Raw genomic sequence first — 43,786 nt, 5'->3', positions numbered from 1 at the left:
CTGCTCGAGGCCGTGCCGGAAGGCAGCATCTTCCTCGCCGACAAGGCCTATGACAGCGACGCCATCCGCGACAAGGTCGAGGCGCGCGGCAGCTTCGCCAACATCCCGCCAAAGGCCAACCGCAAGAAGGGCTTCGCCTTCAGCTCCTTCCTCTACCGCTATCGCAACCTGATCGAGCGCTTCTTCGGAAAACTCAAGCACGCCAGAGGCTTGGCCACGCGATACGACAAACGCGCCGACAACTTCCTCGCCGCTGCCAAACTCTTCTCAACTCGCCTATGGATCGCAGCTAATGAGTCCACGGCTTAGCGCGTGAGTTCGACGAGCTCGTAACGGTTCATCATGTAGCCATCGATCGCGCCATAGACGAGGATGCTGTCATCATCCGCCGTCACCCACATGTCGAAATCGGGGTGGCGCTCGCCCCCCATGCCCTCGGGGCTTTCATCGACATAGCGAAAGCGCCGGCAGGCAAAGGTGCCGGCGGCGACCGTGATCTCCTCCTCGCCCACATATTCCATCGTCATCGTCACCTCGGCGATCTGCGGGGCGGTGGCGCCGCGGTGATCGGCCGAGGGCAGGAAGAAGCGCAAGGCGCGCCGGTGCGGGCCGCGGGCGATATCGAGCAGCCGGGTGGTAAAGCCATCGCCCACCACCGGATGGGTGCCGAAGGCATCGAAGGTGCCCGCCGCGCGCCGCTCGGAATTGCGGCCAATCGCCGGGCCATAGCTTTCGCAGGTGATCTCGCCCGCCGCGCGGTCAAAGCGCATCCAGCCCGAGCCGAGGAATTGATCGCCGAGCGTGAGATGCACCAAAAGGTTGTGCGGCTTGCGATCGGGGCCGATGTGATAGATGAGGTTGCGCAGCACCGTGGGCTGCGGCTCCTCGATCTCGCAATGGGCGCTCATGATCACCGAGCCATCGGCATGGTGGGTGAAGGTGAAATGCTCGCGCCCGCGCTCGCTGCCCTCGCGCCCGGGCTTCATCGAAAGATAGCGGATCGTGCCGGAAACGGTGCGGTGCTGCATCATCAGATGATCCCTGCCTGGTCGAGCCGCGCGATCACCTCGGCCTGGGCGCGGGTGAAATGGTCACGATCGGGGATGCGCGGCTGGCCATCCACGATGAGGCCATTGGGCCCGGCAAAGGGCTCGGCCGCGGCGGCATAGGCCGCGGCAAAGAGCTGGGGCCGCTGGCGCGCCAGATAATTGGTCATGCCGGGCGTGCGGCGCGCGCGGCGCAGCGCGGCAAGATCGATCGCGGCAAAGGCGGTGAAGGTTTCGCCATCGCCCGATTGCGCCACCACGCGGCCCTTCCAGTCGACCACCTGCGAATTGCCATCGGCGCTTGCCAGCGGCATCGCCGTGCCGGAAATGCCCGCGGTGTTGGCCGAGACCACATAGGCAAGGTTTTCAAAGGCGCGGGCCTGCTTGGCGATGTCCTTGTTGGTGGCAATGGGCGAGCCGATCTCGGAGGAGGAATGGCAGAAGATCTCCGCGCCGCGCAGCGCCAGGGCGCGGGCGATTTCGGGATAGAGGATTTCCTCGCTGGCGATCGCCGCAAGATTGCCAATCTCGGTGCGCGCCACCGGAAAGACGCCCTCGATCCCGTATTTGTCGAGATAGGCGTCCCACACATCATGCGGCGAGGGCGCGAACATCGAAAGCAACCGGCGATAACGCAGCACCACCGCGCCCGAGGGGGCGATGATGAAGCAGGTCTGGAAATAGAAATCGGGGAAGGCCGGATCGGTCTCATAGGCATTGCCGGCAAGGTGGATGCCGAGCTTTTCGGCAAGCGCGCCGAGCGCGGCATATTCCGGCCCGTCAGCGGCAAAGCCCACCCTTGCGGCAAATTCGGGGATCGAGATGCGCCCGGGATAGGAGGTGAAGAGATATTCAGGCAGCACCACCAGCTTCACCGGCACGCCCGAATATTGCGCCACGAAGATCGCGCTGCTGCGGATCGTCGCTTCGAGCTCGGCGATATGGGCAAGGATCGCCGCGCGCGCCGCCGCGGCATCGCTCAGGCGCTCGAGCGAGCGGGCAGTGAGCTGCAATGCCATGGCGGAAAAAGGGGCAGGATCGGTCACGTTCTCATCCTTTGCGAAGAGGGCAGCAGGCTCGAGCTGCGGGCCAAGGGCCGCGATCAGCCCGGCGGCAAGCACCTGGCGCCGGCAGGGCTGCCATCGCACCGGCCCCTTACAGCCCCAGCACCCCGGGGTTCATCAGCCCCCGAGGATCGACCTTGGTCTTGAGCGCGCGCAGCATCTCCCAGGCGGCCGGATCATGGCTGGATGCCAACGGATAGGTGCGGGCGATCTGGAGGTGGATCGCGCCAAGGCGCTGGAACAGCGCGATCACCTCGCCCCTGAGCGTCTCGACCAGCGCATCGGCGGCCGGATCGGGAGCGAGCCTGGGCAGGCGGGCAAGGTGATCGGGCTCGACCGCGTGGGCGTGCAGCGGGTTGTGCGCCCCCGGCCAGTAGAACACCGGCTCGATCAGGCAGGCATGGCGCCCGGTGGCGGCCATCAGCGCCCCGGTTTCCACCTTGCGCTGCGCCATCTCCTCGCCATGGCGCGCCCACAGCGCCTGCAGCCCCTCCCAGGCTTCGACGAGGCGCGAATGGGGCAGGAAGCCGTGCACCGGCACCCAGCGCTCGCCCCCCGGCCCCAGCATCGAATTGGGCGGGGGGAAGGGGTTGGCGCGCAGGATCTTGGGCACGGTGTTCTCGACCACGCTCCCCCCATGCGCGCGCACGATCGCGGTGATCTCGGCCATGTCGGCCTCCACCGCGGCGCCATGCCGGCCCTCGGCGATGCAATGGAGGCTGAAGGCCGCGTCCTTGAGGAAGGAGCGCCCGGCGAGCGCCACCCGCGCGCCGCTGGTGAGCGCCTTGAGCACGCCGCCGGCCTTGGCCTCGGCCTTGATCATCCGGGTGAACTGGCGCGCATCGCTGGCGAGCGAATCGCGCTTCATCCGCTGGCTTTGGAGGAAAGGATCGAAGGCAAAGCTTTCCGAGGCAAGTTCGGCCCGGGCAATCGCGCTCATCGCCGCGAACAGGCCTTCGTGGCTGGCAAAGGCAAAGGAGCCATGGGCCTCGGCCCGGGCGGCCTCGACCAGCTTGAGCCGCACCCGCGCCTTGACCCCGAAGGCGCCGCAATCGGCAGCAAACAGGCCGGTGAGATCGGGGCCATAGGGGCGGAAGAAATCCGATCCGGTCGAAACCACCCGGCCATCGGCCAGCACCACGTCAAAGCTGATCGCGCCATCGACCACGGTGCCGCCGCGCGCGCCCCAGAACACCCCGTTCTGGCTCATCCCCCCGCCGATGGTGGCGCGGATGCCCGAAAGCGTGCCCCAGGCGAGCGCGCGCAGCCCGCGCGGGGCGAGCGCGGCGTTGAGCGCCTCCCAGGTGCAGCCGACCTCGACGAGGGCGGTAAGATCGGTCTCGTTGATCTCGACGATCCGGTTGAGCGCCCCGGTATCGACGAGGATGTGCGGCCCGGCAGCATAGAGATAGCCGCCGGTGTAGCTCATCCCCCCGCCGCGCGGGACGATGGCGATCCCGGCGCGCGTGGCAGCGCCGATCCCGGCGGCAAGCTCATCGACGCTCTGCGGGCGCAGCACTGCCAGCGGCGTTGCACCCTTGCCATAGACATCGTGGCTGTACAGGGCGAGGCTTGCCGCATCGGTGAGCAGCGCCTGCTCGGGCACGGCGGCGCGCAAGGGGGCAAGCGGATTGTCGGCGGCAAGGCTGGCCATCAGGCAGGCTCCATCGCGGCATCGCCCGCGGCCTCTCCCTCGGCCTCGGGCAGGGTTTCGGGATAGCGGCCGAGCAGCAGCAGCACCGCCCCGCCGAGCACGAACATTCCGATCGCCACCTTGAGGATCGGGTCATAGCTGCCGGTGCGGTCATAGACCTGGGCATAGATGATCGGCGAAGCGGCCGAGAACAGGCCGAAGGGCATGTAGAGCATGCCATAGATCTTGCCGTAATGGGCCATGCCGAAATAGCGCCCGGCAAGATAGGCGATGAGATCGCTTTCGGCCCCGGCGGCAAAGCCGAGCAGGAACCCGGCAGCGGCAGCGAGCGGGAAGGTGAGGCTGTCGCCCAGCAGGATCGCCGCCGAGATCGCCGGCAGGCACAAGAGCGGAAAGGCGACAACGCCCTGCCAGAAGCGATCGAGCAGCGCGCCGGTGAAGATCCGCCCGATGAGGATGCCGATGCCCAGCACCCCCATCACGCTCGCCGCGGTCTCGGCCGCAACGCCGCTGAGGCCAAGGATGGTCGGCATGTTGATGAAGGCCCCGCCAAAGGCGGTGGCGATGAGCGCGATCGACACCCAGATGAGCCAGAAGCGATAATCGCCAAGCGCAGTCCCTAGCTTGACCCCGGTGAGCCGCCCCGAGGCGCTGGCGATCGCGCGCGGCCGTTCGTCCTCGCGCGGTTCGCGGAACAGGAAGAAAGCAAGCACCAGCGCCGCGGCCGGGAACAGCGCCACGATCGGGAACATGCCGCGCCAGCCGAAGGCGGAGATCGCCCACACCGCCACCTTGGGCACCACCATCGCGGCAAGGCTGGTGCCCATCAGCAGGATGCCGAGCGCAAGGCCCCGGTGGCGGAAGAACCACAAGTTGATCGCCCGGCTCCAGGTCACCGGGGTCGAGCCGATGCCGACCAGCCCGACCACCACCCACAAGGCGTAATAGACCGGCAGGACATCCGCCCCCGCCCCGCGCGGGGTAAGGCCGATCGCGGCGAAGGACAGGCCAAAGGCAAACAGCGACCACAGCGCCACCCGCCGCACCCCGAAGCGATCGGCCATCCAGCCGAACAGCGGGGCAAGCAGCGCGGCGATGACGCCGAAGATGGTGATCGGGATCACCGCCTCGGTCTGCGACCAGCCGAATTCGGCCTTGAGCGGCGCGGTGGTAAAGCCGATGACATTGTAGGGGATGGGCGAGGCGCCGCACATCACGCCGAACAATCCGGCAACAAGCACCGGCCAACCCTTGGCAAATTCGCCGCGCTCGGCAAGCGCGGGCGGGGCCGCTGAGGCTTCAGACTGGTTCACGCGCGTGCTCCCCTCGCTTTGGGCCGCTCCTCTGGCCGCTCCTCTGGCCGCTCGTGTGGCCTCTGGTGTGGCCTCTCCGGCGCCGCCAGCTTGGCGCGGTGGGCGGCAAATGTCGCTGGCAACTTCGCGCGCATCACGGGGCGGCGTAGAATTCGGTCAGGTTGCCATCGGGATCGCGCAGCGCGGCGATATCCACCACCCCCAGGGCGGTGATGGCAACCTCTTGCGCCTGATATGCGGGCGCGGCGCCCCTGGCGCGCAGGTGGGCCATATAGGCGGCGAAGGCCCGCACCGGATAGCGCACCGAGATGATCCCGAAATTGGGGGGCGAGGCCTGGGCGCTGAGATCGCGCCCGGCAAGCCCGACGAACTGCATCACCTCGATCCGCCCGGTCTCGCCCGGCAGCATGGGCTGCACCACCGCGGCCTGGCGCACGATGCCGGTGGCAAGGTTGGCGGGAACTGAGAAATTGTTGGGCCGCGGCTCGGGATCGGTGTAGGGCGCATCGAACAGCGTGGCAAAGCCCAGCACCTCGCGATACCAGGCAAGGCTCCTCGGCTGATCCTTCACCATCCGCATCGAATTGAAGGCCTGGCTCAGCCTGCCGACGGGAAAGTCGGTGAAGGGCGGGGCGCTGCGCTGGTAGAGCGCGTAATTGACCCCGTGCGGTCCCTGCACCACGACATTGACGAGCTGCGATCCGCCGAAGGCAAAGCGATAGGGCTCGCTCTCGGCCCACCAGCCGCGGGCGATCGCGGCATCGAACAGGGCCTGCACATCCTCGCTGCGCAGCATGATCGAGAAGATGCCGCCCGTATCCCAGGGCCGCGCGGCAAGGCGGATCGGGCGCTGCGGCCCGGCATTGTCGAAGCGCACGAAGCGGATACAGCCGGTCTCGACCCCGGCGGCGCAGATCAGCCGAAAGGCGCCCGCGGCGGTATCGGGCAGCTTCCAATAGGCAAGTTCCGCGCGCGAGAGCGGCCCTGCGGCGACCTCTTGCCAGCCGCCATCCTCGATCAGCCAGGCGGCGCTCTTATCAAGATCGGCGACGCTCACCACCGCCTCGCGCCACGGGCCAACCCCGAAGGCGGAGGCGGCGGTGACGCCTTGCGGGTCCGGCGATCGGGCGTTGGTCGCTGGGGCGCTCGTCGCCGCCCCCAGCGCCAGGGCGGCGCCGAGGGCGGCAAACCAGCGCGCCGCGCCGATGCGGCCAGCGAGGAGCGCCCGCGCGCGCACCGCGACCGCGCGCCCTAGAACTGGAACCCGATATCGAAGCCCACGGTCAGCGGCGGGGCGGCAAAGACCTGGTTCTGGCGGGTGGGCACGTTGAAGGTGTTGGCGCGGAAATATTCCCGATCGGTGAGGTTCTTGCCCCAGACCGTGAAGCGCCACGGCCCGGTGGTGTAGCCCATGCGCGCATCGATCCGCACCCCGGGCTGCTGCTTGGTCCCGGGCACATTGGCAACGAGGCCAAAGCTGTCGCTTTCATAGGCAATATCGCTGCCGATGAAGAAATCGCCGTCGCCCAGCGCAAAATCATAGATGAAGCCGCCAAGCAGCTTCCACTCCGGCGCGTTCTTCATCTCGAGGCCCAGCGCGCATTCTATCACCTGCTGGCGATATTGCTCGGTATTGGGCGTGGCGGTGACATTGGTGCAGGCCAGCCCCGGCACGGTGTTGGTGCTGTTGCTGAGCAGGCCCGCCTGATCGAAGTTGAGCCGGCGATATTCGGCATCGAGCCAGCTGCCATTGGCGTAGATGGTCAGGCCATCGACCGGGCGCAGCTGGGCTTCGACCTCGATCCCCTGGATGCGCGCCTTGCCGGCATTGATGCGGGTGAAGGCGCCGTTGGGCAGGGTGCCGCTGATCTGGAGATCCTGATAGTCGTTGTTGAAATAGGTGATGTTGAAGGTGCCCCGCCGATCCCAGAACTGGGTGCGCAGGCCCACCTCGATGCTGTCAAGCTCCTCCTGATCGACCGCGCGGAAACAGGCGAGCGGGCTGAAGCAGTCCGAGGAGACCCCCGGGGTCTTGATGCCGGTGGCATAGGAGGCATAGACCATCACGTCCTCGGTGATCTTGTAGTCGGCCTTGGCCGTCCACACGATGTCCGAGATATCCGAACGGCGCACGATATTGGTGCCGAAGCCGGCGAGCGGCCCGCCGGCATTGCCGACGAAATCGCGGCTTTCATCGATCCAGCGCAGGCCCCCGGTGAGCGTCAGCGCATCGGTGAGCGCAAGGCGCGCCTGGCCGAAGAGCGAGAAGCTCTCGGTCACCACGTCGTTCTGGAAGGGGAAGATGAACTGGTAATCGAGGTTGACATCCTCGTAGTAGTAATAGGCCCCGGCGGTGAAGTTGACCGGCCCATCAAAGGCGGTGTTGACCAGCAGCTCCTGGCTCACCTGATATTGTTCGGTCTGCTGGAAGAAGGGGAAGGAGATGAAGCTTTTGAGATCATCCTTCATCGAGCGCAGGGCCGAGATCGAGGTGATCGCAAAGCTGTCATAGTCGCCTTCGAGCTGGATCGAGGCGCCCCAGGTCTCGACCTCGCTGCCATAGTTGGTGAAGCAGCCGATCGGCAGGAAATTGGCCGGGGTGGCGGCCGAACAGGTGACATTGGGCGCCGGTTCGATGGTGAAGATGTCGCCATCGCGGTCCTTGACCACCGCAGGGTTGGAGCTGCGATCCACCAGCGAGGAGGGCGAAGGATCGCTGTTGTCCTTGGTGTAGTCGAACACCGCCTTGACGCTCCAGCGCGGGCTCATCTCGCCATAGAGGCTGGCGCGCACCGAGAACAGCTCCTGCTCGCCCACTTCGGTGCCGGCCTGGGCGGCAAAGGCGCCGTTGGGGTTGAGCTTCCAGAACCCGTCGCGCCGGGCATAGAGGCCCGCGACGCGCACCGCGAGGCTATCGGCGAGCGCGGCATTGACGATGCCGGTGGCGCGCACGCGGTTGTAATTGCCGTAGCCGACTTCGCCGCTGAAGGAGTTCTCGCCCAGCTTGGGCGTCACCGAGGTGAACTTGATCGCCCCGCCATTGGTGTTGCGCCCATAGAGCGTGCCCTGCGGCCCGCGCAGCACCTCGACCTGGGCGATATCGACGAGATCGAACAGCGAGCCGACGGTGCGGCCGAGATAGACGTTGTCGATATAGATGCCGATCGCCGGATCGACCGCGCCGCGCGATTCGTCCTCGCCCACCCCGCGGAAGAAGATGCGCGCCGAGTTGGCCGTGCCGGTCCCGGCGGTGATCACCACGCCCGGCACCTGCGCCGCGATATCGGTGGAGTTGAAAATCTGGCGCTGCTGGAGATCCTCGGCATTGAGCGCGGTGACCGCGGCGGGCACGTCCTGCAGCCGCTCGGACCGGCGCTGGGCGGTGACGATGATGTCGGTGCTGGCGGCCTCGGCTTCGGCTTCGGCCGCGCTGTCGGCATCCTGGGCCGCGGCCACCGCAGGAAGGCCGGCAAGCGCCATCACCGCGGCCGCCGAGGCCAGGAGGCGGAGCCGGCGCGCGCCACGAGAGGTCGGCCGCCGGTGGAGAGAGTGCGCATTCTTCATGTCTGGACAAGCCCCTTCGCTCGATTTCACCCTGTGTGAGGCCCGCCCGACAATTGCCGTGGCGGGGGGTGTTCCCCTGCTCTGGTTGCAGAGTTGTCCGGACAAATGCTTGCTTGTCAAGCGGGGAAATGCAATTTGTCCGGACAGATCGAACGATTCTTTCGCCCGCTGCGTCCGGCGGGCAACATTGCGCTGCTTTCAACAGGGGCTTGCCATGCAGGATTACGCCTATGGTGCGCTGGTCTATGCGCACCTGCTGCTGTTCGTGCTGTGGCTGGGGGCCGATGTCGGGGTGTTCCTGCTCGGCCAGCATTTCCGCCGGCGGCAGGATTACACGCTCGAACAGCGTCTTGCGCTGCTCAAGCTCCTGGTCGAGGTCGACATGGTGCCGCGCAGCGCCTGGGCGCTGATGGTGCCGCTCTCGCTCAGCGTGGCAAGCGCCGGGGGCTGGTGGGCGGTGCCGCCGGGCCTGTTGTGGGGCGCCTGGGCGGTGGGGCTGGGCTGGCTGTGGCTGATGTGGGATTCGCACCGCCACGACATGACCCCGCGCGCCGCGCGCAACCGCCGCATCGAGGGCTGGCTGCGCTGGCTGATCGGGGCCTTCTATCTCGGCCTTGGCGCGCACAGCCTGTGGCTGGGAACGCCGCTGGCGCCCACGTGGCTCGCGCTCAAGGCGCTGCTGTTCGGCCTTATCTTCGTGGCCGCGATCATGATTGATGTGACCTTCAAGCCGGTCGGCGCGCAGCTGGCCGCGGTGATCGAACAGGGCTCGAGCGATGCCACCGAAATCCCGCTGCGCCGCACCATGGACTGCACCCGGGTGTGGGTGTGGACGGTCTATCTGCTGCTCCTCGTCACCGCCTTCCTCGGCAATGTGAAGCCGCTCTAGCCCTGCGCGGCGTGGCCCTCATGCCACACCCGGCGCAGATAGTTGCGGATGCATGACAAGATTTGTCTGGACAAATTTGTCCGGACAGCAAAGTATGATGGTGAGGGAAAAGGCCGCGGCTGCGGCCAACGCGTCACGAGGGGGAAGTCATGAAGTCTTTGATTCGTAGTTCTTTTCTCGCCGCCACCGCGCTCACTCCCGGCGTGGTGATGGCACAGGATATGATGCAGGATGACGCGGCGGATGTCGCGCGCGAGGCTGATGCCGCGGCGATCTCGCCCACCGATATCGTGGTCACCGCGCGCAAGACCGAGGAGCGCCTGCAGGAAGCGCCGCTCGCGGTTGCCGTGGTCACCTCCGCCACGATCGACCGGCTCGGCTTCAACAGCCTCACCGATCTCACCCGCGCCACCGCGGGCCTGGTCTTTGACGACAGCTTCGGGCGCGATGCCAACCGCCCGGTGGTGCGCGGCCAGGCCAATATCCTCGGCGATTCCGGCGTCGCCTTCTTCATCGACGGGATCTATTTCAACGGCTCGCTCGCCGATTACGATATCGACTCGATCGAGCGCATCGAGGTGGTCAAGGGCCCGCAGAGCGCGCTCTATGGTCGCAACACCTATTCGGGGGCGATCAACATCGTCTCCAAGATGCCCTCGAGCCGCTGGCGCGGGCGGCTCCAGGCCGATGTCGCCGAAGGGGCGACCTATGACATCAGCGGCAATGTCTCCGGCCCGCTGGCGCCGGGCCTCGGGCTGATCCTCGGCGGGCGCTATTTCAAGAACGAGGGGCTGTTCACCAACCAGTTCGACGGCACGCCGATCGGGGTGCAGGAAACCCAATCGGCCTTTGCCATGCTCAAGTATGACAATGGCGGCGCGCTGCGCGTGGGTCTGCGCGGCAATTACACCCGCACCCGCGATGGCCAGCCGGCGATCTTCGCCACCGATGCCAACGAGAACAACTGCCTGTTCGACAATGGCGGCCTCTATCGCGGGCAGGGCCGTTACTTCTGCGGGGTGATCCGCCCGCGCCCGGTCTCGAGCGACTATGCGCTCCAGTTCGGCGATGAGTTCGTCGGCAATGCCATCGACACCTGGAACACCGGCCTGTCGATCGAGATCGATCTGGCCGACAATCTCACGCTCACCTCGCTCACCGGCTACAACAGCCGCGAGGCGGTGCAGCGCACCGATGGCGACTATTCGCCCAACCGCTTCCAGGGGGTGATCTTCGCCGCCATCCCGCTCGGCCCGCCCAGCGTTCCCAGGGTCCCGCACGGCTTTGCCAGCTCGCAGACCGATTTTTCCTTCTCGAACGAATCCAAGCGCACCGACTGGCAGCAGGAATTGCGCCTGCAATACACCACCGATTGGGGGCGCTTGCTGCTCGGCGGGTTCTACTGGGATCAGGACAGCCGCTCGGCCGACAACCGCGTGCTGCCGCCCGGCGCCCAGGCCGAGGCCAACGCCAACATGATCGCCGCGCGCCAGGCGCTGTGCGCGCAGCTGCCGCGCTGCCTCTCGCCCATCCTCGGCCCGCCCTTCCCGCTCGGCAGCCTCCAGGAAAGCCGCAACAATGCGCGCGATGACATCCGCAACATCGCGGTGTTCGGCTCGATCTCGTTCAACCTCACCGATGAACTCTCGATCAGCGCCGAGGGCCGCTATCAGGAGGAGCGCATCCGCACCCGGGCGCAGACCGCGACCGTGGCGTCCGGCAATATTGGCGCGCCGGTGGTGGCCGAGGCGACCTTCAAGGAATTCCTGCCGCGCATCACGGTCGATTATCAGCTTTCGCCCGACAACCTGCTCTATGCGGTCTATGCCGAGGGGCAGAAGCCCGGCGGGTTCAATGGCCCGGCGGCGATCTCGGTGGGGCGGGCGACCTTCGGCGCCGAGGACGTGAAGTCCTATGAAATCGGCTCGAAAAACACCTTCCTCGATGGCAAGCTGCTGGTCAACCTCGCGCTGTTCCACAACCGCATCGAGGGCTATCAGCTCACCCAGCCGGTGCAGGTGATCAACCCGCCGGCAGCGCCGCAGCAGGTCTCGGCGATCAACAACGCCGGCGATGTCAGGATCAACGGCTTCGAGCTCGAGATCCTCGCGCGCCCCAGCCCGGAGCTGACGTTGACGGCCAATTATGCCTATGCCGACAGCCGCTTCCGCAACGGGCTGGACGAGAACCAGGGCGTGCTCAACGACGTGGCCGACGATGGCCTTGTCAATTGCTCGACCGGAGACCAGTTCCCCGACATTTCCGGCTGCCAGTCGCGCTTTGGCGACATCACCGGCAAGTCGCTGCCGCGCGCGCCCAACCACACGGTGTTCGTCGATCTCGATTATCGCCGCGACATCGGCAGCTCGGGCTGGCAGGCATTTGCCGGGATCAACGCCTATCTGCTCTCGAGCAGCTTTGCCCAGGTGCACAATCTCGCCAAGACCGGCGATTCGGTGGTCTCCGACATCCGCCTCGGGGCGCAGAACGACAACCTGCGTATCCAGCTTTATGTCCGCAACCTCTTCGATGAGGACACGGTCAACCAGCTGATCCGCTATGCCGATGCCAACCGCGATCTGCGCCGCAACTTCATCGCCGGCCTGCGCCCGCCGCGGCGCTTCGGGGTGATTGCCGAACTGCGGTTCTGATCACGCACAGCGCTCCCCAGGGGAAGGGGCGGGAAGGCAGGCGCTTTCCCGCCCCTTGTTGCGTCTTGCTCAGGCGCGCGCGAGAATCGAAAGGGCCGCCGCCTCGGCGCTCTCGAGCGCGCCTTCCATGCCCTGGGACACCGGCCCCAGGTGCTCGCCGGCAAAGTGGAGGCGCGTTCCCTTCCAGGCGATGGCCGCGGAAAGCTCTGCCGCCTGGCCGGTGCCGATGTGGTGATAGATGCCGCGGGCGAGCGGATTGCTCTGCCAGGAAAACAGCCTGATGCTGGTGATCTGGCCGCGCGCCGCGGGGCGGATCGCCTCGATCAGCGGCACCAGCACCGCGCGCACGCGGGCCTCGCCCATGCGCTCGAGCGCATCGGCCCCGGCGCCGAAGGTCCACAGTTTGAGCATCGGCGGATCATCGCCCAGCACGAAGATCCGCCCGATCAGCGGGTGATCGCTCCAGATCGTCTCGGGCGCGCCGTCCTCGCGCCAGAAGGGGCGGCGCGCGGCGATATAGGCAAAGCTGGCGCGGGTATAGGGCAGTGCGGCGATCATCCCGGCAAGTTCGGGCGGCAGCTCGGCCGCGATTGGCACCTCGCGCAGCGCGGCAAAGGGGATGGTGCACAGCACGTGGCGCGCCGCGATGGAGCCGCGATCGGTGATCACCTCGGCCCCGGCCTCGTCCGCGCGGATCGCCCGCACCTTCTGGCCGAGCCGCACCTCGCCCCTGAGCGCGCGCGCCATCGCCTCGGGCAGGCGCTGCGAGCCGCCGCGCACGATCAGCGTCGGGCCTGGCCCGGCCTGGCGCAGCGCCACCGCGCGCGCGGGGGAGAGCGCGGACATGCCGGCAAGGCTGTTGCCGTTGAAATTGGCATCGATCAGCCGCCGCGCCTCGGCGCTGGCCCCGGCCCGGCGCAGCGCCTCGTCATAGCTGATGTCGGCTTCCGCCGGGGCGGTCTGCCAGTCTGCCGGGCTGGCGAGCGCGGGCAGGGCGCGGCCATAGAAGCCGGCAAGGGCAAAGGGCGGCACGGCACGTTCCGCCCCGCTCAGGCGGTTGGCAGGCGCGCTGGCCCAGTCCTCGGGCGCAAGGCTGGTGCCGTTGATGTGGAGCAGCGCCGTGGGCGAGCCGGCCGCGCCCACCCCGGCGCCGGGGCTTTCATCGAGCGCCACGCCCAGCCGCGCGGCGATGGCGCGCAGCAGGCGATAGTTCTGTCCGATCTGGATGCCGCCCGCCTCAGGCCGGCCGGGCAGGTGATCGAGCGTGTGGAGCCGCCCGCCGATCCGCTGTGCGGCCTCGATCACCCGCACCGCAAGGCCCGCCTGTTCAAGCAGATGGGCGGCGTGCAGGCCGGCCAGCCCGGCGCCGATCACCACCACGTCATACTGGGTGCGCCCCCAGGCCCGGCGCGGGGCCAGGGCGGCAGCGAGCGCCGCCGCGCCCCCGGCAATCACCCCGCGCCGCGAAAGCACAGGCATTGCTATTGCTGCGCCTTGCGCGCTTCCATCAGGGTCTTGAACTTGCTCCAGGTGGTCTCGTTGGGGCGCATGTCGTCCTTGGGCGGCGCATCCTCGTAGATCGGGTAATTGGCGCGGATCTCGCGCTTGAGCACCTCGGGCAGCTCCTCGAACCCGCCGGGCAGCTTGCGGCCCATGGCGTTGAACACCATCTGCCCGGGCCGGTCGCCCATCTCCATCCACGGCGCCCATTGCGACACCCGCACCCAGCTCACCATCGGATAGGCCGTGGGCGTCTTAGGATTGTAAAGCTCGCTCTTGAGCGCGGCGAAATCAAAGATCTCCATCGCGTGATAGGTGCCCCCGACATAGTTCTGATAGGCGCCCTGGAGCGGGTTGGGATAGAACAGCGGCGCCTCGAAGGGCATGAACACCCAGGGGCCGGCCTCGCGCAGCGCGGCGATGCGATAGGGCGAGCCATCGGCATTGCGGGCGAAGTTGGGTCGCCCGTTGACCGGGTCATTGTGGATGTGCATCACCTCCACCGTCTGGCCGGTATAGGGGTTGGTCCATTGCCGCAGCACCTCGCCGGTGACCGGATCGAGCATCAGCATCACCTCGCGGCTGACCAGACGCCAGCCCTTGCCGCGCTCGGGATCATTGACCTCGACGCAGCGGCGGATGTTCATGCCCTCGCCCTTGAACAGCAGCTTGTCGGGCTGGCCCGGGCTGCGGCCATAGATATTGCCCGACCAGTGGAACACCGCGGGCTTGTCTTCGGAGATGCCGCATTGCACGCGCTTCATGATCTGCAGCGCATCTTCGGGCTTGGCCGGATCGAGCATCTGCGCCGCCGCCGGAGCGGCCAGCGCGCCCGCGGCAAGGCTGGCGCCGAGCAGCAGCGAGTGCAGGAATTTCATGGTCATTCTCCCTCCTTGATGGATCTGCTCGGGCAAGCTTGCCGCCCAGATGTCCGGACAAATTGCAAATTTGTCCCTTGACTTTAGATTTGTCCGGACAAATTGTGAAGTCCTGATTTGGGTGCTGCAGCACGGCAGCGCCAAGGGGGCCATTCGAGGATCGCCATGCTTACTGCTTGCAGCCTGCTGTTCGTGCCGGGATCGCGGCCCGATCGCTTTGCCAAGGCCAAGGCAGGCGGGGCTGACCTGACCGTGATCGACCTTGAGGATGCGGTTGCCGCGCAAGACAAGGGGCCGGCCCGCACCGCCGCGCTTGCCGAGATCGCCAAGGGCGAGCCGGGCTGGGCGGTGCGGATCAACGGGGTCGCGACCGCCGCCGGGATCGCCGACCTTGCCGCCCTGATCGAGAGTTCTGCCATGCCTGAGGTGCTGCTGGTGCCGATGGTCGAGAGCGCGGCCGAGCTTGACGTGATCGCCGGGGCGCTGGGGCCGCGCTGCCCGGCGCTGGTGCCGCTGATCGAGACCCCCAGGGGCCTGCGCCGGGCGCTCGCGATCGCGCGCCATCCGCGCACCGCGGCGGTGATGTTCGGCGGCGGGGATTTTGCCGGCGCGCTGAAGGTCGCGCTCGCCTGGGAGCCGCTGCTGGCGGCGCGCCAGCAACTGGTGCTGGCCTGCGCCGAGGCGGGCAAGCCCGCGATCGACGTGCCCTTCATCCGGCTCGAGGACGAAGCCGGCCTTGCCGAGGAGGCGGCGCGCGCCCGTGCGCTCGGCTTTGCGGCCAAGGCGGCGATCCATCCGGCCCAGGTGCCGGCGATCCGCGCCGCCTTTGCCCCTTCGGCAGCGGAGCTGGAGGAGGCCCGCGCCGCGCTCGCCGCCTATGCCGAGGGCGGCGAGCAGGCGATCCGCTTCCGGGGCCGGATGCTTGAGGCCCCGCTCATCAAACATTACCGCGCGCTGATCGCGCGTCATCAGGAGCTTGCCAATGCGTGATGGTTGCATCGAGGTTGCCCCCGGCCGTTTCCGCGAGACGCAAGGGCGCTATTTCGACGATTTCGTCGTCGGCCATGTCTATGAGCACCGCCCCGGGCGCACCATCACCGATGCCGACAATGTCTGGTTCACGCTGCTCACCATGAACACCCATCCGGCGCATTTCGACTACGAGCTCGCCAAGAAGACCGAGTTCGGCAAGCCGCTGGTGGTCTCCCCGCTCACCATCGCGCTGATGACCGGGATGAGCGTTTCGGACACCAGCGCCAAGGCGATCGCCAATCTCGGCTGGGACGAGGTGCGCATGGTCAAGCCGCTGTTCGTCGGCGACACGCTCTATTGCGAAAGCGAGGTGCTGGAAAAGCGCGAGAGCAAGAGCCGCGAGGGCCAGGGCATCGTCACCTTCAAGACCATCGCCAAGAACCAGCACGGCGAGATCGTCAGCCATTACAAGCGCTCGGTGCTGGTGTGGAAGCGCGGCTATGGCAATCTTGACGATTGAGCTGCACCGCCCCGAGCCATCCCCCGCCAACCGATCCGAGGAGCCCCGCCATGGCCACCGCCGCCACCCTTGAAGCCCCGCTGCGCACGATCGATCCCGATGAGGAACGCGCCTTCATGGAGACGATCGACCGCTGGCTCGAGCGCGATGTCATCCCGGTGATCAAATACCATGATCACAACGACATCTGGCCGGAAAAGCTGGTCGAACAGATGGCCGAGATGGGCCTGTTCGGGGCCACCATCGGGCAGGAATATGGCGGGCTGGGCCTGCCGGCGACCACCTATGCCAAGATCGTGATGCGCATTTCCAGCTATTGGATGGCGATCACCGGGATCTTCAACTCGCACCTCATCATGGCCGCCGCGGTCGAACGTTTCGGCACGCCGCAGCAGAAGGCCAAGTGGCTGCCCAAGTTTGCCACCGGCGAGATTCGCGGCGGGCTTGCGCTTACCGAGCCCAATGCCGGCACCGATCTCCAGGCGATCCGCACCGTGGCGCGCAAGGACGCCAATGGCGATTATATCCTCAATGGCACCAAGACCTGGATTTCCAACGCGCTTCACGGCCAGTGCTTTGCGCTTCTGGCCAAGACCGATCCGGCGGCCGAGCCGCGCTACAAGGGCATGAGCCTGTTCATCGCCGACAAGCGCGAGGGGCTGACCACCGGCAAGAAGTTCGACAAGCTCGGCTACAAGGCGATCGATTCGGCCGAACTCATCATGGAGGATTATCGTGTTCCGGCTGACCAGTTGATCGGCGGGGTTGAAGGCCAGGGCTTCTTCCAGGCCACCGGCGGGCTGGAACTCGGGCGCATCAATGTCGCCGCGCGCGGGGTGGGCCTGGCCGAGGGCGCCTTGCGGCTGGCCACCGAATATGCCCAGATGCGCGAGACCATGGGCAAGCCCATCGCCCAGCACCAGGCGATCCAGTTGAAGCTTGGCGAAATGGTCACCCGCGCGCGCGCGGCGCGGCTGCTCACCCTCGATGCCTCGGAGGCCTATGACCGCGGCGAGCGCTGCGACAAGGAAGCGGGCATGGCCAAGTATTTCGCTTCCGAAGCCGCGGTCGAGAACAGCCAGGAGGCGATGCGCATCTTCGGCGGCTATTCCTATTCCAAGGAATATGACATCGAGCGCTATTACCGCGACAGCCTGCTGATGTGCATCGGCGAGGGCACCAACGAGATGCAGCGCATCATCATCGCCAAGCAGCATCTTGCCGAAAACCGTATCTGAACCCGCCACGGGCATTGAGGCAGGCCGCGCATGAACCTTCCGCTCTCCGGCTTTCGCATCATCAGCGCCGAGCAATATGGCGCCGGGCCCTATGGCACCATGTTCCTCGCGCAGATGGGGGCCGAGGTGATCAAGATCGAGCCGCCCGGCGCCCCCGGCCCCGATGGGCAGCGGCGCGGCGGCGGGGACACGGCGCGCGCGGTAGGCCCGCATTTCCTGCGCCCGGGCGAGAGCACCTATTTCCAGGCCTTCAACCTCAACAAGCGCTCGCTCACGCTCGATCTTGGCAGCGAAGCGGGCCGCGAGGTGCTCCACCGGCTGGTGCCCACCTGCCACGCGGTGGCCAACAACCTGCGCGGCGATCTGCCCGCGCGGCTCGGGCTGGATTATGCCGCGCTCAAGCCCTTCAACCCCGCGATCGTGTGCGCGCATCTTTCGGCCTATGGGCGCGACAATGCCCGCGCGCGCTGGCCGGGCTATGACTATCTGATGCAGGCCGAGGCCGGCTATTGCCAGCTTACCGGCGATCCCGAGGGCGAGCCGCAGCGCATGGGCCTCTCGATGGTCGATTTCATCACCGGCACGATCTTCTGCATCGGTCTGCTCGGCGCGCTGATCAGGGCCCAGCGCTCGGGCGAGGGCGGCGATGTCGATACCGATCTGCTCTCGGCTGCGCTGCACCAGACCAGCTATCCGGCGCTGTGGTACATGAACCACGGCGATGAAACCCGGCGCACGCCGCGCAGCGCCCATCCCACCGCTACCCCCAGCCAGATGTTCAAGGCCGCCGATGGCTGGATGTTCGTGATGTGCCAATTGCCCAAGTTCTGGGACATCCTCATCGATCGCCTGGGCCTCGATAATCTCAAGCACGATCCGCGCTTTGCCACCAATGCCGATCGCCTGGCCCACCGGGCCGAGCTTACCCGTCTGCTCGATGAGGTGTTCGAGAAGCAGCCCATGGCCCATTGGCAGGAGCTTCTGGCCGGCCATGTCCCGGTGGCGCCGGTGCACACCCTTGCCGGCGCGCTCGACAATCCCTGGCTCGATGTGATCGGGATGAAGGACGAGGTCGCCCACCCCGACAATCCCCATCTCAAGGTGCTGGCCAGCCCGCTCAAGTTCAATGGCCGCCGCCCGCCCAACCGCGCCGCGCCGCTGCTCGGGGCCGACAGCGAGGCGATCCTGGCCGAGCTGGGCTATGGCGCAGGCGAGATCGCCGAGCTGCGCCGCGCCGGCGTGATCTGAACCGGGGGTGAGATGATGGGCAAGCTCTCCGGAATCACGGTGATCGACCTCACCCAGTTCCTCCCCGGTCCGATGATGACGGTGATGATGGCCGATCAGGGCGCCGAGGTGATCAAGATCGAGCCGCCGGCGGGCGATCCGGCGCGCGATCAGGCGCCCTTTGCCGATTACGGGGGCGCGCCCTTCTCGGTGTGGTTTGCCAATCTCAACCGCGGCAAGCGCAGCCTGGTGCTCGATCTCAAGAGCGCGGCGGGCAAGGCCGCCCTCACCGATCTCATCGCCCGGGCCGATGTGCTGGTGGAGGGCTTCCGCCCCGGGGTGATGGCGCGCCTCGGCTTTGATTACGCCGCGGCGCGCGCCATCAATCCGCGGATCATCTATTGCTCGATTTCGGCCTTCGGGCAGGAGGGTGCGCTCGCCCATCACCCCGCCCATGATCTGGCGGTGCAGGCGCTGGCCGGCTTTCTCAGCGTCAATGATGGGCCCGATGGCACCCCGGTGGTGCCCGGCGCCCCGAGTGCTGACATGGCCGCCGGGCTCACCGCGCTCGCGGCGGTGCTGATGGCGCTGATCGGGCGCGAACGCAGCGGCGAGGGCACCCATATCGACTGCGCCATGTTCGACAGCCTGCTGCCGTGGTGCGCGCATATCGCCGGCAGCGCCCTTGCCGGGGGCGCGCCGCCGCGCTCGGCCAGCCAGCGCTCGCTTGGCGGGGCGGCGCTCTACCAGGTCTATGAAACCGCCGATGGGCGCCACATCGTGCTGGGCGGGCGCGAATTGAAGTTCGCGCGCAACCTGCTCGAGGCGCTCGGCCGGCCTGATCTTCTCGCCCATGCCGAGGCCCCGGCGGGAGAGCAGGGGGTGCTGATCGCCTTCCTGCGCGAGACCTTCCGTCAGCGCACCCGCGATGAATGGGTGGCCTGGTTTGCCGACAAGGATGTGGCCTTTGCCCCGGTGCTCGATTTCCGCGAGGCCCTGGCCGCGCCCCATATCGCCGCGCGCGGGCTGGTGGTCGAAGGCCCGGCGGGCGGGCCGCACATCGCCCCGCCGATCCGCTTTGCCGGCGATGATTGGCAGCCTGCCGCGGTGCCGGGGCTGGGCGCGCAGCAATGATGCCGCGCTCAGCCCTCGACGTCGATATGCATGGCGTAGGCGAAGCGATCGCCGGGGTGATAGCTCACCGAAATCTCGAAGATCGTGCCCTTGGGATCGAAATAGCTGCGCAGGATGCGCAGCACCGGCGCGCCCTCGTCGATCTCGAGATCGGCCGCGGTGCGGCTGTCCGCGGCAATAGCCTGGATATCCTGCGTCACCTTGCCGATGCGGATGCCGGCAAGCTGTTCGATCTGGCTGAAGAGCGTGCCCGCCGCAAGGTCGATCGCGCCGATGTAATCGCCCAGCATCTCGTGGAAATAGGCATCGGTTACCGCGATCGGCAGGCGATCATCGGCGTGGCGGCGCACCCCGCGAAAGGCGCTCCACTGGCCCGGGGTGGGCTGGGCGACCAGATCGGCCACCGCCTGCGGCAGCGGCCCGCTGCCCTGGGGCACATAGCTCACTTGGCTGCCCTTGGCATATTGCAGCAGCTCGCCGACGTTGGAGAGCGGCTGGTGCAGCGCCCCGCCATAGGCCGAGGGCGGCTGCACCGTGGTGCCCGAGCCGCGGCGGCGGGCGATCAGCCCTTCGGCCTCGAGCCGGCGCAGCGCCTCGCGCACGGTGAAGCGGCTCACCCCGAAGCGCTCGCACAGCGCGGTTTCGGTGGGGAAGGGCCTGCCGCCGGTGAACGCGCCGCCCAGGATCGCCTCGCGCAGGGTCGCGGCAAGCTCGAGGTAACGCGGCGTGCGCGGAGCGGCCTCGCGCACCTCCTTGCGCCGCTGGGGCCTGTCTGCCTTCGGTTTCGTCGCCAATGTGAGTCTCGTCCCATGCTGGCCGGGAGACATGCGGCATGAGCCAGCCGCTTCTTGCCCGCCTGGCAGAAGGCTTAGCGCGCCCTTGCGGCAAAAGCGAGCGCCAGCGTGCGCGCTGGCACCTTCTCGATTGGCTCGCCTGCATCGCCGGGGGGCGCCGCTCGGCGGCCTTTGCCGTGGCCCGGGCGATCAGCCCCGATGGCTGGGAGCGCGCGAGCTATCTTGGCAATGTGCTCGAAATGGACGATGTCCACCGCGCCGCGCTGCTCCACCCCGGCCCGGTGATCTGGCCCGCGGCGATGAGCCTTGCCGAGGCTGATATGGACTCGCGGCTCGATGCTGCGGTGCGCGGCTATGAGGCGATGATCGCGCTGGGCGCGGCGATGGACGCGCGCCATTATCGCCACTGGCACCCCACCGCCACCATGGGCGGGATGGGCGCGGCGGCCTGCATGGCCTCGCTACTTGATATTGGCCCGGGCAAGACCGCCGAGGCCATGGCCAATGCCGGATCGGTGGCGGGTGGGCTGTGGCACATGCGCCATGATGATGTCCTCACCAAGCAATGGCATGTCTTTCACGCCGTGCGCACGGGCCGCGAGGCGGCGCGGCACACCGCGCTTGGCGCCAGCGGCCCCAAGGCGCTGCTCGAAGGGCCCCAAGGGCTGTTTGCCGCCTTCACCGATGCGCCCCGCGCGCTCGCTCACGCGCAGGATGGGGGCTGGCTGATCGGCGAAGTGAGCTTCAAGCCCTTTGCCGCCTGCCGCCATGCCCACCCGGCGATCGATGCCGCGCTCTGCCTGCGCGGCGAGGGGCGCCTTCGCCCGCCCTTCATGGTCGAAACCTATGCCGATGCCCTGGCCTTCTGCGACCGGCCCGATCCGCAGACCGAGCTTGAGGCGAAATTCTCGCTGCAGCACGCGGTGGCGGTGGTGGCCTCGGGGCGCAGCGCCGCGCCCGAGGACTTCACCTCCGAGGCGATCGCCGCGCTTGCCCCCTTGCGCGCCGCGGTGACGGTGCGCGAGGACCCGCGCATCACCGCGCGCTACCCGGCGCATTTCGGCGCCAGGGTCAACGGGTTTGAACTGGTCGATTGCCTTGGCGATCCTGAAAGGCCGATCGGCGAGGAGCACCTCCTTGCCAAGCTTGCCAGCCTGGTGCGCTGGGGCGGGCTGGCCGCGAGCGAGGCCGAGCGCGCCGCGCGCCTCGCGCTCGAGGGCGATGATCCGCAAGCGCTCGATGCCCTGATCGCGGAGTGGACAAGGTGAGCGCCACCGCCCACATTCTCGCCTTTGCCGCAGCGCCCCACCGCCTGCCCGCATCGGTGCGCGGTGATGCGCTGCGGCTGCTCGGCGATACGCTGGCGGTGGGGGCGGCCGGGGTGGGCGCCCCGGGCGAGGCGGCGATCCTTGCCGCGGCCCGCGCCATGGGCAGCGGCAGCGAGGCGCGGCTGATCGGCAGCGATGAACGCCTGCCCGCGGCGGCGGCGGCCTTTGTCAACGCCTATCGCATCCATTGCCTCGAATGGGACGCGGTGCACGAGCCGGCGGTGGTGCACGCCATGAGCGTCGTCACCGCGGCGCTCGGCGCGGTGATCGACCGGCGCGGCGGCTGCGATGGCGATGAGGCATTGACCGCGCTTGCCGTGGGGGTGGATGTGGCAAGCGGGCTTGGCCTTGCCGCGCGCAGCCCCTTGCGCTTCTTCCGCCCGGCCACCGCCGGCGTGGTGGGCGGTGCGCTCGCCGCCGCGCGCCTCATCGGCGCCCCGCTCGATCATGCGCTTGGCCTTGCGGTGGCCTCGGCGGCGGGGACGATGCAGGCCCATGTCGAGGGGCTGGTGACCTTGCCTTTCCAGATCGCCAATGCCGCGCGCGCCGCGTTGGTGGCGGCTGATCTCGCCAAGGCCGGCTTTCCCGGGCCGAGCGACCCGCTCGAAGGGCCGTTCGGCTATTTCCCGCTGTTCGATGAGGGCGATCTGCCGCGCTACACCAGCGCGCTGGGTGAGTGCTGGCGCATCAGCGAAATCAGCGTGAAGCCCTATCCTTCGGGCCGGGCGAGCCATGCGGCGCTGAGCGCGCTGCAGGCGCTCGCCCCCGATCCGGCGCGCCTGGAGCGGATCGAGCTTGCCTGTCCGCCGCTCATCCACCGGCTGGTGGGGCGCCCCTATGCGGCCACAATGACGCCCGCCTATGCCCGGCTGTGCCTGCCCTTCCTTGCCGCGCTGATGCTGATCGACGGGACGATCGATCCGCGCCGCTTCACCCCCGAAGGCTTTGCCGATCCCGCGCTCGCGGCGCTCGCCGCCAAGGTCAGCCTCGTGCCCGATGGCAATGAGGATTTGAACGCGCTCTTTCCCCAATGCCTCACCGTGGTGCTTGAAGGGGGCGAGCGCATCATCCGTCCGATCGCCGCGACGCTCGGCAGCCCCGACAATCCGCTCAGCCCCAATCAGGCCGCAGCCAAGCTTGCGCTGTGCCGCGCCATCGCCCCGGCCGGGGCCTCGCCCCAGATCTTCGACGACCCGCTTGCCTACTTCACCGGAACGCCATGACCTATCCCACCTATTTTGAAGCCCTCGATATCAGGCAGTTGCTGGCCGACTATCCGATCGGCGATGCCTTTGTGGCGCGCTATGCCAGGATGAGCCGCGATGAGCTTTTCGCCATCCAGGACGCGCAGTTCCGCCGCCTGATGCAGCGCGGCTGGCAAATTCCCTTCTACCAGCGGCTGTGGGGCGCACGCGGGATCGAGCCGGGGGATATCCGCGGGCTTGAAGACATCACCAAGCTGCCGGTCTATGACAAGTCCGATCTCATGCAGTCGATCGCCGAGCACCCGCCCTTCGGCGATTTTCACGGCATGGGCGCCAGTGCCACACGCGCGCCCACCATCCTCCACACCACCAGCGGCACCACCGGCAAGCCCCAGACCCTGCTGTTCGGCCCCAAGGGGCGCGAGGTCGGCAACCTGCTTGTGGGGCGGATGTATCGCTGGATGGGGCTGGGTTCGGATGATGTGGTGCAATCGGTCTATGGCCACGGGATGATCAATGGCGGGCACTATATCCGCGAGGCGGTGACCCACTTCACCAATGCCATCTTCCTTTCCGCCGGGACGGGGATCGAGACCCGCAGCGCCAAGCAGGTCGAGCTGATGGCCGATTTCGGCGTCAGCGTGCTGGTCGGCTTTGTCGATTATATCCGCAAGCTCGCCGGCACCGCCGAGGAGCTGGGCCTGTTCGACAAGATCAAGATCCGCATGATCATCGGCCACCTCGGCACCGAGGACCGCGCCTCGACCGAGGCCGCCTGGCACGGGGCCAGGGCCTATGACTGGTATGGCGTGGGCGATACCGGCGCGATCGCGGGCGAGGGGCCCGAGCGCGATGGCATGTATGTGTGGGAAGACGCGCAATATCTCGAACTGCTTGATGTCGACAGCGGCCAGCCGGTCGCCCCGGGTGAGACCGGCGACATGGTGGTCACCTGTCTCTACAAGGACGACATCGCCCCCTGCATCCGCTTCAACACCCACGACATCACCCACGAGCTTGGCGGGCGCGGCGAGATCGCCTTCAAGCGCATCGCCGGGTTCAAGGGGCGCAGCGACAACATGGTCAAGCTGCGCGGCATCAATGTCTTTCCCCACGCGATCGGGGCGATCATCGAGAACCGTGCCGATCTTACCGGCGAATATGTCTGCCACATGCGCCGCGATGCGGCCGGGCGCGATCACATGACGGTGACGCTCGAAAGCCGGGGGGGCAGCGATGCGGCGGGGCTGGCCGAGCTGCTGCGCCGCGGGCTTGGGGTCGAGGTCGAGGTGGCGCTCGTCGGCCCGGGCGAGACCGCGCGCCTTACCGAGATCGACACCCGCCAAAAACCGCTGCGGCTGATCGACGAGCGCAAGCTGTGAGCAAGGGGCCCGCCCGCATCGATTTTGCCGCGCTGCGCGCCGTCAACCGCGCGCTCAACGCGGTGAGCGACTGGGATGAAGACGCGGCCTTTGGCCCCGGGGTGCTGGCGGGCACGACCTTCGGGGTCAAGGCCAATATCGCGGTCAAGGGCATGCCCTTCCACGCCGGGATCGGGGCGCTCGCTACGCGGATTGCCGCAAGGGACGCCGCCACGGTTGCCGCGCTGCGCCGCGCGGGCGCAGCGGTGATCGCAACGCTCCACATGGAAGAAGGTGCGCTCGGCGCCAAGAGCGACAATCCGCATTTCGGTCCGGTGCAAAATCCGCACCGCATCGGCCATTCGCCCGGCGGCTCCTCGGGCGGCAGCGCCGCGGCGGTGGCGGCGGGGATCGTCGATGCCGCGCTCGGCACCGACACCATGGGATCGGTGCGGATCCCGGCGAGCCATTGCGCGGTCTATGGCTTCAAGCCCGCCACGTCCTGCGTCAGCCAGGACGGGCTGGAGCCGGCTGATCTCAGCCTCGATGCGATCGGCGTGCTGGCGCGCGATCTTGACCTGCTCGAGCGCAGCGCGCGGGTGATCTCCCGCTTCGGCGAAGGCGCGATCAGCGGCACGGGGGCAACGCTTGCAGGCCACGGGGTCGAGGTCGATCCCGAGGTGGCGGGCGTGTTTGCCGATGCCTGCGCCGCGCTGGGCGCAGCGCCTGCCGAAGCGCGCCTTGCCCATAGCCAAGGCCGCATCCGCTTTGCCGGGTTCATCAGCGTTGCCAAGGCGATGGCGCAGCACCTTGCCGGCGTTGCGATCTCGCCCCGGCTTTCCCGCCTCATCGCCTATGGCCCGCGGCGCAAGGCGGAGGACTGGGCCGAGGATCAGGCCATCCTTGCCGCCACCGCCGCGGCGGTGCGCGCGCTGGTGGCAAGCCACGGCTTCTTGATCCTGCCCACGGTTCCCAACCTGCCCTTTCCGCACAGCGAGGCCGAGCCGCCCGGGCAGGCCGATTTCACCTGCCTTGCCAATATCGCCGGCCTGCCGGCCATCAGCCTTCCTGCCGGCTGGAGCGCCGATGGCCTGCCGATCGGGGTGCAGATCGTGGGCGGCGAGGGCCACGAGGCCGGGCTGTTCGCACTTGCCCGGCGGCTTGATGCTCACCTGCGGGCCTATCGCCCGCCGCAATCGGGAGACGCATGATGCGAATAATCTGCCTGTTCAATCTGAAGCCCGGAGTCTCGCAAGCCGAATACGAGGAATGGGCGCGCACGCGCGACATTCCCACGGTCAATGCGCTGGGATCGGTCACTTCCTTCACCGTGCACAAGGCCACCGGCCTGTTCGGCGATCCTGAAGGTACGCCGCCCTTCCAGTATATTGAGGTGATCGACATCACCGGCATGGACGCCTTCGTTGCCGATATCTCGACCGAGGCCTTCCAGGCGGCTGCCGCCCCGTTCCAGGGCTTTGCCGATGCGCCGCAATTCATCCTGACCGAGGACCTGTGATCGTGGGCGCGTTTGCGGGCAAGACCATCGTCGTCACCGGATCGGGCAAGCACAAGGGGCTGGGGCAGGGGATCCTCCAGGCCTTTGCCGATCAGGGGGCCAATTGCGTCGTCTCCGATATCACCATTGATGCCGAGGCCGAGGAAGTGGCCGGCGAATTGCGCGCGCGCGGCGCCGAGGTTGCCGCGATCGCCTGCAATGTCGCCGATGCCGAGGCGTGCCGCGCGCTGGTGGCCGAGACCGTGGCGCGCTTTGGCGGGGTCGATATCTTCGTCAACAATGCCGGGATCGGCTTTAGAATGAAGCCGCTGCTCGAGGTCGATCCGGCGAGCGAATGGGACGAGGTGATCGCGGTCAACCTCTCGGGCGCCTTTTATTGCACCCAGGCCGCCGCGCGGGCGATGGTCGAGCGCGGCAAGGGCGGGCGGATCATCAACATTGCCAGCCAGGCCGCCAAGTCCGGCTTTCCCCACCTGCCGGCCTATGTCTCCTCCAAGCACGGCATGATCGGGCTGACCCGGGCGAGCGCGCTCGAGCTGGGCAAGCATGGCATCACCGTCAATGCCGTGTGCCCCAATCATGTCACCACCGCCCTGGGAGCGCGGCAGAACGAATATTTCTCGAAGCTTTTGGGCTTTGCCAGTGTCGAGGATTATCTCGCCAACATGGCAGCCAGGAACCCGATGGGCCGGCCCGGCCTTCCTTCCGACACCGCGGCGGCCTGCCTGTGGCTCGCTAGCGATGCGGCCTTCTATGTCACCGGCGAGGCGCTCAATGTCTCGGGCGGGGAGGAAATGCACTGATGGCACTGAGCGAGGAGCGGATCGACTGGCCGGGCGGGGCCAAGATGGCCCTGTCGGTGGTGGTCAATGTCGAGGAAGGCAGCGAGATGACCATCGCCCGCGGCGACAGGGGCATGGAGCCGGTGGATGAGCTGGGCGTCTTCGTCAAATCGAAGATGCGCAACTATTCCAACGAATCCAATTATCTCTATGGCATCAAGGCGGGCGCGCCGCGGATCGTCAAGCTGCTTGAGCGCTACGAGATCATGGCGAGCTGGACGGTGGCGGCGATGAGCCTGGAAAACCACCCCGAGATCGCCGAAGCGATCGTCAGCCTAGGGCACGAGCCGGTGAGCCACGGCTGGCGCTGGGTGCACCAGTTCAAGATGAGCGAGGAGGAGGAGCGCGCCTTCATCCGCCGGGCGGTGGAGAGCATCACCGCCACCTGCGGGGTGCGCCCCCATGGCTGGCTGTCGCGCTACCTGCTCACCGACAACACCCGCCGCCTGCTCATCGAGGAGGGCTTCACCTATCACATGGATGATTATTCGGGCGATGTGCCCTTCTGGGATCGCACCACAGTGCCGGGCCGGCCGATGTGTATCGTGCCCTATCAGCTCGACAACAACGACATGAAGATGTGGACCGATCCGGCGCTGACCCCGCACCAGTGGCTCGATTATGCCAAGGCCAATTTCGATCAGATCTATCGCGAGGGTGCGGAGGGCAATCCCAAGATGATGAGCCTCGGGCTGCATTTGCGGATCATCGGGCGGCCCGGGCGCATCTGGGCGCTCGAGGAGTTCTTCCGCCACGTGCGCAAGCACGATGGGGTGTGGGTGACGACCCGCAAGGCGATTGCCGACCATTTCATCGCGAGCCATCCGGCATGAGCCTGCGGCTGGAAATCGACGGCGCGGTTGCGCACCTGCTGATCGACCGGGCGGACAAGCGCAATGCCTTTAGCCTGGCGATGTGGCAGGCCGCCCCGGCGCTGCTGGCCGAGGCTGCGGCCAACCCCGCGGTGCGGCTGCTGGTGCTGCGTTCGGCCGCGGCGGGCGGAGCCTTTTCGGCCGGGGCCGATATTGCCGAGCTGCTTGCCCACAAGGATGATGCCGCCTGGCGTGCGGCCAACCAGGCAGCGATCAACCGCGTGCAACACGATCTGGCGCGCCTCGCACTGCCCACGCTCGCCTTCATCGAGGGCGATTGCATCGGCGGGGGCTGCGGCCTCGCGCTGGCCTGCGACATCCGGATCGCCACCAGCGCCGCGCGTTTCGGCATCACGCCGGCCAAGCTCGGCCTTGTCTATCCGCTCCATGACGTGAAGCTGCTCGTCGATCTCGTCGGCCCGGGGCAGGCCAAGCGCATCCTCTACACCGGCCGGCTGCTCGATGCCGGGGAGGCGCTGAGGATCGGGCTCATTGAGCAGGTGACCGAAAGCCCGCAGGGCCTGATCGATGACATCCTTGCCGCCAGCCCCCATTCGCTCCGCGAGACCAAGCGCTTCATCCGCCGGGTGCTCGATGGCCAGACGGGCGATGATGCCGAAACCCTGGCGATCTTTGCCGCCGCCTTCGAGGGGCCCGATTTTCTCGAGGGCACGCGCGCCTTCGTGGCCAAGCGCAGGCCGGAGTTCAAGCGATGAGCGTGGCCCACGGCACCATTCTGGGCGGGCTATCGAGTGTGCCCGATCTCGCCCGGGCGCTGGCCGCCTATCGCGATGTGCTGGGTTTGACGCTCGTCGAACAGGGGCGGCTTGACGCTGAGCTTGCGGCAAGCTGGGCCTGCCCGGGCAATGCCGCGGCGCCCTATGCCGTGCTCCAGCCCCAAAGCGGAGCGCCCTGCTGGTTCCGGCTGGTGGAGCAGCCCGCCCATCCCGATTTCCGCCCCACCACCACCTATGGCTGGGCCGCCTTCGAGGCGAGCGTTGCCGATGTCTGGCACTGGCCCGAAGCGCTCCCCCCCGAGCTGTTCACCATCGTCGGCCCGCCCAAGCTGCTTGAAAACATCAAGCCCGCCTTCATCCCGATGCAGGCGCTCGGGCCGGGGGCGGAGATGATCTATCTCAATCAGGTGCTGGGCGACATGCCCGACACCGATCTGCCCCGCGCCGCCGCGCCGGTTGACCGAATCTTCATCACCGTGCTGGCCACGCCCGACCGCGAGGCGAGCATCGAGTGGTATTGCCGCGGGCTGGGGCTTGAGCGCGGGGCGGATTACACCTTGCCCTATTCGATGATCAACAAGGCCTTTGGCCTTGCCCCGGAAACGCAGACCACCATCACCATGGTGAGGCACCAGCGCATGCCGATCATCGAGGTCGATGATTATCCCGCCGCCGCCACGCCCCGGCCGCGCCATGCCGGGATGCTGCCGCCGGGCAATGCGCTCGTCACCCTGGCGGTCAGCGATCTTGATGCCTGCGCGCTCGACTGGATCGCCCCGCCGGCGGTGCGCGCCGGCGCGCTCTATCAGGGCCGCCGCGCGGCGAGCGCGATCGGGGTGGCGGGCGAGATCGTCGAATGTGTCGAGGTCGGGCGATGAAGCTCTATGCCGCGATCGGCGAGGACGGGCCGGACAGCGCCCGCCTGCGCCAGCAGCACCTTGCCGCCCATCTTGACTATGTCGCCGCGCACCTTGGTGACTATGCCGTGGCCGGGCCGCTCAAGCGCGCGGGCACGCCGGCTGGCTCGCTGCTGGTGATCAAGGCAGAAGATGAGGCCGCGGCCCGGGCGCGGCTCGAGGCCGATCCCTATGCCAGGGCCGGGGTGTGGCCGAGGCTTAGCCTCTATGAATTTGCCGCCGTGGCTGGCGATTGGGTGGGCGGGGCGGCCTGGCTGCGCGGCGCCTAGCCCGCCCCTTCCTCCACCCGCGCACAGCTCGCCTGCACCCAGCGCAGGTTGATCCCCACCAGCGCCGCATCGGGCGAGGCCCAGGCATAGCTTTCGGCGCGCGCGGGATCGTCCTTGTGGACATAGAGCACCAGCGCGGGCTTGTTGCGGCTGCCCTTGGCCCAGGTCACGTTGCGCAGGCGGATGGTGACATCAGGCGCCACGCCCCCGCCCGGCACGGCGATCCGCCCGCCCTGATCGAAGCTGGCAAGCCCGCCGGCAAAGGTCCAGTCGGGCGTGCCATCGGGTTTGGCGGCAAACTTGCGCACCGAAACCCAGCAGGAAAAGCGCCGGGCGCGGCGGATCTCGCTTCCGGCGATCTGCCAGCCCGATCCGCCCGCGCGTGGGGCAAGGCCGGGGATCGCACCCGAGCGCCACGGGCCTGCCTCAGTCCCGAAGGCATCGATCGCCCGCCAGCGCCCGTCGCTTCCGACTTCGATGAACACCTCCTCGGGCCGGGGGCGGCCTTCCTCCTCGGCGAAATAGGCATCCTCGACATTGCTCCAGATGCCCGGCGCCAGCGCCTCTGCCCCGGCGGCGGGCAGAGGGGCGGCGAGCGCGGCGGCGGCGAGCGCTGTGGCAGCGAGGATGAGGCGGCGCGGCGTCATGGCGCTTGCCTAGACCAGAGCGGCGTGGTTGAAAAGCTGTCCGGACAAATCGCGTGGGAAAGGGAGCGGTCATGCCAAGGATCATCGGGGCGCTTGCTGCCCTCATCGCTTTTGGCGTCCTCACCGCGTTTGCGCCGGCAGCAGCGCGCGCCGCGCCGAGCGAGGCCCGCGCGCTGGTCGAACGCGCGGTGGCCGCGCATGGCGGGGCCTTGTGGCTCGATCCCGGCACGCTCGAACTTTCCGGCAGCGCCACCTTCTACGATCCGGCCACGGGCAAGGTGCGCGCCGAGGCCGATGACTATCGCATGTGGCGCACCTTCGAGCCGGGGCGCACCGCCGCGCACGAGGCTTCGGGCAAGGTGCGTATCATCGCCCGCTCGGGCGGCAGGCTGCTGTTCGAGGTGGGCTATGACGGCAACACCACCTGGACCGAGCGCGGGATCATGCCGCGCGCCGAGGCCGATGCCTATTGGGCGAGCAATTTCGGCTTCGGCATCCTGCGCTCGGCGCTGGATGAGGGCTTTGCCCTTGCGCTTGCCCCGCCGCGCGAGATCGGCGGGCGCAAGACCAACCTGGTGCGCATCGTCGATCCCAAGGGCGCGCAGACGCTGTTCGGCTTCGATGCCGAAAGCGGGTTTGTCACCTACATGGCCTTCACCACGCCCCGCGGCTTTCACGAGCGGCTCTATGGCGATTTCGTGCGGCTCGACAGCGGCTGGGTGCAGGCCCGCCGGGTGACGCTGCTTTATGACGGGATCATCGCCAACAGCGTGCTGTGGACCAGCACCCGGGTGGGCGAGCCGATCGATCCGGCGCTGTTCCAGCCGCCCGCTCCCTGAGCCGGCGCCGCGCTGCTGCCCCTCGCGCCGGGCGGTGCAGAATTTTCAACCCGCTTCCCCCTTCCGATGCGCGCGCGCTCGTGACATGAGAGGCCAAAGCCAAGCCATCAGGAGAGCGATGCGATGAACCTCGAATTCACCCCCGAAGAACAGGCCTTCCGTGAGGAGGTGCGCGCCTTCATCGCCGAGAACTATCCCAAGCACCTTGCCGATTTCGGCATGCGCGAGGACATGAGCCGCGAGGACATGCTCGCCTGGCACAAGATTCTCGGCAAGAAGGGCTGGTCGGTGCCGGCCTGGCCGGTCGAATATGGCGGCACCGGGTGGAGCGCGACTCAGCGCTATATCTGGTCGGAGGAGAACGCCCGCGCCAACACCATCATGCCGCTGCCCTTTGGCGTGTCGATGGTGGGGCCGGTGATCTACACCTTCGGGTCGGAAGAACAGAAGGCCCGCCACCTGCCCGGCATCCGCAGCGGGGATGTGTGGTGGTGCCAGGGCTATTCCGAACCGGGGGCCGGCTCTGACCTTGCCAATCTCAAGACCAGCGCGGTGCGCGACGGCGATCATTACATCGTCAACGGGCAGAAGACCTGGACGACGCTCGCCCAGCACGCCGATTGGGGCTTCTTCCTGGTGCGCACCGATCCCGATGCCAAGCCGCAGGAAGGGATCAGCTTCCTGCTCATCGACATGAAGTCGCCCGGCGTGGAGGTGAAGCCGATCAAGCTGCTCGATGGCAGCTACGAGGTGAACGAGACCTGGCTCACCGATGTGCGCGTGCCGGTGGAGAACCTCGTCGGGCAGGAGAACAAGGGCTGGACCTATGCCAAGTTCCTGCTTGCGCACGAACGCAGCGGCATTGCCGGGGTGGCGCGCTCCAAGCGCGGGATCGCCCGCCTGCGCGAGATCGCCGCGAAAGAGACCGCCTATGGCCAGCCGCTCATCAAGGACTTCGATTTTGCCCGCAAGGTGAGCCAGCTCGAGATTGACCTCGCTGCCCTCGAGATCACCGAGCTGCGCACGCTCGCGGGCGAGCAGGCGGGCAAGGGGCCGGGGCCGGAAAGCTCGATCCTCAAGATCAAGGGCACCGAAATCCAGCAGCGCCTGACCGAGCTGACGCTCGAGGCGGTCGGGGTCTATGGCGCGCCGTTCAACGGCGGGATCGCCAATGACAACACCAACGAGCACCCGGTCGGCCCCGACTATGCCCAACATGCCGCGGGCACCTATTTCAACATGCGCAAGACCAGCATCTATGGCGGATCGAACGAGATCCAGCGCAACATCATCGCCAAGATGATCCTGGGGCTGTGACCTTTTATCTCCCCTCCCCTCGGGGGAGGGGGGAGGGGTGGAGGCTCTGCCGCCACTAGGGCAGGCCCTCATCCCAACCGTCGGCCCGCAAGCGGGCCAGCTAGGCTTCCCCCAAGGGGAAGAGCAACTTTCAGTTCAACCTCGATACGGCGGGACGCAAACGCCTGAGGACGGGAGAGATATTCGTGGATTTCAACTTCACCGAAGAACAGCAGATGGTGCGCGACGGCCTTTCGCGGCTGGTGCGCGAGCAATATGACTGGGAGACGCGGCGCAAGGCGATCGCTTCGGCTTCAGGCTGGCGGCCCGAAATCTGGGCGCAGCTGGCCGAACTGGGCATCCTCGGCATGCCTTTTGCCGAGGCCGACGGCGGCTTTGGCGGCGGGCCGGTCGATGCCATGGTGATCATGGAGGAATTCGGCAAGGGCCTCGTCATCGAGCCTTTCGTGCCCACCGTGGTGTGCGCCGGGGGCTTCCTGAAGCACGCCGGCACTGCGGCGCAGAAGGAGGAGCATATCGGCGCGATCGTCGCTGGCACGCGGGTCTTTGCCTTTGCCTATGCCGAGCCCAAAGGCCGGTTCGACTATGCCGATCTTGAAACCACCGCGAGGAAGGATGGCGCGGGCTGGGTGCTCAACGGCCACAAGGCGGTGGTGATCGGCGCGCCCTGGGCGAGCCACCTTGTCGTCACGGCGCGCACCGGCGGCGAGCGGCGCGATCGCGGCGGGGTTTCGGTCTTCGTGCTGGCCAAGGACACGCCGGGCGTTACCACCCGTGATTATGTCACCGTCGATGGCCGGCGCGCTTCGGAAGTCTATTTCGAGAATGTGAGCCTGCCGGCCGAGGCGCTGATCGGGGCCGAGGGCGAGGGCCTGGCGCTCATCGAGCTGGTCACCGATGAAGCCATCGCCGCGCTGTGCGCCGAGGCCTGCGGGGCGATGAAGGTCGCCCATGCGATGACGGTGGATTACAGCCGCCAGCGCAAGCAGTTCGGCGTGCCGATCGGCAGCTTCCAGGTGCTCCAGCACCGCATGGTCGATATGTACACGGCCTATGAAAGCGCGGTCTCGCTCACCTATCTAGCGACGCTGCGGCTCGGCGCCGAGGAGGTCGAGCGCAAGAAGGCGGTCTCGGCCGCCAAGGTGGGAGTGGGCCAGGCGGCACGCCTCATCGGGCAGGAAGCGGTGCAGATCCACGGCGGCAACGGGGTGACCGATGAATATGCCATCGGCCACTATTTCAAGCGCCTGACCATCTTCGATGCCGAGTTCGGCAATGTCGATCACCACCTGAAGCGCCACGTGGCGCTGTCTGCGCAGGGCTGACGGCGGCAAGGGGGGGCACGCGCGGCAGACGCGCCCGGGCGTGCCCTCAGGGCTCGTGCGGATCGGCAGCGGCGAGCATCTCCATCAGCCGCCGCGCGGCCGCGCGATCCTCGGCTTCGGCAAAGGCGATCTCGATCTCGGGCGCCTCGCCCAGCACCAGCAGCATGCTCCACAGGGCAAAGCGCGCGGCACGATCGGTGGCAAGACCGAAATCGACGCGCATCCGTGCAATTCCGTCGGGCAGGGCGGCAGGGGCAATGGCGGCAAGATCGCGTGTGCCGAAATAGCGCTGGAGAAGATCGTCCATCTGCATGGGGACGGCTCATAGCCCGGTGATGGGGCAGCGCAAGCCGCGCGGCTCAGGCGGTTTCGCGCACCACCAGTTCGGGCGGCAGGATCAGGCTTTCGGTCGCCTCGCCGGCGATGCGTCGCAGCAACAGGTCAACGAGGCCGCGCGCGCCTGCGGCAATGTCCTGGCGGATGGTGGTGAGCGGCGGCACCGTCTGGCGCGCGATCGGAAGGTCATCAAATCCCACCAGCCGCACCGCCCCGGGCACCGCCACGCCGCGCGCGCGCAGCGCGGTGAGGCAAAGGGCTGCGAGCGTGTCGGTGGCGGCAAAGATCCCGTCGATCCGCCCGGCATGGGCGGCAAGGTGCGCGGCGATCTCCTCGCTCGCGCGCTCGGGCGACAGGTGGGTGGGCAGGGTGACAAGCGGGGGCAGGCCGAAGCGCGCGGCGACATCGGCGGCCCCGGCGCGCCGCGCGGCAAACTCGATCGCGGTGGCATCGCCGAGAAAGGCGATCTGCCGCGCCCCGGCGGCGATCAGCCGTTCGGCCGCCAGCCGCCCGCCGAGGCGGTTGTCGCTGCCCACCACGCAGTGGCGCTGGCCTTCCTGGTGATTGCCCCAGACCACCATCGGCCGGTAGCCCTCGGCCACCTCCTCGATGCGCGCGAACTGATCGGACTGGCCGATCACGATCACCCCGTCGATCATGCCCGAACCGATGAAGCGATCGAGCCAGTCGCCATCGGCATCGGGCACCACCCGGCGCAGCATCAGGTCATAGCCCTCATGGGTCAGCTCGTCGGCAAGATGGCCGAGCAAGGTCATGAAGAAGGTGTCGGAAATCTGCTGGCGGGTGTCATGGCCGAGCGGGATCGCCACCCCGATCACCCCGGTGCGCTGGCGGCGCAGGCCGCTCGCCATCTGGTTGGGACGAAAGCCGTGCTCGCGCGCCAGCGCCTCGATGCGCGCGCGGGTCTTGGCGTTGACGAGGCTCTTGCCGGCGAGCGCGCGGCTGACCGTGCCGGGCGAGACCCCGGCGAGCCGCGCCAGATCGGTGATGGTGCGCACCACCGTGCGCCCGTGCCTCTCCTCGCCCATGCTCAGCCCGTGGCCAGCCCCTCGCTGCGCGGGTGGCGATGCCCCGCATCCACCGCCAGGGTAGCCAGCGCGCCGACCAGCATCAAGCCGCCGCCCAGCATCAGCACGTGGCGCGGATCGCCGCCCAGAAGCGGCGCGTAGATGAGCGGCATGGTGAGCGTCTGGATCAGCATCGGCACGACGATGAAGAGGTTGAAGATCCCCATGTAGATGCCGTTGCGTTCGGGCGGGATGCAATCGGCCAGCATCACATAGGTATTGCCCATCATCCCGGCCCAGCCCAGCCCGATGCCGAGCATCAGGGCAAAGAGCGCAGGGATCGTCGTCACCCCCGGGATCAGCAGCATCGCCGCGCCCGAGGCGGCAAGGCAGGCGGCATGGACGCTCCGGGCGCCAAAGCGCCGCACCAGCGGGATCAGCGCCAGCGCGCCGACAAAGGCGATGAAGTTGTAGAAGGCCCCGGCCTGCTGGGTGGTGAGCGTGGCGGCGCGGAAGGCGGCGCTGGCCGGATCGCTGGTGCCATAAAGGGCGCGGGCCACGGCAAAGGTGATATATTGCCAATAGGCAAACATCGCATACCACTGGCACAGCATGGCGAGGGCGAGCTGCTTCATCGGCCGCGGCATGGCGCTAAGCGCCGCGCCGATCTCCGCAAGGGTGGCGCGCAAGGTCAGCGGCTTTTGCGCGAGCGCGGCCCTCTCGGCGGGCGCCAGCGGCAGTTCGGGCACGCGCCAGACCGACCACAGGATGGTCGAGATCGACAGGATCGCCCCGATCACGAAGGCGATGCGCACGATCGCCGGAATGCCATTGGCATCGAGCACGTCGCGCGCGATGAAGGCGGTGAGCAGCGATGGTGCAAGGTAGGAGAGCGTCTGGGCCAGGCCGGTAAAGGCGCTTTGCGTGAGGAACCCGGCGGCGCGCTGATCAGGCGCGAGCCGATCGGCGACATAGGCGCGATAGGGCTCCATGGTGATGTTGTTGCCCGCATCGAGGATCCACAGCAGCCCGGCAGCCATCCACAGGTTGGCCGAATGGGGCATGGCAAAGAGCGCCAGCGAGCAGATCACCGCGCCCACGAGGAAATAGGGCGTGCGCCGGCCGAGGCGGGTGCTGGTGCGGTCGCTCATCGCCCCCACGATCGGCTGGATGATGAGGCCGGTCATCGGCCCGGCGAGCCACAGGAGCGGCATGGTCGCCTCGTCCGCGCCGAGAAAGCCATAGATCGGCCCCATATTGGCCTGCTGCAGCCCGAAGGAGAACTGCAGGCCGAAAAAGCCGATGTTCATCTCGATGATTCGCAGCAGCGAAAGCCGGGGCCTGTGCATCATCCGGTGCCTTTTCTCGATCCTGTCCCACGCGTGGCTGTGCCGCCTTTGCGGCGGTCTCCTGCCTTTGACGTGACATGTTTCAGGGCAAATTGCAAACGATTGCAGATTTTCGTTGCAATCGTTTGCAATCGCGCTAGCACGGGCCCGTCAGTGCCGCAGAAGCACGCAGGTGAGAGGAGAAAGGCCATGAAAATTCGTCACGCGCTCGGCGCGGGGGTGGCGCTGTGCACCCTTGCAAGCCCGCTCGCCGCCCAGGATGAGGCCAAGACCGCATCGGAGGGTGAGGGGAGCGAGATCATCGTCACCGCGGTCGCGCGCGGGCAAAACCGGCTCGAAAGCTCGGTTTCGGTCAGCACCATCGGCGCCGAGGTGATCACCAATCTTGCTGCCCCCTCATCGGCAGACCTCATCCGTCAGGTTCCTGGCATCCGCTCGGAAGCCTCGGGCGGCGAGGGCAATGCCAATATCGCGGTGCGCGGGATTCCGGTCTCCACCGGGGGCGCGCGCTATATCCAGCTTCAGGAAGACGGCCTGCCGATCCTCGAGTTCGGTGACATCATCTTCGGCAATGCCGACAATTTCCTGCGCGCCGACCGGTCGGTCGCCCGGGTGGAGGCGGTGCGCGGCGGTTCGGCCTCGACCTTCGCCTCGAACGCGCCGGGCGCGGTGATCAACTTCATCTCCAAGACCGGCCAGCAGGAAGGCGGGGCGATCCAGGGCACGATCGGGCTCGATTTCGAGACCTACCGGCTCGATTTCGATTACGGCGCCCCGCTTGCCGATGACCTTACTTTCCACATCGGCGGCTTCTACCGCACCGGCGAAGGCCCGCGCGACATTGGCTACAACGGCTATGACGGGGGGCAGATCAAGGCCAATATCACCAAGGCGTTCGATGGCGGCTATGTCCGCCTCTCGGCCAAGTATCTCGATGATCGCACCCCCACCATCCTGCCCCAGCCGGTGCGGGTGACGGGCACCAATGGCAACCCCGATTACCAGGCGATTGCCGGCTTCGATCCGCGCCGCGACAGCCTTTACAGCCCCTTCTTGGGGCCGGTGGTGACGCTCGATGGCAACAACAACCCGGCGCGCTATGATTTCCGTGATGGCCTTTCGGTGAGGAGCCTCGCCTTCGGGATCGAGAGCGAGATCGATGTCGGCGATGGTTGGCAGCTTACCAACCGCTTCCGCTTTGCCGACAATTCGGGCAGCTTCCTCTCGCCCTTCCCCGCCGGGGCGGGCGCGGCGCAGGATATTGCCAATGCCATCGGCGGGCCGGGCGCCAGCATCGTCTTTGCCAGCGGCCCCAATGCCGGGCAGGTGGCCAATCCGGCCACCATCGGCGGCAACGGGTTGCTCACCAACGTGGTGGTGTTCAACACCAGGCTCAACAGCCTCGACAACATCACCAATGATTTCCGGGTGGGCACAAGCTTCGACATTGGCGGCGGCACCGCCAATTTCACCGCCGGCTTTTACCTCTCGCGCCAGACCATCGACACCGATTGGCTGTGGACCAGCCATGTCCAGACGGTCGAGGGCGGCGGGCGCGCGGTGCTGGTGGATATCCGCAATGCCGGCGGAGCGCTGGTGACGCAGAACGGCGTGGTGGGCTATGGTGCCACCTTCTTCGGCAATTGCTGCCGGCGCAGCTATGAAGTCGATTATTCGACCTATGCGCCCTTTGCTTCGCTCTCGCTCGAACTTGGCCGGCTCACGCTCGATGCCTCGATCCGCTATGACTTCGGCGATGCCAGCGGCACCATTACCGGATCGGACAGCGGCTTTGGCGTGGGGGTGACAAGCTTCGACTTCGACAACAACGGCACCATCAGCCCGGCCGAGGCACAAACCAGCGTGCTGCCGCTGACGAACGCGCGCCCGGTCAATTACGAATATGACTACGTCAGCTTCTCGCTCGGCGCCAATTACCTTGTCAGCGATGATCTGGGCGTGTTCCTGCGCTATTCGCAGGGCGGGCGCCACACCGCCGACCGGTCGCTGTTCAGCCCGGCGGTAAGCACGCTCGATGGCAGCCTTCCGGGCGGTGATGCCGGGGTGATCGCGCGGGTCGATCAGCTCGAGGCCGGGCTCAAATACCGCTCCGGCCCGCTCTCGCTCTTTGCCACGGGCTTTTATGCCAAGACCAGCGAGACCAATGTCGATATCGCCCCGCTGGTGCTGTTCGACACCACCTACGAGGCCTATGGGCTCGAGCTTGAGGGCGCCTATCGCCTCGGCGGCTTCACCCTCTCGGCGGGCGCGACCTTCACCGATGCCGAGATCAAGGACGCGCTCGATGCCAGCGTGATCGGCAACACCCCGCGGCGCCAGGCCGATCTCATCTATCAGGCCACCGCCCAGTATGACAGCGACCTGTTCACTCTGGGGGCCAACATCGTTGGCACCACCGACAGCTTCACCCAGGACAGCAACCAGTTGAAGCTGCCGGCCTATGCGCAGGTCAACGCCTTCGTGGCGGTGCGGCCGGTCGAGCGGATCGAGATCGGCCTCAATGCCACCAACCTGTTCAACGCCACCGGCTTTACCGAGGCCGAGGAAGGCGCGATCCCGGCCAATGGCATCGTGCGCGCGCGCTCGATCGCCGGGCGCACGGTGATGGCATCCTTGCGGTTCGACTTCTAGGGCGCGCCGCAGCGATGCACCAAGGCTGGCCGCCGCACGCTCCCCTTGGCGGCGGCCAGTCGCTTTGCCTCAGCAGGAATTGGGATAGATTGCGGCGATGACGAGCGCCTGGAAAGCTGAGCACCTGCGCGACCTTGCGCCCGATGATACCCGGCTGATCCCCCCGGTGGCAGCGCCGGCGTCCGCGGGCCTCGATCCGGGGCGGGTCTATTGGGACATGTGGCCGCTCCAGGACGTGTGGGGCCAGCGCACCCGGCTTGCCGGGCGCGAGCTGTGGATGGCGCTGAGCGCGCCCGATAGGGGCGATCCGGCGCTGCGCCATTTCGAGGCGCGCATCCACTGGCTCGTGCGCGAGGAGGGCGCCTGGCGCGATCATGGCCCGGTGCTCCCGCGCTTCGATGTGCCCTATGAGCGCGAATGGGCTGGCTCGGCGCTGCTCGATGATGATGGGGTGACGCTGTTCTTCACCGCCGCCGGCAGCGCCGCGCGGGCCGGGGGCTATCAGCAGCAATTGTGGAGCGCGCGGGCGCGGATCGGCGCGGATGGCTGGCCGTGTGACTGGACGCCGCCCGAGCCAATCCTGGCTGATCCCGCCCCGCACTACATGGCCGCCGATGCGCACGAGGGCGCGCCCGGGCGGATCAAGGCGCTGCGCGATCCGGCGTGGTTTTGCGATCCGGCCGATGGCAGCGAATATCTCGCCTTCACCGCCTCGCTCGCCGGATCAAGGAGCGCCTTCAACGGCGCCTTCGGGCTGGCCCGGCGCACGGCCTCGGGCTGGGAGGCGCTGGCCCCCTGCTTTCATGCCGATGGGGTCAACAACGAGCTCGAACGCGCCCATCTCGTCTTTCACGCCGGGCGTTACTATGCCTTCTGGTCAACCCAGAGCGCGACCTTCGCGCCGGGACTGCGCCACGCGCCAACCGGGCTTTATGCCATGGTGGCCGAGAGCCTGGCCGGGCCCTGGCGCCCGGTCAATGGCAGCGCTCTGGTGCTCGCCAATCCGCCCGATCGCCCGCAGCAGACCTATAGCTGGCACGTCGATGCCAGCCTTGCCGTCTCGAGCTTTGTCGATGTGCTGCCCGACGGGCGCTTCGGCGGGGCGCCCGCGCCGCTCCTGCACCTCGTGCTTGAGGGCGACCGCGCCTTCCTGCGCGCGCCGGTGGCAGAGGAGCGCGCGTGATGCTGGGGGCGATTGAGGCCGGGGGCACCAAGTTCGTGCTCGCCGTGGGCCGTGCGCCTGACGATATCCTTGCGCGCCGCACCATCCCCACCCGCGATCCGGCGAGCACGCTGGCCGAAGCGGCAGAATGGCTTGCGGCGCAAGGGCCGCTCACCGCGCTCGGGATCGCGAGCTTCGGCCCGCTGGTGCTCGACCGCACCGCAGCCGATTGGGGCCGGCTCGGCAACACCCCCAAGCCCGGCTGGGCCGGGTGCGAAATCGCCGGCTTCTTTGCCGCGCGCCTTGGCGTGCCGATCGGGCTTGATACCGATGTCAATGCCGCGGCGCTGGCCGAATATGCCGCCGCGCCCAGGGCGCCGGCGGGGCTTGCCTATCTCACCATCGGCACCGGGATCGGCGGCGGGCTGGTGCTCGATGGCCGCGCCGTGCACGGCACCGCCCATCCCGAGTTCGGCCACATCTTCCCCCGCCGCCACCCCGATGACGGCGCCTTTGCCGGGGTCTGCCCCCATCACGGCGATTGCCTCGAAGGGCTGGCGAGCGGACCGGCGGTGAGCGCGCGCTGGGGCGCGCCACTGTCGCAGCTGCCCGCCGAGCACCCGGGCCACGAGATCATCGCCCACTATCTTGCCGAGGCCTGCCACGTGCTCTTTGCCAGCCTCGCGCTCGAGACCGTGGTGATCGGCGGCGGGGTGGCGCAGACCCCCGGGCTCATCGATCGGGTTGCGGCACGCGCCGCGGCGCGCGATGCGGGCTACCTGCCCGGCGCCGCGCGCCAGCGTATCATCGCGCCCCGGCTTGGGGCCAATGCCGGGATCGCCGGCGCGCTGATGCTCGCCGCCGCGGCCGCGCGCGGGGCTTGAGCCGGCGCGCGCCCCCCGCAATAAGGGCAAGGCCAAAGAGGGAGGGCTGCCGATGCTGCGTCTGATCGCCGCGCTGGTGCTGGGGTTGATGCTGCTCGGCGCTGGCGCAAGCCCCGCGCTTGCGGGCGCCGGCGCAGGGCAGGGCCGCTTCCTTCAATATCCGCGCATCGCCGCTGCGGGCCTGCCCGACCAGCGCCTCACCATCTGGCTGCCGCCGGGCTATGATGCTTCCGCGCGCCGCTACCCGGTGCTCTACATGCACGATGGCCACAACCTTTTCGATCCGGCCACGTCCAACTTCAACAAGGTCTGGGCGGCGGACAAGGCGATGCTGGCGGCGGTCGCCACCGGGCGGGTGGAGCCGCATATCATCATCGGCATCTGGGCGCCGGGGGCCGACCGCTATCGCCAATATCTCCCCCGCAGCGCCTATGAGGCCGCCCCGGCGCCGCTGCGCGCGCAGATGGACGCCGCCGCCGGGGGCGAGATCGTCTCCGATCGCTATCTCGCCTGGATCGCCGGGCCGCTCAAGAGCTGGGTCGATGACAATTTCCGCACCCGCCCGGGGCGCGCGGACACCGCGATCATCGGCTCCTCGATGGGCGGGCTGATGAGCTGCTATGCCTTTCTCGAGGCGCCGCACGTGTTCGGGCGGGCAGGGTGCGTCTCGTCGCACTGGCCCGCGGTCGACCCCCGCGCCGTGGCGGGCGAGGACGCGGCGCTCAAGGCGCTGTGGGACGCATGGTTTGCCGCCCGGCTCGGCCCGCCCGCGGGGCGGCGGCTGTGGATGGACCACGGCACCGCCACGCTCGACCAGTATTACGCGCCCTATCAGGAGGTGGTGGACGCGCGCCTTGCCGCAGCCGGCTGGCACAGGGGGCGCGACTGGGAAAGCCGCGTCTATCAAGGGGCCGAGCACGAGGAAAACGCCTGGGCGGCGCGCCTGCCCGAAATCTTCGCCTGGCTGCTGGCGAAGGACTGACAGCGCCTTCAGCCCCACCCGCGCCGCTCAGCGCAGCGCGCAGGCCGCGCGCGCCAGCCGCTCCACTTCTGCCCGGTCAGGCGCGCCCTTGGGCGCCACCCACGAGCCGCCGACGCACAACACCGGATCGCAGGCGAGCCATTCGGCGGCATTGTCCGGCCCGATCCCACCGGTGGGGCAGAAGCGCACGTTGCCGAAGGGCGCGGCCAGCGCCTTGAGCGCCGGAAGGCCTCCTGCGGCCATGGCAGGGAAGAACTTGAAGCGATCAAGCCCCATGTCGAGCCCGCGCATGATATCGCCCGCGGTGGCAACCCCGGGAAGAAAGGGCACGCCGCTCGCCAGCGCCGCCCGCCCGAGCGTCTCGGTAAGGCCGGGCGAGACGATGAACTGCGCCCCCGCCGCAAGCGCGGCGTCAAGATCGCGCGGGCCCGTCACCGTGCCTGCGCCGACGATCGCGCCCGCAACCTCGCGCATCAACCGGATCGCAGGCAGGGCCGCCGGGGTGCGCAGCGTCACCTCGAGCACCCGCAGCCCGCCTGCCACCAGCGCCTCGGCGAGCGGGACGGCGTGGGCCTCGTCCTCGATCACGATCACCGGGATCACCGGCGATGCGCGCATGATCGCGTCAATATCCATGGCTCACAGCCCCCCCATGGCGAGCATCGCGCTCGCCCCGGCCTCGGCCCCGTCGGCAAACCGGCGCAGCATGCCAAAGAGCTCGCGCCCCGTGCCCCATTCTTCCGCCGGATCGGGGGCGGGATCGCGCGAAGCAAGGTCTGCCGTGGTCGCCAGCGTGCCGGTGAGCGCGCAGACCTTGACCACATCGCCATCGCGCAGCCGCGCGAGCGGCCCGCCAACCCCACCTGCTCCGGCAAAGGCTTCGGGCGTGCAGTGGATCGCCGCGGGCACCTTGCCGCTTGCCCCCGACATGCGCCCGTCGGTCACCAGCGCCACCTTGAAGCCCCGGTCCTGGAGCACGCCCAGCGCCGGGGTGAGCTTGTGGAGTTCGGGCATCCCGTTGGCGCGCGGCCCCTGGAAGCGCACCACCACCACCACATCGCGGTCAAGCTCGCCGGCCTTGAAGGCGGCATTGACGCTGGCCTGATCGGCGAACACGCGGCACGGGGCCTCGATCGTCCAGCGCTCGCGCTCCACCGCCGAGGTCTTGAAGCAGGCCCGGCCGAGGTTACCGGTGAGCAGGCGCATCCCCCCATCGGGCTTGAACGGGCGCTCGACCGGGCGCAGCATGGTCTCATCCCCGCTTGGCCCGACCTCGCGCCACACCAGCGCCTCCTCATCCAGCCCCGGCTCGCGCGCATAGGCGGCAAAGCCGTGCGCGCTGACGGTGAGGATGTCGGGATGGGCAAGGCCCGCCTCGAGCAGTTCGCCGATGACATAGCCCATGCCGCCCGCGGCGTGGAACTGGTTCACATCGCCCGCACCATTGGGATAGACCTGCGCGATCAGCGGCACCGCGCTCGAAAGCTCGGAAAGATCGTCCCAGTCGATGATCACCCCCGCGGCGCGGGCCATGGCGGGCAGGTGGATGGCATGGTTGGTCGATCCCCCGGTGGCGAGCAGGCCGACCGCGGCATTGATGATCGCCTTTTCGTCCACCACCCGGCCCAAGGGGCGATAATCTGCGCCCTTGCGCCCGATCGCGGCGCAGCGGTGCACCGCCGCGCGGTCAAGCGCCTGGCGCAGCCGGGTGCCGGGCTGGATGAAGGCCGCGCCGGGCAGGTGCAGGCCCATCATCTCCATCATCATCTGG

Annotated in this window: 40 protein-coding genes (1 of these 40 cut by a window edge); 25 read left to right on the top strand and 15 right to left on the bottom strand. The window is 67.9% G+C overall.

The window, feature by feature from the left end; all coding sequences use genetic code 11:
- Nucleotides 1-309: IS5/IS1182 family transposase (locus G524_RS0114470; protein ID WP_027443049.1), on the top strand; the 309-nt coding region annotated here is incomplete at its 5' end.
- On the opposite strand, the gene G524_RS0114465 is transcribed toward G524_RS0114470, so the two are convergent.
- The 6 genes from G524_RS0114465 to G524_RS0114440 form a co-directional block, all read right to left on the bottom strand.
- Entirely contained in the window at nucleotides 306-1,031 is a 726-nt protein-coding gene (locus tag G524_RS0114465) for a DUF3108 domain-containing protein (protein ID WP_245561395.1), read from the bottom strand. The genes G524_RS0114470 and G524_RS0114465 overlap by 4 nt on opposite strands.
- On the bottom strand, nucleotides 1,031-2,092 hold the full coding sequence (locus tag G524_RS0114460; RefSeq protein WP_027444330.1) for a nitrilase-related carbon-nitrogen hydrolase: 1,062 nt from the start codon (nucleotides 2,090-2,092) through the stop codon (nucleotides 1,031-1,033). Before G524_RS0114460 ends, G524_RS0114465 begins: the two co-directional genes overlap by 1 nt.
- A gap of 109 nt (nucleotides 2,093-2,201) precedes the next feature.
- Nucleotides 2,202-3,764 (bottom strand): FAD-binding oxidoreductase, encoded by a 1,563-nt coding sequence (locus G524_RS0114455; RefSeq protein ID WP_036858089.1) that lies wholly within the window; start codon nucleotides 3,762-3,764, stop codon nucleotides 2,202-2,204.
- Nucleotides 3,764-5,077, bottom strand: a complete 1,314-nt coding sequence (locus tag G524_RS16145) for an MFS transporter (protein WP_245561394.1) — start codon at nucleotides 5,075-5,077, stop codon at nucleotides 3,764-3,766. The genes G524_RS0114455 and G524_RS16145 overlap by 1 nt, the downstream gene beginning before the upstream one ends.
- A gap of 133 nt (nucleotides 5,078-5,210) precedes the next feature.
- On the bottom strand, nucleotides 5,211-6,314 hold the full coding sequence (locus tag G524_RS0114445; protein WP_027444328.1) for a VOC family protein: 1,104 nt from the start codon (nucleotides 6,312-6,314) through the stop codon (nucleotides 5,211-5,213).
- Between the two features lie 14 nt (nucleotides 6,315-6,328).
- The gene (locus G524_RS0114440) at nucleotides 6,329-8,557 is read right to left on the bottom strand and encodes a TonB-dependent receptor (RefSeq protein ID WP_156894117.1); all 2,229 of its coding nucleotides are present in this window, start codon (nucleotides 8,555-8,557) and stop codon (nucleotides 6,329-6,331) included.
- Between the two features lie 298 nt (nucleotides 8,558-8,855).
- Between G524_RS0114440 and G524_RS0114435 the strand changes: the two genes are divergently transcribed.
- Both G524_RS0114435 and G524_RS0114430 read left to right on the top strand, forming a co-directional pair.
- Complete coding sequence (locus G524_RS0114435; protein ID WP_036858088.1) at nucleotides 8,856-9,530, top strand: hypothetical protein; 675 nt, start codon at nucleotides 8,856-8,858, stop codon at nucleotides 9,528-9,530.
- A gap of 149 nt (nucleotides 9,531-9,679) precedes the next feature.
- A complete protein-coding gene (locus tag G524_RS0114430; RefSeq protein ID WP_084625208.1) occupies nucleotides 9,680-12,181 on the top strand; it encodes a TonB-dependent receptor in 2,502 nt (833 codons plus the stop codon).
- Nucleotides 12,182-12,250: 69 nt separating this feature from the next.
- Here the strand turns inward: G524_RS0114430 and G524_RS0114425 are convergent, their stop codons facing one another.
- Nucleotides 12,251-13,660 (bottom strand): flavin monoamine oxidase family protein, encoded by a 1,410-nt coding sequence (locus G524_RS0114425; RefSeq protein ID WP_027444324.1) that lies wholly within the window; start codon nucleotides 13,658-13,660, stop codon nucleotides 12,251-12,253.
- A gap of 2 nt (nucleotides 13,661-13,662) precedes the next feature.
- Nucleotides 13,663-14,565: a DUF1838 family protein gene (locus G524_RS0114420; protein WP_027444323.1), complete on the bottom strand. Its 903-nt coding sequence runs from the start codon at nucleotides 14,563-14,565 to the stop codon at nucleotides 13,663-13,665.
- Nucleotides 14,566-14,724: 159 nt separating this feature from the next.
- Between G524_RS0114420 and G524_RS0114415 the strand changes: the two genes are divergently transcribed.
- From G524_RS0114415 to G524_RS0114395, 5 genes are read left to right on the top strand one after another with little or no spacing between them, the layout of a single operon-like run.
- Nucleotides 14,725-15,549, top strand: coding sequence for an HpcH/HpaI aldolase/citrate lyase family protein (locus G524_RS0114415; RefSeq protein WP_036858087.1), 825 nt, complete (start codon nucleotides 14,725-14,727; stop codon nucleotides 15,547-15,549).
- Complete coding sequence (locus G524_RS0114410) at nucleotides 15,542-16,051, top strand: MaoC family dehydratase (RefSeq protein ID WP_027444321.1); 510 nt, start codon at nucleotides 15,542-15,544, stop codon at nucleotides 16,049-16,051. Before G524_RS0114415 ends, G524_RS0114410 begins: the two co-directional genes overlap by 8 nt.
- A gap of 50 nt (nucleotides 16,052-16,101) precedes the next feature.
- A complete protein-coding gene (locus G524_RS0114405; RefSeq protein ID WP_051221316.1) occupies nucleotides 16,102-17,289 on the top strand; it encodes an acyl-CoA dehydrogenase family protein in 1,188 nt (395 codons plus the stop codon).
- Between the two features lie 30 nt (nucleotides 17,290-17,319).
- Nucleotides 17,320-18,537, top strand: coding sequence for a CaiB/BaiF CoA transferase family protein (locus G524_RS0114400; RefSeq protein WP_027444319.1), 1,218 nt, complete (start codon nucleotides 17,320-17,322; stop codon nucleotides 18,535-18,537).
- Nucleotides 18,538-18,549: 12 nt separating this feature from the next.
- A complete protein-coding gene (locus tag G524_RS0114395; RefSeq protein ID WP_245561393.1) occupies nucleotides 18,550-19,650 on the top strand; it encodes a CaiB/BaiF CoA transferase family protein in 1,101 nt (366 codons plus the stop codon).
- A gap of 8 nt (nucleotides 19,651-19,658) precedes the next feature.
- Here G524_RS0114395 and G524_RS0114390 read toward each other — a convergent pair whose 3' ends face one another.
- Nucleotides 19,659-20,399 carry a GntR family transcriptional regulator gene (locus tag G524_RS0114390; protein WP_245561392.1) on the bottom strand — a complete coding sequence of 247 codons (741 nt, stop codon included), beginning with the start codon at nucleotides 20,397-20,399 and terminating at the stop codon, nucleotides 19,659-19,661.
- An 83-nt stretch (nucleotides 20,400-20,482) separates the two neighbouring features.
- On the opposite strand from G524_RS0114390, the gene G524_RS16140 reads away from it, so the two are divergent.
- The 10 genes from G524_RS16140 to G524_RS0114340 are packed head-to-tail and all read left to right on the top strand — an operon-like array spanning nucleotide 20,483 to nucleotide 29,494.
- The gene (locus G524_RS16140; RefSeq protein WP_051221315.1) at nucleotides 20,483-21,712 is read left to right on the top strand and encodes an MmgE/PrpD family protein; all 1,230 of its coding nucleotides are present in this window, start codon (nucleotides 20,483-20,485) and stop codon (nucleotides 21,710-21,712) included.
- Nucleotides 21,709-22,995, top strand: coding sequence for an MmgE/PrpD family protein (locus G524_RS0114380; RefSeq protein WP_027444316.1), 1,287 nt, complete (start codon nucleotides 21,709-21,711; stop codon nucleotides 22,993-22,995). Before G524_RS16140 ends, G524_RS0114380 begins: the two co-directional genes overlap by 4 nt.
- Nucleotides 22,992-24,359 (top strand): phenylacetate--CoA ligase family protein, encoded by a 1,368-nt coding sequence (locus G524_RS0114375; protein WP_027444315.1) that lies wholly within the window; start codon nucleotides 22,992-22,994, stop codon nucleotides 24,357-24,359. The genes G524_RS0114380 and G524_RS0114375 overlap by 4 nt, the downstream gene beginning before the upstream one ends.
- Entirely contained in the window at nucleotides 24,356-25,549 is a 1,194-nt protein-coding gene (locus tag G524_RS16135) for an amidase family protein (protein WP_051221314.1), read from the top strand. Before G524_RS0114375 ends, G524_RS16135 begins: the two co-directional genes overlap by 4 nt.
- Nucleotides 25,546-25,857, top strand: a complete 312-nt coding sequence (locus G524_RS0114365; protein WP_036858084.1) for an REDY-like protein HapK — start codon at nucleotides 25,546-25,548, stop codon at nucleotides 25,855-25,857. Before G524_RS16135 ends, G524_RS0114365 begins: the two co-directional genes overlap by 4 nt.
- A gap of 2 nt (nucleotides 25,858-25,859) precedes the next feature.
- Nucleotides 25,860-26,660 (top strand): SDR family NAD(P)-dependent oxidoreductase, encoded by an 801-nt coding sequence (locus tag G524_RS0114360; RefSeq protein WP_245561391.1) that lies wholly within the window; start codon nucleotides 25,860-25,862, stop codon nucleotides 26,658-26,660.
- Nucleotides 26,660-27,532, top strand: a complete 873-nt coding sequence (locus G524_RS0114355) for a polysaccharide deacetylase family protein (protein ID WP_036858081.1) — start codon at nucleotides 26,660-26,662, stop codon at nucleotides 27,530-27,532. The genes G524_RS0114360 and G524_RS0114355 overlap by 1 nt, the downstream gene beginning before the upstream one ends.
- The gene (locus G524_RS0114350) at nucleotides 27,529-28,287 is read left to right on the top strand and encodes an enoyl-CoA hydratase/isomerase family protein (protein ID WP_027444311.1); all 759 of its coding nucleotides are present in this window, start codon (nucleotides 27,529-27,531) and stop codon (nucleotides 28,285-28,287) included. Before G524_RS0114355 ends, G524_RS0114350 begins: the two co-directional genes overlap by 4 nt.
- Complete coding sequence (locus G524_RS0114345; RefSeq protein ID WP_027444310.1) at nucleotides 28,284-29,186, top strand: VOC family protein; 903 nt, start codon at nucleotides 28,284-28,286, stop codon at nucleotides 29,184-29,186. The genes G524_RS0114350 and G524_RS0114345 overlap by 4 nt, the downstream gene beginning before the upstream one ends.
- Complete coding sequence (locus G524_RS0114340) at nucleotides 29,183-29,494, top strand: YciI family protein (protein WP_027444309.1); 312 nt, start codon at nucleotides 29,183-29,185, stop codon at nucleotides 29,492-29,494. The genes G524_RS0114345 and G524_RS0114340 overlap by 4 nt, the downstream gene beginning before the upstream one ends.
- Here the strand turns inward: G524_RS0114340 and G524_RS0114335 are convergent.
- Nucleotides 29,491-30,141 (bottom strand): hypothetical protein, encoded by a 651-nt coding sequence (locus G524_RS0114335; protein WP_027444308.1) that lies wholly within the window; start codon nucleotides 30,139-30,141, stop codon nucleotides 29,491-29,493. The two genes, G524_RS0114340 and G524_RS0114335, sit on opposite strands and share 4 nt — an antisense overlap.
- Before the next feature lie 71 nt (nucleotides 30,142-30,212).
- On the opposite strand from G524_RS0114335, the gene G524_RS16130 reads away from it, so the two are divergent.
- From G524_RS16130 to G524_RS0114320, 3 genes are all read left to right on the top strand, one after another.
- A complete protein-coding gene (locus G524_RS16130) occupies nucleotides 30,213-30,980 on the top strand; it encodes a hypothetical protein (protein WP_051221313.1) in 768 nt (255 codons plus the stop codon).
- 123 nt (nucleotides 30,981-31,103) lie between these two features.
- Nucleotides 31,104-32,297 (top strand): acyl-CoA dehydrogenase family protein, encoded by a 1,194-nt coding sequence (locus tag G524_RS0114325; RefSeq protein WP_027444307.1) that lies wholly within the window; start codon nucleotides 31,104-31,106, stop codon nucleotides 32,295-32,297.
- Nucleotides 32,298-32,482: 185 nt separating this feature from the next.
- Complete coding sequence (locus tag G524_RS0114320) at nucleotides 32,483-33,622, top strand: acyl-CoA dehydrogenase family protein (protein ID WP_027444306.1); 1,140 nt, start codon at nucleotides 32,483-32,485, stop codon at nucleotides 33,620-33,622.
- A 46-nt stretch (nucleotides 33,623-33,668) separates the two neighbouring features.
- Here the strand turns inward: G524_RS0114320 and G524_RS0114315 are convergent, their stop codons facing one another.
- Genes G524_RS0114315 through G524_RS0114305 form a run of 3 tightly spaced genes read right to left on the bottom strand, consistent with a single transcriptional unit; the run spans nucleotide 33,669 to nucleotide 36,338 of the window.
- Entirely contained in the window at nucleotides 33,669-33,935 is a 267-nt protein-coding gene (locus tag G524_RS0114315; protein ID WP_027444305.1) for a hypothetical protein, read from the bottom strand.
- A gap of 46 nt (nucleotides 33,936-33,981) precedes the next feature.
- The gene (locus G524_RS0114310; protein ID WP_027444304.1) at nucleotides 33,982-35,007 is read right to left on the bottom strand and encodes a LacI family DNA-binding transcriptional regulator; all 1,026 of its coding nucleotides are present in this window, start codon (nucleotides 35,005-35,007) and stop codon (nucleotides 33,982-33,984) included.
- Between the two features lie 2 nt (nucleotides 35,008-35,009).
- The gene (locus G524_RS0114305) at nucleotides 35,010-36,338 is read right to left on the bottom strand and encodes an MFS transporter (protein WP_027444303.1); all 1,329 of its coding nucleotides are present in this window, start codon (nucleotides 36,336-36,338) and stop codon (nucleotides 35,010-35,012) included.
- 186 nt (nucleotides 36,339-36,524) lie between these two features.
- On the opposite strand from G524_RS0114305, the gene G524_RS0114300 reads away from it, so the two are divergent.
- From G524_RS0114300 to G524_RS0114285, 4 genes are all read left to right on the top strand, one after another.
- Nucleotides 36,525-38,987, top strand: a complete 2,463-nt coding sequence (locus G524_RS0114300; RefSeq protein WP_027444302.1) for a TonB-dependent receptor domain-containing protein — start codon at nucleotides 36,525-36,527, stop codon at nucleotides 38,985-38,987.
- 97 nt (nucleotides 38,988-39,084) lie between these two features.
- A complete protein-coding gene (locus G524_RS0114295; RefSeq protein ID WP_027444301.1) occupies nucleotides 39,085-40,170 on the top strand; it encodes a glycoside hydrolase family 68 protein in 1,086 nt (361 codons plus the stop codon).
- Complete coding sequence (locus G524_RS0114290) at nucleotides 40,170-41,033, top strand: ROK family protein (protein WP_027444300.1); 864 nt, start codon at nucleotides 40,170-40,172, stop codon at nucleotides 41,031-41,033. Before G524_RS0114295 ends, G524_RS0114290 begins: the two co-directional genes overlap by 1 nt.
- A gap of 52 nt (nucleotides 41,034-41,085) precedes the next feature.
- A complete protein-coding gene (locus G524_RS0114285) occupies nucleotides 41,086-42,015 on the top strand; it encodes an alpha/beta hydrolase (RefSeq protein WP_027444299.1) in 930 nt (309 codons plus the stop codon).
- A gap of 27 nt (nucleotides 42,016-42,042) precedes the next feature.
- On the opposite strand, the gene eda is transcribed toward G524_RS0114285, so the two are convergent.
- Together eda and edd are read right to left on the bottom strand one after the other, a co-directional pair.
- Entirely contained in the window at nucleotides 42,043-42,651 is a 609-nt protein-coding gene (eda, locus tag G524_RS0114280; RefSeq protein ID WP_027444298.1) for a bifunctional 4-hydroxy-2-oxoglutarate aldolase/2-dehydro-3-deoxy-phosphogluconate aldolase, read from the bottom strand.
- A gap of 3 nt (nucleotides 42,652-42,654) precedes the next feature.
- A protein-coding gene (gene edd, locus G524_RS0114275; RefSeq protein ID WP_027444297.1) for a phosphogluconate dehydratase crosses the window boundary here: on the bottom strand, nucleotides 42,655-43,786 show its 3' portion. It continues 695 nt past the right edge of the window; the window shows 1,132 of its 1,827 coding nt (coding positions 696-1,827); the start codon falls outside the window, past its right edge; the stop codon is at nucleotides 42,655-42,657.

It is taken from the genome of Erythrobacter cryptus DSM 12079, from assembly GCF_000422985.1.
Taxonomy (GTDB): Bacteria; Pseudomonadota; Alphaproteobacteria; order Sphingomonadales; family Sphingomonadaceae; genus Erythrobacter; species Erythrobacter cryptus.
The sequence above is the reverse complement of the archived record's forward strand: the minus strand, read 5'-3'. Positions and strand labels throughout refer to the sequence as shown.

Coding starts and splice junctions, on each gene's coding strand:
- G524_RS0114465 (WP_245561395.1), bottom strand. CDS start 1,031: ATGATGCAGCACCGCACCGTTTCCGGCACGATCCGCTATCTTTCGATG.
- G524_RS0114455 (WP_036858089.1), bottom strand. CDS start 3,764: ATGGCCAGCCTTGCCGCCGACAATCCGCTTGCCCCCTTGCGCGCCGCC.
- G524_RS0114440 (WP_156894117.1), bottom strand. CDS start 8,557: ATGGCGCTTGCCGGCCTTCCTGCGGTGGCCGCGGCCCAGGATGCCGAC.
- G524_RS0114435 (WP_036858088.1), top strand. CDS start 8,856: ATGCAGGATTACGCCTATGGTGCGCTGGTCTATGCGCACCTGCTGCTG.
- G524_RS0114430 (WP_084625208.1), top strand. CDS start 9,680: ATGAAGTCTTTGATTCGTAGTTCTTTTCTCGCCGCCACCGCGCTCACT.
- G524_RS0114425 (WP_027444324.1), bottom strand. CDS start 13,660: ATGCCTGTGCTTTCGCGGCGCGGGGTGATTGCCGGGGGCGCGGCGGCG.
- G524_RS0114420 (WP_027444323.1), bottom strand. CDS start 14,565: ATGACCATGAAATTCCTGCACTCGCTGCTGCTCGGCGCCAGCCTTGCC.
- G524_RS0114415 (WP_036858087.1), top strand. CDS start 14,725: ATGCTTACTGCTTGCAGCCTGCTGTTCGTGCCGGGATCGCGGCCCGAT.
- G524_RS0114410 (WP_027444321.1), top strand. CDS start 15,542: ATGCGTGATGGTTGCATCGAGGTTGCCCCCGGCCGTTTCCGCGAGACG.
- G524_RS0114405 (WP_051221316.1), top strand. CDS start 16,102: ATGGCCACCGCCGCCACCCTTGAAGCCCCGCTGCGCACGATCGATCCC.
- G524_RS0114400 (WP_027444319.1), top strand. CDS start 17,320: ATGAACCTTCCGCTCTCCGGCTTTCGCATCATCAGCGCCGAGCAATAT.
- G524_RS0114395 (WP_245561393.1), top strand. CDS start 18,550: ATGATGGGCAAGCTCTCCGGAATCACGGTGATCGACCTCACCCAGTTC.
- G524_RS16140 (WP_051221315.1), top strand. CDS start 20,483: ATGAGCCAGCCGCTTCTTGCCCGCCTGGCAGAAGGCTTAGCGCGCCCT.
- G524_RS0114375 (WP_027444315.1), top strand. CDS start 22,992: ATGACCTATCCCACCTATTTTGAAGCCCTCGATATCAGGCAGTTGCTG.
- G524_RS0114365 (WP_036858084.1), top strand. CDS start 25,546: ATGATGCGAATAATCTGCCTGTTCAATCTGAAGCCCGGAGTCTCGCAA.
- G524_RS0114355 (WP_036858081.1), top strand. CDS start 26,660: ATGGCACTGAGCGAGGAGCGGATCGACTGGCCGGGCGGGGCCAAGATG.
- G524_RS0114350 (WP_027444311.1), top strand. CDS start 27,529: ATGAGCCTGCGGCTGGAAATCGACGGCGCGGTTGCGCACCTGCTGATC.
- G524_RS0114345 (WP_027444310.1), top strand. CDS start 28,284: ATGAGCGTGGCCCACGGCACCATTCTGGGCGGGCTATCGAGTGTGCCC.
- G524_RS0114340 (WP_027444309.1), top strand. CDS start 29,183: ATGAAGCTCTATGCCGCGATCGGCGAGGACGGGCCGGACAGCGCCCGC.
- G524_RS0114335 (WP_027444308.1), bottom strand. CDS start 30,141: ATGACGCCGCGCCGCCTCATCCTCGCTGCCACAGCGCTCGCCGCCGCC.
- G524_RS16130 (WP_051221313.1), top strand. CDS start 30,213: ATGCCAAGGATCATCGGGGCGCTTGCTGCCCTCATCGCTTTTGGCGTC.
- G524_RS0114325 (WP_027444307.1), top strand. CDS start 31,104: ATGAACCTCGAATTCACCCCCGAAGAACAGGCCTTCCGTGAGGAGGTG.
- G524_RS0114315 (WP_027444305.1), bottom strand. CDS start 33,935: ATGCAGATGGACGATCTTCTCCAGCGCTATTTCGGCACACGCGATCTT.
- G524_RS0114310 (WP_027444304.1), bottom strand. CDS start 35,007: ATGGGCGAGGAGAGGCACGGGCGCACGGTGGTGCGCACCATCACCGAT.
- G524_RS0114305 (WP_027444303.1), bottom strand. CDS start 36,338: ATGATGCACAGGCCCCGGCTTTCGCTGCTGCGAATCATCGAGATGAAC.
- G524_RS0114300 (WP_027444302.1), top strand. CDS start 36,525: ATGAAAATTCGTCACGCGCTCGGCGCGGGGGTGGCGCTGTGCACCCTT.
- G524_RS0114295 (WP_027444301.1), top strand. CDS start 39,085: ATGACGAGCGCCTGGAAAGCTGAGCACCTGCGCGACCTTGCGCCCGAT.
- G524_RS0114290 (WP_027444300.1), top strand. CDS start 40,170: ATGCTGGGGGCGATTGAGGCCGGGGGCACCAAGTTCGTGCTCGCCGTG.
- G524_RS0114285 (WP_027444299.1), top strand. CDS start 41,086: ATGCTGCGTCTGATCGCCGCGCTGGTGCTGGGGTTGATGCTGCTCGGC.
- eda (WP_027444298.1), bottom strand. CDS start 42,651: ATGGATATTGACGCGATCATGCGCGCATCGCCGGTGATCCCGGTGATC.